This window comes from Brevibacillus sp. 1238, from assembly GCF_029892995.1.
GTDB classification, from domain to species: Bacteria; Bacillota; Bacilli; order Brevibacillales; family Brevibacillaceae; genus Brevibacillus; species Brevibacillus parabrevis.
Genome location: NZ_JARXWC010000013.1, coordinates 1 through 57,671 on the forward strand (window position 1 = coordinate 1; position 57,671 = coordinate 57,671).

Annotated in this window: 56 protein-coding genes, 1 pseudogene and 2 riboswitches (1 of these 59 running past the window's edge); of the genes and pseudogenes, 18 read left to right on the forward strand and 39 right to left on the reverse strand. The window is 51.7% G+C overall.

All coding sequences use genetic code 11. From position 1 onward, the window contains the following. The 4 genes from M2298_RS22735 to M2298_RS22750 all read right to left on the reverse strand — a co-directional run. Positions 1-918: hypothetical protein (locus M2298_RS22735; protein ID WP_280649129.1), on the reverse strand; the 918-nt coding region annotated here is incomplete at its 3' end. Between the two features lie 198 nt (positions 919-1,116). After that, positions 1,117-2,154, reverse strand: coding sequence for an outer membrane lipoprotein-sorting protein (locus M2298_RS22740; RefSeq protein ID WP_122966581.1), 1,038 nt, complete (start codon positions 2,152-2,154; stop codon positions 1,117-1,119). Positions 2,155-2,396: 242 nt separating this feature from the next. Then, a complete protein-coding gene (gene acpS / locus M2298_RS22745) occupies positions 2,397-2,783 on the reverse strand; it encodes a holo-ACP synthase (RefSeq protein WP_173598101.1) in 387 nt (128 codons plus the stop codon). Between the two features lie 116 nt (positions 2,784-2,899). Further along, complete coding sequence (locus M2298_RS22750) at positions 2,900-3,067, reverse strand: gamma-type small acid-soluble spore protein (protein WP_063229453.1); 168 nt, start codon at positions 3,065-3,067, stop codon at positions 2,900-2,902. A 217-nt stretch (positions 3,068-3,284) separates the two neighbouring features. On the opposite strand from M2298_RS22750, the gene M2298_RS22755 reads away from it, so the two are divergent. Continuing rightward, complete coding sequence (locus M2298_RS22755; RefSeq protein ID WP_122966583.1) at positions 3,285-3,536, forward strand: glutaredoxin family protein; 252 nt, start codon at positions 3,285-3,287, stop codon at positions 3,534-3,536. Between the two features lie 21 nt (positions 3,537-3,557). On the opposite strand, the gene M2298_RS22760 is transcribed toward M2298_RS22755, so the two are convergent. From M2298_RS22760 to pstB (M2298_RS22785), 6 genes are all read right to left on the reverse strand, one after another. Beyond that, entirely contained in the window at positions 3,558-3,890 is a 333-nt protein-coding gene (locus M2298_RS22760) for an ArsR/SmtB family transcription factor (RefSeq protein ID WP_063229451.1), read from the reverse strand. Positions 3,891-3,985: 95 nt separating this feature from the next. Further along, positions 3,986-5,623, reverse strand: a complete 1,638-nt coding sequence (locus M2298_RS22765) for a GMC family oxidoreductase (RefSeq protein WP_254456943.1) — start codon at positions 5,621-5,623, stop codon at positions 3,986-3,988. Further along, positions 5,613-6,212: a gluconate 2-dehydrogenase subunit 3 family protein gene (locus tag M2298_RS22770; protein ID WP_173598100.1), complete on the reverse strand. Its 600-nt coding sequence runs from the start codon at positions 6,210-6,212 to the stop codon at positions 5,613-5,615. Before M2298_RS22770 ends, M2298_RS22765 begins: the two co-directional genes overlap by 11 nt. Positions 6,213-6,218: 6 nt before the next feature. Beyond that, complete coding sequence (locus M2298_RS22775) at positions 6,219-6,611, reverse strand: hypothetical protein (protein ID WP_063229449.1); 393 nt, start codon at positions 6,609-6,611, stop codon at positions 6,219-6,221. Positions 6,612-6,772: 161 nt separating this feature from the next. Further along, positions 6,773-8,059, reverse strand: coding sequence for an arsenic transporter (locus tag M2298_RS22780; protein ID WP_122966585.1), 1,287 nt, complete (start codon positions 8,057-8,059; stop codon positions 6,773-6,775). A 76-nt stretch (positions 8,060-8,135) separates the two neighbouring features. Continuing rightward, entirely contained in the window at positions 8,136-8,888 is a 753-nt protein-coding gene (pstB, locus tag M2298_RS22785) for a phosphate ABC transporter ATP-binding protein PstB (protein WP_122966586.1), read from the reverse strand. Between the two features lie 211 nt (positions 8,889-9,099). Here pstB (M2298_RS22785) and M2298_RS22790 point away from each other — a divergent pair, with 211 nt between their 5' ends. Beyond that, on the forward strand, positions 9,100-11,127 hold the full coding sequence (locus M2298_RS22790; RefSeq protein ID WP_173598099.1) for a methyl-accepting chemotaxis protein: 2,028 nt from the start codon (positions 9,100-9,102) through the stop codon (positions 11,125-11,127). A 275-nt stretch (positions 11,128-11,402) separates the two neighbouring features. On the opposite strand, the gene pstB (M2298_RS22795) is transcribed toward M2298_RS22790, so the two are convergent. The 12 genes from pstB (M2298_RS22795) to M2298_RS22850 all read right to left on the reverse strand — a co-directional run bounded on the left by pstB (M2298_RS22795) (position 11,403) and on the right by M2298_RS22850 (position 25,158). Next, positions 11,403-12,176 (reverse strand): phosphate ABC transporter ATP-binding protein PstB, encoded by a 774-nt coding sequence (pstB, locus tag M2298_RS22795; protein ID WP_063229446.1) that lies wholly within the window; start codon positions 12,174-12,176, stop codon positions 11,403-11,405. Between the two features lie 15 nt (positions 12,177-12,191). Then, complete coding sequence (gene pstA, locus M2298_RS22800) at positions 12,192-13,082, reverse strand: phosphate ABC transporter permease PstA (RefSeq protein ID WP_122966588.1); 891 nt, start codon at positions 13,080-13,082, stop codon at positions 12,192-12,194. Continuing rightward, a complete protein-coding gene (gene pstC / locus M2298_RS22805) occupies positions 13,083-14,030 on the reverse strand; it encodes a phosphate ABC transporter permease subunit PstC (protein ID WP_122966589.1) in 948 nt (315 codons plus the stop codon). A gap of 94 nt (positions 14,031-14,124) precedes the next feature. Then, complete coding sequence (locus M2298_RS22810) at positions 14,125-15,078, reverse strand: phosphate ABC transporter substrate-binding protein (protein ID WP_173598098.1); 954 nt, start codon at positions 15,076-15,078, stop codon at positions 14,125-14,127. A 188-nt stretch (positions 15,079-15,266) separates the two neighbouring features. Continuing rightward, entirely contained in the window at positions 15,267-15,815 is a 549-nt protein-coding gene (locus M2298_RS22815; RefSeq protein ID WP_280649130.1) for a GerMN domain-containing protein, read from the reverse strand. Between the two features lie 14 nt (positions 15,816-15,829). Then, entirely contained in the window at positions 15,830-17,509 is a 1,680-nt protein-coding gene (locus tag M2298_RS22820; protein ID WP_280649131.1) for an N-acetylmuramoyl-L-alanine amidase, read from the reverse strand. Positions 17,510-17,695: 186 nt separating this feature from the next. Then, complete coding sequence (locus tag M2298_RS22825; protein WP_229049802.1) at positions 17,696-18,076, reverse strand: hypothetical protein; 381 nt, start codon at positions 18,074-18,076, stop codon at positions 17,696-17,698. Positions 18,077-18,224: 148 nt separating this feature from the next. Beyond that, entirely contained in the window at positions 18,225-18,482 is a 258-nt protein-coding gene (locus M2298_RS22830) for a hypothetical protein (RefSeq protein WP_063229439.1), read from the reverse strand. Between the two features lie 111 nt (positions 18,483-18,593). Next, on the reverse strand, positions 18,594-20,183 hold the full coding sequence (locus tag M2298_RS22835; protein ID WP_280649132.1) for a peptide ABC transporter substrate-binding protein: 1,590 nt from the start codon (positions 20,181-20,183) through the stop codon (positions 18,594-18,596). A 181-nt stretch (positions 20,184-20,364) separates the two neighbouring features. Then, positions 20,365-22,011: a peptide ABC transporter substrate-binding protein gene (locus M2298_RS22840; RefSeq protein WP_122966594.1), complete on the reverse strand. Its 1,647-nt coding sequence runs from the start codon at positions 22,009-22,011 to the stop codon at positions 20,365-20,367. A gap of 433 nt (positions 22,012-22,444) precedes the next feature. After that, entirely contained in the window at positions 22,445-24,070 is a 1,626-nt protein-coding gene (locus M2298_RS22845; protein ID WP_122966595.1) for a peptide ABC transporter substrate-binding protein, read from the reverse strand. Between the two features lie 281 nt (positions 24,071-24,351). Continuing rightward, on the reverse strand, positions 24,352-25,158 hold the full coding sequence (locus tag M2298_RS22850) for a helix-turn-helix transcriptional regulator (RefSeq protein ID WP_122966596.1): 807 nt from the start codon (positions 25,156-25,158) through the stop codon (positions 24,352-24,354). 118 nt (positions 25,159-25,276) lie between these two features. Between M2298_RS22850 and M2298_RS22855 the strand changes: the two genes are divergently transcribed. Continuing rightward, the gene (locus M2298_RS22855; RefSeq protein ID WP_122966597.1) at positions 25,277-25,726 is read left to right on the forward strand and encodes an SRPBCC family protein; all 450 of its coding nucleotides are present in this window, start codon (positions 25,277-25,279) and stop codon (positions 25,724-25,726) included. A 72-nt stretch (positions 25,727-25,798) separates the two neighbouring features. On the opposite strand, the pseudogene M2298_RS22860 reads toward M2298_RS22855, so the two are convergent. The 6 genes and pseudogenes from M2298_RS22860 to M2298_RS22885 all read right to left on the reverse strand — a co-directional run bounded on the left by M2298_RS22860 (position 25,799) and on the right by M2298_RS22885 (position 32,207). Further along, positions 25,799-27,451, reverse strand: a pseudogene (locus tag M2298_RS22860) (peptide ABC transporter substrate-binding protein). 190 nt (positions 27,452-27,641) lie between these two features. Next, positions 27,642-28,484, reverse strand: coding sequence for a MetQ/NlpA family ABC transporter substrate-binding protein (locus tag M2298_RS22865; RefSeq protein ID WP_122966599.1), 843 nt, complete (start codon positions 28,482-28,484; stop codon positions 27,642-27,644). Positions 28,485-28,540: 56 nt separating this feature from the next. Further along, on the reverse strand, positions 28,541-29,206 hold the full coding sequence (locus tag M2298_RS22870; RefSeq protein WP_063229431.1) for a methionine ABC transporter permease: 666 nt from the start codon (positions 29,204-29,206) through the stop codon (positions 28,541-28,543). Next, the gene (locus M2298_RS22875) at positions 29,207-30,220 is read right to left on the reverse strand and encodes a methionine ABC transporter ATP-binding protein (RefSeq protein WP_280649133.1); all 1,014 of its coding nucleotides are present in this window, start codon (positions 30,218-30,220) and stop codon (positions 29,207-29,209) included. 110 nt (positions 30,221-30,330) lie between these two features. Further along, positions 30,331-30,450: riboswitch (SAM riboswitch) on the reverse strand. A 105-nt stretch (positions 30,451-30,555) separates the two neighbouring features. Next, positions 30,556-30,906 (reverse strand): Ger(x)C family spore germination C-terminal domain-containing protein, encoded by a 351-nt coding sequence (locus M2298_RS22880; RefSeq protein WP_280649134.1) that lies wholly within the window; start codon positions 30,904-30,906, stop codon positions 30,556-30,558. 296 nt (positions 30,907-31,202) lie between these two features. Beyond that, positions 31,203-32,207 (reverse strand): LCP family protein, encoded by a 1,005-nt coding sequence (locus tag M2298_RS22885; RefSeq protein ID WP_173598090.1) that lies wholly within the window; start codon positions 32,205-32,207, stop codon positions 31,203-31,205. Positions 32,208-32,396: 189 nt separating this feature from the next. Here M2298_RS22885 and M2298_RS22890 point away from each other — a divergent pair, with 189 nt between their 5' ends. Then, positions 32,397-32,990 carry an MFS transporter gene (locus M2298_RS22890; RefSeq protein ID WP_280649135.1) on the forward strand — a complete coding sequence of 198 codons (594 nt, stop codon included), beginning with the start codon at positions 32,397-32,399 and terminating at the stop codon, positions 32,988-32,990. A 144-nt stretch (positions 32,991-33,134) separates the two neighbouring features. Then, a complete protein-coding gene (locus M2298_RS22895; RefSeq protein ID WP_254456927.1) occupies positions 33,135-33,812 on the forward strand; it encodes an MFS transporter in 678 nt (225 codons plus the stop codon). Between the two features lie 100 nt (positions 33,813-33,912). On the opposite strand, the gene M2298_RS22900 is transcribed toward M2298_RS22895, so the two are convergent. The 4 genes from M2298_RS22900 to rnjA all read right to left on the reverse strand — a co-directional run bounded on the left by M2298_RS22900 (position 33,913) and on the right by rnjA (position 37,862). Further along, on the reverse strand, positions 33,913-34,614 hold the full coding sequence (locus M2298_RS22900; protein ID WP_173597991.1) for an SDR family oxidoreductase: 702 nt from the start codon (positions 34,612-34,614) through the stop codon (positions 33,913-33,915). 113 nt (positions 34,615-34,727) lie between these two features. Further along, complete coding sequence (locus M2298_RS22905) at positions 34,728-35,600, reverse strand: aldo/keto reductase (RefSeq protein WP_173597990.1); 873 nt, start codon at positions 35,598-35,600, stop codon at positions 34,728-34,730. 71 nt (positions 35,601-35,671) lie between these two features. Next, entirely contained in the window at positions 35,672-36,100 is a 429-nt protein-coding gene (locus M2298_RS22910; RefSeq protein WP_122966605.1) for a BrxA/BrxB family bacilliredoxin, read from the reverse strand. Positions 36,101-36,188: 88 nt separating this feature from the next. Further along, on the reverse strand, positions 36,189-37,862 hold the full coding sequence (gene rnjA / locus M2298_RS22915; RefSeq protein ID WP_167470390.1) for a ribonuclease J1: 1,674 nt from the start codon (positions 37,860-37,862) through the stop codon (positions 36,189-36,191). A gap of 286 nt (positions 37,863-38,148) precedes the next feature. On the opposite strand from rnjA, the gene M2298_RS22920 reads away from it, so the two are divergent. Next, complete coding sequence (locus M2298_RS22920) at positions 38,149-38,487, forward strand: YqzG/YhdC family protein (RefSeq protein WP_122966607.1); 339 nt, start codon at positions 38,149-38,151, stop codon at positions 38,485-38,487. Between the two features lie 2 nt (positions 38,488-38,489). Here the strand turns inward: M2298_RS22920 and M2298_RS22925 are convergent, their stop codons facing one another. Then, positions 38,490-39,113, reverse strand: coding sequence for an SCO family protein (locus M2298_RS22925; protein WP_217023153.1), 624 nt, complete (start codon positions 39,111-39,113; stop codon positions 38,490-38,492). An 81-nt stretch (positions 39,114-39,194) separates the two neighbouring features. Further along, the gene (locus M2298_RS22930; RefSeq protein WP_063229423.1) at positions 39,195-39,506 is read right to left on the reverse strand and encodes a rhodanese-like domain-containing protein; all 312 of its coding nucleotides are present in this window, start codon (positions 39,504-39,506) and stop codon (positions 39,195-39,197) included. Between the two features lie 562 nt (positions 39,507-40,068). Beyond that, a riboswitch (SAM riboswitch) is annotated at positions 40,069-40,177 on the forward strand. Positions 40,178-40,267: 90 nt separating this feature from the next. Between M2298_RS22930 and M2298_RS22935 the strand changes: the two genes are divergently transcribed. The 11 genes from M2298_RS22935 (at position 40,268) to M2298_RS22985 (ending at position 51,829) form a co-directional block, all read left to right on the forward strand. After that, on the forward strand, positions 40,268-41,569 hold the full coding sequence (locus tag M2298_RS22935; RefSeq protein ID WP_173597988.1) for a homocysteine synthase: 1,302 nt from the start codon (positions 40,268-40,270) through the stop codon (positions 41,567-41,569). A 234-nt stretch (positions 41,570-41,803) separates the two neighbouring features. Continuing rightward, on the forward strand, positions 41,804-42,850 hold the full coding sequence (locus M2298_RS22940; RefSeq protein WP_122966610.1) for an ArsR/SmtB family transcription factor: 1,047 nt from the start codon (positions 41,804-41,806) through the stop codon (positions 42,848-42,850). Beyond that, positions 42,850-44,058: an MFS transporter gene (locus tag M2298_RS22945; protein ID WP_122966611.1), complete on the forward strand. Its 1,209-nt coding sequence runs from the start codon at positions 42,850-42,852 to the stop codon at positions 44,056-44,058. Before M2298_RS22940 ends, M2298_RS22945 begins: the two co-directional genes overlap by 1 nt. Positions 44,059-44,114: 56 nt before the next feature. After that, entirely contained in the window at positions 44,115-45,053 is a 939-nt protein-coding gene (locus M2298_RS22950) for an AAA family ATPase (protein ID WP_122966612.1), read from the forward strand. A gap of 5 nt (positions 45,054-45,058) precedes the next feature. Then, complete coding sequence (locus M2298_RS22955) at positions 45,059-46,249, forward strand: DUF58 domain-containing protein (RefSeq protein ID WP_122966613.1); 1,191 nt, start codon at positions 45,059-45,061, stop codon at positions 46,247-46,249. Further along, positions 46,246-47,613, forward strand: a complete 1,368-nt coding sequence (locus M2298_RS22960) for a DUF4129 domain-containing protein (protein WP_217023159.1) — start codon at positions 46,246-46,248, stop codon at positions 47,611-47,613. The genes M2298_RS22955 and M2298_RS22960 overlap by 4 nt, the downstream gene beginning before the upstream one ends. A gap of 154 nt (positions 47,614-47,767) precedes the next feature. Continuing rightward, on the forward strand, positions 47,768-48,856 hold the full coding sequence (locus M2298_RS22965; RefSeq protein ID WP_217023165.1) for an ArsR/SmtB family transcription factor: 1,089 nt from the start codon (positions 47,768-47,770) through the stop codon (positions 48,854-48,856). A 1-nt stretch (position 48,857) separates the two neighbouring features. Then, positions 48,858-49,667 carry an ABC transporter permease gene (locus M2298_RS22970; RefSeq protein ID WP_217023167.1) on the forward strand — a complete coding sequence of 270 codons (810 nt, stop codon included), beginning with the start codon at positions 48,858-48,860 and terminating at the stop codon, positions 49,665-49,667. A gap of 16 nt (positions 49,668-49,683) precedes the next feature. Continuing rightward, positions 49,684-50,670, forward strand: a complete 987-nt coding sequence (locus M2298_RS22975; RefSeq protein ID WP_274874779.1) for an ABC transporter ATP-binding protein — start codon at positions 49,684-49,686, stop codon at positions 50,668-50,670. Continuing rightward, a complete protein-coding gene (locus tag M2298_RS22980; protein WP_122966618.1) occupies positions 50,667-51,482 on the forward strand; it encodes an ABC transporter permease in 816 nt (271 codons plus the stop codon). The genes M2298_RS22975 and M2298_RS22980 overlap by 4 nt, the downstream gene beginning before the upstream one ends. Positions 51,483-51,709: 227 nt before the next feature. Next, a complete protein-coding gene (locus M2298_RS22985; RefSeq protein WP_208715247.1) occupies positions 51,710-51,829 on the forward strand; it encodes a putative holin-like toxin in 120 nt (39 codons plus the stop codon). A 221-nt stretch (positions 51,830-52,050) separates the two neighbouring features. On the opposite strand, the gene M2298_RS22990 is transcribed toward M2298_RS22985, so the two are convergent. The 4 genes from M2298_RS22990 to M2298_RS23005 form a co-directional block, all read right to left on the reverse strand. Further along, complete coding sequence (locus M2298_RS22990; protein WP_122966620.1) at positions 52,051-52,743, reverse strand: M24 family metallopeptidase; 693 nt, start codon at positions 52,741-52,743, stop codon at positions 52,051-52,053. 20 nt (positions 52,744-52,763) lie between these two features. Then, on the reverse strand, positions 52,764-53,540 hold the full coding sequence (locus tag M2298_RS22995) for an HAD-IIB family hydrolase (protein ID WP_274874777.1): 777 nt from the start codon (positions 53,538-53,540) through the stop codon (positions 52,764-52,766). A gap of 121 nt (positions 53,541-53,661) precedes the next feature. Further along, positions 53,662-55,041, reverse strand: coding sequence for a MocR-like pyridoxine biosynthesis transcription factor PdxR (pdxR, locus tag M2298_RS23000; protein ID WP_280649136.1), 1,380 nt, complete (start codon positions 55,039-55,041; stop codon positions 53,662-53,664). A gap of 247 nt (positions 55,042-55,288) precedes the next feature. Continuing rightward, positions 55,289-56,317 (reverse strand): NADH:flavin oxidoreductase/NADH oxidase, encoded by a 1,029-nt coding sequence (locus tag M2298_RS23005; protein WP_063229408.1) that lies wholly within the window; start codon positions 56,315-56,317, stop codon positions 55,289-55,291. 122 nt (positions 56,318-56,439) lie between these two features. Between M2298_RS23005 and M2298_RS23010 the strand changes: the two genes are divergently transcribed. After that, positions 56,440-56,673 carry a hypothetical protein gene (locus M2298_RS23010; protein ID WP_173599922.1) on the forward strand — a complete coding sequence of 78 codons (234 nt, stop codon included), beginning with the start codon at positions 56,440-56,442 and terminating at the stop codon, positions 56,671-56,673. Positions 56,674-57,029: 356 nt separating this feature from the next. Here the strand turns inward: M2298_RS23010 and M2298_RS23015 are convergent, their stop codons facing one another. Continuing rightward, positions 57,030-57,671 carry the 3' portion of a citrate synthase/methylcitrate synthase gene (locus M2298_RS23015; RefSeq protein WP_173597977.1) on the reverse strand. The gene runs 462 nt beyond the window's last position, so the window shows 642 of its 1,104 coding nt (coding positions 463-1,104); its start codon lies beyond the right edge, outside the window — the gene reads right to left on this strand; the stop codon is at positions 57,030-57,032.

A 57,671-nucleotide genomic window follows, 5' to 3' on the forward strand; every position in this document is an offset into this window, starting at 1 on the left:
CGACACGCCTTGCGCTTCTGCTACTGCTGCCAGCGACTTGCCTGCTTTCAGTTCTTCGCCCAGCTTGTCTGCATCCAGTTTCAGCAAGGAGAGCAACTCTTCGTTTTTGTCGAATCCGCCGCCGAAACCAAAGCCTTTGCCCGGGCCTCTGTCCTGATGCGTGTTTTGCACCATTTCTTTGACGCGCTCCGCTGCGTTTTCGTTCATTTTGTCAGCTTGTTCTTGCGTCAACTTGCCTGCTGTGACCGCTTCTTTCAGCTTCGCTTCTTGTTGTTCAACCAGCAAAGATACGAGGTCGTCTACCGACACGCCTTGCGCTTCTGCTACTGCTGCCAGCGACTTGCCTGCTTTCAGTTCTTCAGCCAGCTTGTCTGCATCCAGTTTCAGCAAGGAGAGCAGTTCTTCGTTTTTGTCGAATCCGCCGCCGAAACCAAAGCCTTTGCCCGGGCCTCTGTCCTGATGCGTGTTTTGCACCATTTCTTTGACGCGCTCCGCTGCGTTTTCGTTCATTTTGTCGACTTGTTCTTGCGTCAACTTGCCTGCTGTTACGGCTTCTTTCAGCTTCGCTTCTTGTTGTTCAACCAGCAAAGATACGAGGTCGTCTACCGACACGCCTTGCGCTTCTGCTACTGCTGCCAGCGATTTGCCTGCTTTCAGTTCTTCAGCCAGCTTGTCTGCATCCAGCTTCAGCAAGGAGAGCAGCTCTGTGTTTTCTTTGAAGGAAACGCCTTTGATGCCCCCGCCGTGATGATTCATTTTGCCGCCGAAAGCGAATTTCACCTCTGACGGTTTCTCCAATTTTTGCGCTTGCGCCTGTGTTTGTGTTGTATCTGCTGCAAAGGCGCTGCCCAAGCTCCCAATACTCAGAACTGCTGCCATCGTGCCCAAAAGCATTCCCAATTTTGCTTTGCTAAACATATTTGCTCAACCCTTTCACTCGGTGTAGTTATGTACCGCTTCTTCCGGGTACATGCTCAGTCTACACAGGCTATTTTAGATTCCCTTTTGAGAAAAATGGAAAAGTTGCGGGAAAGTAAAGGAGGATTGGTAAGAGACAAAGCTTCGTCTGGACACAACAAAAAGAGGACGGTCATAAGCCGTCCCCTCTCCCTATTTTTATTTCCCGCCGAGACCGTAAGTCGACTGAGCGACATTGACCATCTCTTCTTCTGGCAAATCTCCGGCGATTGTAAATTCGACACCGTCCAGCTCCCAAGTGAGCAGTCGTGTTTTTTCACCCGTTTGTGCCAGCACCCCGACTGTGAAGCCGAGATTGACAGGCATGCCTTGTTCATAAGATACGGAAGCTTCTGTCGGACGGGCTTCGATCAGCTTGTAGTTATACGCCCCTTTGTAGTTGAGGATGACTGTCCGCACGCCATCACGCGTCACTGGCTCGATATCGCCCTGCTTGACTCCCTCAGGCACGTAAGTCGGCACGATCACACCGAACTGGCTGTTCGGAAGCTTGGCGACCTGTCCGTTTGCGCCTGCCATCGTTGGAATTGCTGGCAAAGAGCTTGTGCTCATGTTGCGATCTCTGTCAAACGCATCCTTGTCAAAGGTAGGGTTGAACGAAAATTCGGTAAAGTCGATTCGCACCAGTGGCTTCATGCTCGAATCCATAATCTCCGCATGAGTTGGCTTGAAGTCTTCTGTCAGCCAAATCTTTTGCTTGGTGAGCGAGCGATTGCCGCTGTAGTTTGCTTTCACTTCAAAGACGTACTGCTTTTCCTCCATCTTCATTTGACGCTCCGCATCGTCAATAATGCTCTTCGCCAGCGTCTCATACAAATAGAGTGGGCCATTGTTCTCCGGCCAACCGCTCTGGAAGCGGAAGCTTTTGTTCAGGTGCGGAGTCAGGACAAAAACTCCTTCGTTATTGCGCAGAATGATCTGGGTAATTCCACGCTGCTTGGAGGTGAGCGCCACCCGATAATTCGTGGGCTTCTCATACCAGACCTGGACGTCATACTCCATAGGTGTAGAGCCCGTCTGCATAGTCAAAACCGCCTGAGACTTGTATCCGCTCATTTTCCCCAGTGCTCCGTTCAGGTCACTCACCACATCTTCTGGTGTTTTCTGACCGAAGCAACCGCCGAGCATCAACGTAAAGACCAACAATAACACCAGTGGTAAAGCTGCCCTTTTCATTCAATGAACTCCTCCTTGTCAACTTTTTCGACAAAGAAGGGCACCCCTGTCTATTTCCTGGGAAATCTGTCAGTCTTTCGCCTCTTGCAGCGCTCATCGTGTCAAAAAGCTGTACGGGGTACAAAGGACGCGATATCGCTTGATCGGCTGAAGACTTACCCTTCCTGTGTCAGAGCAGGTAGTCCCTCCTGATCTACGCGATATAAATGTATGTCCATCCTCGTCCCAATATGCAGACAAGTTTACAGCTCTTCCACAACCACCTGTGCCATAGCGTGCGTCTGACTGTGCGAAATGCTTACGTGTACACGAATGCGGGCCGGTTCCAAACCAAGTCTGGTCAGTACGTCGTGATTGATCTGCATCAAAGGCTTGCCCGTTTCGCCCGGGGTAATAGCCATATCAAGAAAGCTGAGCGCCTGTCCGATCCCTGTGCCGAGTGCTTTTGCCCCGGCTTCTTTGGCAGCGAACCTGCCAGCCACCATCTCCGCCTGCCTGTGCGCCGATTTTCCCGTCAGCAGCAGCTTTTCTTCATCGGTGAGAAAACGGTTGATCGCATTTTCCCTTCGCCCGATCAATGTTGCAACTCGTTCAATCTCTACTATATCCACGCCAATACCGACAATCATGGGCAAAAGCCCTCCCCAGCTTGTAGATTCTGCTGTCACAGTACCATCCTCTCCGCCCTTTTTGCAAGCCAAACGAAAAAACCCCCGCAAGATGCGAGGGTTGTTGTCTACAGCTACTACTCAGTAGCTTGACCTGCTTGTTGGCCGGATTTTTGAGCGGATTGTTGGTTTTGACGACGAACTTCCGCTACGTTTGTTTCGCTAGCAAATTCAGTAGCAGTGTTTTGCGCCTGAGCCGCTTGGTTAGCTTTGTTCATTCCTGCTTGCTTGTTTTGTTTAGGCATCGTTCCATTCACCTCCTCGACGTCACTGAATATAATTTGTACCGCCCCCCTCGCTCATATCCATCCTAATTTTTCCAGCCTGTACAAACTCGCTCCGATTGCTTCTGTCCTGTTTTCACCAGCGAACCGGGGTATCCTATAAGTGCAATACCGCGCAGGAAATCCGTAAGCAAGCGCGAATTAAGTGATCGACTACCACTTGAGAGGAGCGTTTTACATGGCTCAAACCGTTATTGTTTACACCCAGACGACATGCGGCCCTTGCCAGGAAGAAAAAATGTGGCTGACATCCCAAAACATCGCTTTTGAAGATAGAGATATCCGCAAAAACGACGCCTTTTTCCAGGAAGCCATCAACCTCGGAGCCAGCATGACTCCCGTTACTTTCATCGAAAAGGAAGGCGGCGAACAGTTTGTCATTCACGGCTTCGACAAGGAAGAATTAAAAAAAGCGCTGGATCTCATCTGATCCAACGCTTCCTAAGACTGATCAGCCGAACGAAGGTTCATCGGCTGATTTTTGTTTGACAATCGGTGACATATCTGGCAAGTGAGACAAAATTTGCTTAACGGCAGGAGAGCATTCTGTATTAACAGAGTAAAATACCCATGGTCCCTTGCGACGCTCTTTGACCAAACCATGTGTCTTTAGCTTAGCTAAGTGCTGGGAAACAGAGGGTTGGGAAGTTTGCAGAATCTCCACGAGATCACGGACACACAGTGATTGGACTTGCAAAAGAGCCATGATCGTCAAGCGCGTCTTGTCACCAAGCAGCTTGTAAACTTCGGATAAAAACAATACCTGCATCAAATCCGTTTCCATACGAACCCACCTTTGCCTTGCATATCTGTTTCCCAGTATACTATATGGCTTATATGATGGGGAAGATATGAACGTAAAAGTTCCTTGAACACTTCTTAAACATCTCGCTGCTGCATCGCTTCGATCAGCTTGTCCGCTGTGCGCGCAGCCAGCGCCATTACTGTGTTTGTCGGGTTGCTGCCACTCGATGTAACGAATGTGGAAGCACCCGCTATGAAAAGATTGGGAATGTCATGAGATTGCCCAAACTCGTTCACAACCGACTGCTCGGGGTTATTCCCCATTCGGCAGCCCCCCATCAAATGAGCGGTATCCGAGACGACATGCTCCGGCTTTCCGCCCATCGCTTCCATGATCCGGTTCATCTGCCCGATGGCATGCTGGTACAGCTTGCGGTCGTTTTCCTGATAGCTGAAAGTGACTTTCGGTATCGGCATCCCGTTTTCATCTTTTTCCCCGCTAAGCGTAACGGCATTGTCAGGATGAGGGAGCACTTCCCCTACCAGCGTAATTCGCGCATACATGTTGTAGTCAAGCATCGTTTCCCGCAGTTGTTTGCCCCACAAAAAGGTTTTGTCTTCCCGCTCCGTCGCGATTGCTCCCGCCATGCCGACTGGTCTTGATCCATGCGCACTCAGCGTGTACCCTCTGGCGAAGCCGCGCTCCCGCTCCGTCTCATAAAAGTGCTGGGTCAAGGCAAGCACTGGCGTTCCTTTGTACAGGCGCACTTCTTCCGGCAGCCGCCCGTAGACGTCATGACTTGAATGAGGCATGATTGCTTTGCCTACCCAGCCGCTGGAATTGGCCAATCCCTGGGGGAACCGCGATGTCGCCGAGTTCAACAGCAAGCGTGGCGTTTCCACAACAAAACCGGCGAGAATAACGACCCGCGCCATCTGCCGATGCATCAGCCCCTGATGGGAAAACAACACTCCGCTGACTCGGTCGCCCGCCATCAATATTTCCGTGACCGTGCAGTCAGACAATACTTCCGCTCCTTCTGCGATCGCCTTTGGAATATGATGAATCAGACCACTGTACTTGGCATTCGGCATACAGCCCTGGTTGCAAAAGCCGCGGTTGATACAGGGCGGCCGGTCGTCAAACGGAGCCGATAAAATCGCGAGGGGGGCAACTACGCTTTCGATCCCCAGCTTGTCGCAGCCTTCCCGGAACAATTGGGCGTTGGCGCTGATCGGTTCGCGAACCGGGTAAGGATACGGCCCCTGAAAAGCTCCCCACGGAAAATGATGCGGGCCTGACACGGCAATTTCCCGCTCGATCTTGTCGTAATACGGAGCCAGGTCATGATAGGTGATCGGCCAGTCTTCCCCGACCCCATCTGCTGTCCGGGTCATAAAATCGCTTTCGTGAAATCGTAAAAATACCCCTGTAAAATGAACGGTGCCTCCGCCGATTCCCCGCCCGGAGTTGTTATGACCCAGCCGCAAAGGGTCGTTTCCCGCAACCAGCCTCGTCTCCTGCCAGGCAAGCCGCTGCATGCTCAACTCGTCGCTGGCAAAGTCGCGCTGCGGGTCCCAGAACGGCCCTGCTTCCAGCACGACCACGCGCAGTCCTGCTTTCGCCAATTCGTACGCCAGCACTCCTCCTGCCGCGCCTGCTCCGACGATGCATACATCTGCTTCTTCCGCGTATTTTCGTACCAGGCCATCCTGGGAGGAACGTGCCCGATCCGCTTCGTTGGGATGCCGCTTCTCGTCGTTATTCGCCATTTGCCTTCGCCTCCCATGGGTCTGTCAATCCTTTTTCCACCCGCACATAACCGCGAGGATAAGCTGGCCCGCCGTAACCGATATCCGACCAGACGAGCGGGTGCGAATAATAGGCTTGCACGGTATCGTGCAGCAGCTTTTTGAAAAAATCGACGGCCGCAGCATGCGTCCACGCCTCTTGCTCCTTCACGCTGCCGCCAGAAATCCGCTTCAACACCTGCTCCTGATCGCCAGCGGAGAGCGCGCCAAACTCGCAACCGAACTCTGCGTGACTCTCAGATTCAACACCTGCTAGGCCGAGACGATACAGCTGTTTTTTCTCCGGAACACCGACCTTGCGCTGCGATTCTCCGACGGGACTCGCGAGCGACTCATCGATATGCGCCACGACAAAAGTCAGCACCTCCAGCCTGTGGTCGTCTACAAGCACACTCACAATCGCTTGCAGCAAAAGGGCCTCGGCAGGCAGCAAGTAGCTGTGGGCGACCTGCGGCATTTTCCTGGCTCCAACAATTTGTCGCGTGTGAACATCCCAATTGGCGTGCTCTTCCCACACATCATAGGCAGAGTAACGTCTGTGCTTTGCCATCTGCCCTCACCCCCAGAACAGGGCCAATAGCCCCAAAGCAGAAATCGCCGTAATGAGCAGAGGAAGAATAACCGGAGGGCCGACCAAAAAATTTTGCGATTGCGAAAATCCGCCTACGCGCTGTTTGACTCCTGCGGCGTGCAGATAAGCCCCGTACACGCCTCCCCCCATGCCGACGAACATCATCAAGGCAAACACCCACCTGAGCCATCCTGCATTCACGAACGACAACACAATAGCGGCAACCGCAAAAATCGGCAGTTCAATCACAGGCACCCACATCGCCCAATGCCGAAAGTTTTGTCTGGAATGAAACAGAGTGACTTGAACGGCAATCAAAATGAACGACAGTCCCGCAAACAAAATAAGCACACGCTCGATCGGCCAGCCCTGCCACATGGAAACATCCTCCTTTTGCTGTATGTTGCGCCTATTTTTCCCTTTGCTTCTGCTGTCCTATTCGAGTAAAAAAGCTATTTTCGGAAAACAGCCCTCTTCGCGTCCATAAAAAAACAAGCCTGCTGGTCCAATCGTCAGCAGACTTGCTTTATCCGTTTCTTTTAAAGGATCAGTGTCAGGTACAACCCGAGCAAAGTAATGATGAGAGTCGGCACCGTCAGCACAACCCCTGTGCGAAAATATTGACCCCACGTAATTTTTACGCCTTTGCGGCCCAGTACGTGCAGCCACAGCAAAGTGGCGAGCGAGCCAATCGGCGTTATTTTGGGTCCGAGATCGCTCCCGATGACGTTGGCGTAGATCATCGCTTCGCGGAAGACGCCTTCTGCTTGCGTGCTGCCAATCGCCAAAGCGTTGAACATGACGGTCGGCAAGTTGTTCATGATCGAAGACAAAATGGCGGAAATCAGCCCTGTGCCTAGCGTGGTTGCAAGCAAGCCGCAATCCATGAGCGCAACGAGCGCCGCTTTCACCAAATCCGTAAGCTGCGCATTGTGCAGCCCCCAGACCACCACATACATGCCGATGGAAAAAATGACGACCACCCACGGCGCTTCCTTCATGATCCTGCCCATGGCAATCGCCTTGCTTTTTCGCGAGACGAGGCAAAACACGAGGGCGGCGAGCGCGATGATGAACGAAACAGGCACATGGATCGACTCGCTTAGAAAAAAGCCGAGCAACAGCACGCCGAGAATCGGCCACGCCAGGCGAAACAGTCGCTGGTCGCGAATAGCCTCTCCCGGCCGCCGAAGCTGGGACAAATCTACGTGACGCGGGATGCTTTTGCGATAGTACAGAAACAAAACCAGCAGGCTGCCGCCGACAGAAAACAAGGTGGGCAAAACCATTTTCAGCGCGTATTCGGCAAAGCCGATGTCGAAATAGTCAGCGGAAACGATGTTGACGAGGTTGCTGACCACAAAAGGCAAGGAACTCGTATCAGCGATGAAACCGCTCGCCATGACAAATGCCAAAACCATCCCGCCGTCGAGCTTGAGTGCGCGAACCTGGGCGAGTACGATCGGCGTCAGGATCAGCGCTGTTCCGTCATTCGTAAACAAAGCAGACACCAGCGTCCCGAGCAAAATGACGTAGGTGAACATCAAGCGGCCATTTCCTTTTGCCAATCGCGCCATATGCAGGGCGGCCCATTCAAAAAAGCCGATCTCATCCAAAATGAGCGAAATGATGATAATGCCAACCAGGGCAAACGTGGCATTCCAGACGATCGACGTCACTTCCGCCACATCAGCGAGTGACACTACCCCTGTCACAAGAGCCAACACAGCTCCCCCTACCGCCGGATAGCCGATCGACAAACCTTTTGGCTGCCAAATAACCAATGTCAGCGTAACGATAAAAATCAACAATGAAATCCAGACCACCGCGTATGTCTCCCCTCCACGCCAAAAAGAGCGAACCCGCAATCGGTCCGCTCCTCTACCTTACTACAAACTTGCTTTATCCGAAACGGCCAGTAATGTAGTCCTCTGTCCGTTTGTCGCGCGGGTTTTGGAAAATCGTTGGCGTCTGGTCAAATTCCACAAGCTCCCCGTTGAGGAAGAACGCCGTTTTGTCAGAAATACGCGCTGCTTGCTGCATGTTATGCGTCACGATGACGATCGTATACGTATCTTTCAGCTCTTCCAGCAGCTCCTCGATTTTCGCCGTGGAGATCGGGTCCAGCGCAGAAGTAGGCTCATCCATCAAAATGACTTGCGGCTGGACAGCCAGCGCGCGTGCAATACAGAGACGTTGCTGTTGTCCGCCAGACAGTCCGGTAGCAGGCTTTTTCAACACGTCCTTGACTTCGTCCCACAAAGCAGCGGCCTTGAGACTGTTCTCCACGATCTCGTCGAGCTTGTGGCGATCCATCATGCCGTGAAGTCTCGGTCCGTAGGTGACATTGTCGTAAATGCTTTTCGGAAACGGATTCGGATGCTGGAACACCATTCCGATATTTTTACGCAACCGCTCGACTTCCACGCTGGAACTGTAAATGTCTTCATCAAACACCTTTACAACTCCGGTGATTTTGGTGTTCGGAACAGAGTCGTTCATCCGGTTCAACGTGCGCAAAAACGTAGACTTCCCGCAGCCGGACGGCCCGATCAAAGCTGTAATGGAATTTGGCTCAACATCAAGATTTATATGATAGAGGGCTTGTTTGTTACCGTAGAAGAGATTTAACTCTCTTACCGAAATAACACTCATGCTTTCCTTCGCTCCTTCGCGGTTGTAGCATCTGATTACTCAACCACTATAGCTCGCCAATGTTATGCTTTGATGAGGACTATATTAAGTTTCCATAAAGTTTTAAAGCTAGGTAAAGTTATGGTAAATGTTTCTTGCAAACCATATACGCCCCCAATAGTACACCCTACAATAAAGCTGAACGTTTTGTCGAATAAGGGGAGAGCATGTAATGCCGAGAAAAAAACGTATATTGGGCAACGCGTCGTTTCATTACCGATCGATTTTTACCAGATTGTTTTTCGGGATTTTGACTATGGTAGTCAGCATGATGGCCATTGCCGCATTCTTTATCAGTTATCAATCGGAAAGCACACTCAATGAAAAAACGAAGCAGCAGCTCTTCGATGCATCCGGGTCTGCCTTGCAGGAAGTGAACAGCCGCGTACAGTCGATCATCACCGCTCTTTCCTCCTATGCTTCTACTTACAAAAACAGCAAAATCACAAACAGTCAGAGCTTCGGCATCTTTACCGACATGGTTAACAGCAATCCGACGATTTCGGAAATTCAGGTCGTTACAGCAGATGGGCGTTACTTGACCTTCCCAGGCTCCCCGCTGGACAGTTCTTATGATCCGCGGGCAGCAGACTGGTACAAAGGAGCGTGGGACAAGCCAACCGCTTTTGTTTCGGACGTGTTTCAATTTTCCGCAACCGAGTTTCCCAAAATCGCCGTGTCGATGGCTTTGCGCAACGACGAGGAAGAACCTGTCGGGGTAGTCGTAGCGTTCGTCTCCGTGCCAAAGCTCAGCGAGTCTATCGGACAAATCAAGCTGGGAAATACCGGGTACGCGATGATTGTCGATCAGCAAGGAAAGCTGCTCGCTCACCCGGATAAAACGTACGCCTTGCAGCGCCCCCTGCTCACGGAGCTGCCCGTCGTCTCCAATGTGATCGCAGGCAAGTCAGGCTTTGATTCGTTCCATATAAACGGCATGGATGCGTTCGCCGCCTACAAGTTCGACCCGGCGCTCAAATGGGGAATGATCGTCGTTCAATCCGTATCAGAGGTCAAGCAGGAGGTCCGCCGCTTGCAACTGACGATTCTGGTCGTCTCGCTCGTCGGTCTGATTTCACTGGCTTTGCTGCTCTATTTGTACGTTCGCAAAATTATCAAGCCCGTCAAAGAAGTCCAGCAAAAAATGACGGCTTTCAGCGAAGGCGACTTGTTCCAGACGATGCACGTCCAAACCAATGATGAAATCAGACAGCTCGCCGACAGCTTCAACCGGATGAGCGGACAGATCAGAACGATCATCGGCAAAATCCAGTACGTCATTTCCGATGTCAAACAGGTGGCCGAGCATGTCGGAACAGGCTCGCGCCACTCCCACGCCATGCAGACAGAGGTCGTCTCCGTCACGGAGCGGCTCGCCCTGGAAATGGACAACCAGCAAGCCCAAATCGATGATATTCACCAAACTATGGCGGACATCACGCAAGAGTTGGGCCGCGTCACCCAATCGATGGAAACAGCGATCATGCAAAATCAGAAATCGCGTGAACAAAGCGCCAAAGCCGCAACCTCAATCGCCCTGTTAAAAGACAACATGCAAAAAATCTCGACGGATATGAAAGCATCCCTTCAGGCGATGGGTTCGATGCGAGAAAGCATGGATGACATTCGGGACATTCTCGGCTGGATTTCCTCCATCTCGCAGCGCACCAGACTGTTGTCTTTCAACGCCCGGATTGAAGCATCGCGAGCTGGTCAGGCTGGACTCGGCTTCGGCATCGTGGCTGACGAAATCCGCCTGTTGTCGGAGCAAACCGAGGAGGCCACCACTCGCATCCAACACGTCATCACGTCCGGCGAGAACCGGATGGAGCGCGTAGAGGCTTGTCTTGCAACTACCGATCACGCGACCGTCGACGGGATTCACACATTGCATCAGGCGACAGATATTTTCCAGCAGACGATCTCGATCAGCGAAGTTTTGACGACGCAGTTTGAAGCGATCAGGCAGTTGGCCGAAACGATCTCCAGTCAAAGCCAGGTCATTTTCCGGCGCGTCGACAGCCTCGCGGATTCCGCTCAGGAAGTGGTTGCCGGCACCCAGCAAGCCGTCGCCGCCAATCAGGAAAGTCTCTCGCTGTCTGAGCAGTTCCTGCACGATTCAGAGCGACTGGCTGGCATCGTAGAAGATTTGGAGCACGAAATCCGGTTTTTCCGGGCAGTAGAAAAGCCTTCTGCATAGAAGGCTTTTTTTGTTGCTTGTTTTGCTGTCTAGCGGACTCGTCGCACGGCGCAGCAGTCATCAACGCTTGGGGAGTCATGCTGCATTTCGTGGCCGTGGCTCTGGCTCCGGCTCCGGCGTTGCCCTTGCCCTTGCCCTTGCCCTTGCCCTTGCCCTTGCCCTTGCCCTTGCCCTTGCCCTTGCCCTTGCCCTTGCCCCGAGACTGTACAAGAAAAGGCCCTCCTGCGCAAGCATGCTGCCAGGAGAGCCTTTTCCTTTTCCTTTTCCTTCGCGATTCAGCCAAAGCGACCGCTGATGTACGCCTCTGTCTTGTCGTTTTCTGGCGAGGTGAAAATTTTTCCCGTTTCATCCATCTCGACCAGTTCGCCGAGCAAAAAGAACGCCGTCTTATCCGAGATGCGCGCCGCCTGGTGCAAGTTGTGCGTCACGATCACAATTGTGTATTCTTCCTTCAGTTGCATGACCAGCTCTTCGATTTTCATCGTAGAAATCGGGTCGAGTGCAGAAGCCGGCTCATCCAGCAGCAAAATGGTCGGCTGCATGGCAATGGCGCGTGCGATGCACAGACGCTGCTGCTGTCCGCCTGACAGAGACAGGGCGGAATCGCGCAGACGGTCTTTTACTTCGTCCCACAAAGCCGCTTTGCGCAAGCTCGTCTCCACCAATTCGTCCAGCTTGCGACGATCCGTCAATCCGTGAAAACGCGGGGCGAACGCGATATTTTCATAGATCGATTTGAAAAAAGGGTTGGCCCTCTGGAACACCATTCCGACGACCTGGCGCAAGCTCTCGATGTTGACTTCCTCACTGTTGATGTTGATTCCATCCACGACAATCGAGCCTGTCACGCGGCACGAAGGAACGAGATCGTTCATCCTGTTCAGGCTGCGCAAAAGCGTCGATTTTCCACAGCCGGACGGCCCGATAAAAGCCGTCACCGAGTTGCGCTCGACTTCCATCGAGATATTTTTGACGGCTTGCTTCTCGCCGTAATAAACCGAGACATTGTTTGTCGAAATAATCGTATCCTGCATGGTGAGTATGGACATCCCCGTCATCACTCCTTAGTTGGACCCTGAAGTCATCTTTTTGTACACCCAAGTACCAAACCAACGGGCCGAGAGGTTAAAGAGCAACACAGCAATGATCAGAACAGCTGCCGCACCGTCTGCCACATCGCGGGCGTCTGGCGTCAGCCCCTCGCTGTTTACTTTCCAAATATGCACGGCCAATGTTTCAGCCGGGCGGAACGGATTCAGCGGAGAGGTCGGGCTGTTCAAGGAGAAATCAGCAAAGTTCAGGTTCGGCGAAGACATCCCTGCCGTGAACAAGAGCGCAGCCGCTTCCCCGAAGACGCGGCCGGAAGCGAGGATCGCCCCGGTGAGAATGCCCGGGAGCGCTGCCGGAAGAATGACGGAAACGATCGTCCGCCATTTGGTGATGCCAAGCGCCAGGCTTGCTTCTTTTTGACTGCGCGGCACGTTGCGCAGCGCATCCTCTGTTACGCGTACGAGCAACGGAAGGTTGAAAACGGTCAAAGCCAGGGCGCCGGAGAACAAGGTATACCCCCAGCCCGTCATGTTTACGAAGACGAGCAAACCAAACAGGCCAACAACGATAGACGGCAACGAAGAAAGCACTTCTATACTCATGCGGATAAACTGTGTGAACTTGTTATCCGGCGCATATTCAGCCATATAAATTCCTGCTCCGATGCCAAGCGGCAAAGCAATCAGCATGGTCAGAACCAGCAAGTAAAACGAGTTGAACAGCTGCGGTCCGATCCCGCCTCCTGCGTTGACGATATCAGGCGGAGAAGTCAAAAAGTCCAGGTTCAGCTTATGCCAGCCTTGCGTCAAAATAAAGCCGAGCAAGCCGATAAGCGTACCGATAATCAAAGCGGCAATCAGAGTCAGCACAACAGTCGCAATGCGGTCCATCAATCTCGCTCTCATTTACTTCACCAGCCTTTTTCTGCCCAAAAAGCGCAAGATCATAATGAAAACGAACGACATCAGAAGCAGCAGAAGAGCCATGGACCAGAGCGCATTGTTGTAAGGCGTTCCCTGAATCGTATTTCCCATGTTAAGCGTAATTCCGCTCGTCAGCGTGCTGATTGGATCAAGCAAGCTGCCTGGAAGCTTCGTCGTGTTACCGATCACCATTTGTACCGCAAGCGCTTCGCCAAACGCGCGCGCCATCCCCAATACGACCGCCGTCAAGCAACCCGGCAGGGAAGAATGCAGCACGACATTCCAAATCGTCTGCCAACGCGTCGCACCCAGAGCAAGCGATGCGTTCCGCAAATCTTGAGGCACAGCCTCGATCGCATCTGTCGCCACACTGGTGATCGTAGGCAAGATCATCAAAGCGAGTACGAGTCCCCCAGCCAACAGACTGAAGCCCAACACATCGAACTGTTCGCGAATAAACGGAACCAATAAAGTAAGACCTACATATCCGTATACAACGGATGGAATCCCAACCAAAAGCTCAATAACTGGTTTCAACACTTTTTTCCCGAAGCCCGGGAATATTTCCGTCATGAAAATCGCTGCGCCAATTCCGAGCGGTGCCGCGATCAATGCAGCGAGAGCCGTTACCAAAAACGATCCGAGGATGAAAGGAAACACACCGTAGAGTGCAGGCTCGCCCTCTGGGTCCCATTTCACCTGAGTCAAAAATTCACTGATACTGACACCGTCAACAAAAAAGGTGGACAACCCTTTGGAAGCGATGAAGTACGTAATCGACAAGACGACGATGACCAGCAAAGCCGCACATACCATGGCGATTGTTCGCCCGGTCATATTCTCTGTAAATTGGCGTTTATTGTATGTCAGCATTTTTCGCGCAATCAGTGATTGGCGATTTGTCCCTACCCCTTCAATACGATGGTTCATGTTCTCCCTCCTAGAAAGAAAACGGCTTTCGAGCAAGCAAAATGAGGGGTAAGGCCCCCCCACCCCTCTATTTTGCTGTTGACCCGTGAGTGTCTTATTTTTGCGTTACTTTGCCTTCTGCATCACGTTCTACTTTCATATCTGTGATTGGCAGGAAGCCCAGTTCAGTAATAGTTTTCTTTTGTACTTCTTCAGACAGGATGAACTCCAGGAAAGCTTTTGCGTTGCCAGTTGGCTCGCCTTTTGTATACATGTGCTCATATGCCCACACTGGGTATTTGTTCGATGCAATGTTTTCTGCGTTTGCTTCTACACCGTCGAGTTTCAATGCTTTTACGGAGTCATTGAAGTAGGACAGAGCCAGGTAGCCGATTGCGCCAGGAGTTTCCGCGATGATTTTGCGAACGGTACCCGAGGAATCCTCTGTGATGCCTTCTGCTTCTTCTTTTCCGTCCAGTGCGAATTTGCTGAATGTTGCACGGGTTCCGGAAGACTTTGGACGGTTTACCAGCGTGATCTTCATATCGTCGCCGCCAACATCTTTCCAGTTGGTGATTTTGCCAGTGAAGATGTCGATCAGTTGTTGCTTGGTCAGGTTGTCTACTTTTACTTTCGGGCTAACCGCTGCTGCCATACCAACAACTGCTACTCTATGGTCAACCAGTTCGTTTGCCGGAATGCCTTTTTTCTCTTCTGCGAAGATGTCGGAGTTACCGATTGTTGCTGCGCCGCTTGCTACTTGGCTCAGACCTGTACCGCTTCCTCCGCCTTGAACTTGAATTTGCACACCTTGATTTTTTGCCATAAAGTCTTTGGCCGTTTGCTCGACCAGAGGCTGCAAAGCGGTAGAACCAACTGCAGTGATCGGTTCACCCGATGTAGTTGTTGTCGAACCAGAGTTGTTTTGTTCCGGAGCCGGAGTAGCTGGTTGCTGCGCCGGTTGTTGCGCTGGTTGCTGTGGTGCTGGAGCCGCATTGTTGCTTCCACAACCTGCGAGCAATGCTCCTACAAATGTCAGCGCCATTAACATTTTGCTGAGTTTTTTCATTGGATGAAAATCCTCCTTAAAAGGTTCGGTTTGTTTTTTTCTCTCTTACAAGTACAAACTATACAGGTCGAATGTTGTAGGATTGTGATGCCATTGTTAAGCTTTTTTAAAGATGGTCGGGCAAATGTATAAAAGGCGGCACATCCTGTTCAATCAGGTTGTGCCGCCTTTCGCTTGCGGTTAACTATTTATTTGTCGCGGGTCAAAGGCTGCGATATATCGACATGCCCCATCAACGATTCCGTTTTCTTGCCGTCTTCTAGGATGACGATTTGTTTTACTTCCGGGAATTGAAAAAAGGTTTCTTTCAGCGAGTCCACTGCCATTCCTTCGCCGCTGGAACCGAGGTTGTACTGGTTTTTGCTATCCGCATCAATCGTCAACGTGCCGTCAGCAAACGTCAACGAATGGTACTGGAAGTCTTTCCAGAGCGGAAAATGAGCATCTGCCTTCACTGGCTTCCCAAGCAGCGCGAGTGTTTTCTTGTACTTCTCGATGTCTTCTGCAAACGAGATTTCCTGTTCTTCTTTTTGCAGTTCCATCAGATCGCTGTCGGAGTAGTAGACGGTCACGAGCTGTTTTTTCAGTGTCGGCTCTGTAGTCGATGGGTCTGTTTTATTGCCGGATGGCTGTTCAACAGGTGTTGTCGGCTGCGGTGCAGGCGTTGCATTTTGTCCGCAACCAGCCAGAAGCAACACAGCAAAAGCTGCCACCCCGATCATCAGACTTTTTTTCATCGTGAAAGCCTCCCTTACTGATAAGACTGATAGTATTCACGAATAGCCGCAGCAAGGGCTTTCGCGATTTTGTCCTGAAATTCCGATGAGGTAAGCAACGCATTCTCTTGCGGGTTGGACAGGAAGCCTGTCTCTGTCAGGACAGCCGGCATTTTGGTGTTTTTGATGACGTAAAAGCCACTTGCCTTGACGCCCCGATCCGGGAACTGCGTAGCACCTTGCAAATACTTGTGAACGACTTGCGCAAATGTTTTGCTGTTTGCATTGTAATAGAACGTTTCCGTTCCGCCTGTCGTCGGTTTCGGGAATGCGTTGGCGTGAATGGACAGGAACAGATCCGCATCCATCTCGTTGGCAATCGCCACCCGCTCTGACAGCTCATAGAATACATCTGTCGTACGCACCGGAACTACCTGAAACTCCGGATATTGTTTCAACAAGGCTATTAGCTTGTTTGCGACAGCCAGATTGTAATCTTTTTCGTGGTTGCCTGCCACGCCCAACGTTCCAGGGTCTTTTCCCCCATGACCAGCATCCACTACGATGAGGTAGCCTGTCTTTTTAGGTTTTGGGGTAAGCTTCACTTCGATGCCGTCTTTCGTATACGCCAGATTATACGCGCTCTTCTGGTTCAACTCAATGACGACGCGAACCGTCTCGGGAGAAGCACTGTACTGGCTGTAGCGAAGGCTGGCGATGAGCGGCTCTTCCTCCGGCGCACTCGCGGCTGCCTGCTGCTCATCGTTATAAGAATCGGAGTCTTCTGCACTCTGTTCGTCCTCGTCATCTGCGGAAGCAGCCTGCTGGCGATCCTCAGATGCTCCCGTGCTCGCTGCTTGTTCCTTTTGCTTCAACTCTTCCACCAAATCATCTGTCAAAGCCGTTTGGGGAAGATCCAGCACAATGCGATGGGGGCCTGTCAGTACAAAAGCGTTCGCCTGTACAGGCAGCTTCATATTAATATGTACGCGATCCCCATCTTGCTCAACACCTGTCAGATGATTAAGTCTTTCAATCTCGACCAAGTTCTTTTTCTGGTTCCAGTCAATCGACCCGCCCAGTTCGTCTTCCACTTGCTTCAACGGGAGAACCAGCTGGCTGTCGATCGTCATGCCGCGCTCTGGGCGACTCCAGGCAAAGCCTTTTTGCCCGACTTGTTCTGCCACTGCATCGGCAGCCACATACATCGTGTCAGACACCTGGTACAGCTTGATCGCTTTTTCAGGAGCGCGTCCGTTCAATGTCACTTGCGGCGTCTCATTGGCAATGACGGTACGGGAACTGCTGTCCCAACCTACTGTGATTCCAAGCGATTCCCCGACAAATCGCAAAGGCAGCAGCATGCGTTTCTGGGAAATGACAGGGGCTGTATCCAGCTTGACCTGTTTTCCGTTCAGTTGCGCTGTGCGCGAGTCCAACGTGAGGGAAAGCTGCTGAGATCCCTTCGTAATAACAGCTGTCCGGGTCGCTTCATTCCAGGCGACATCTGCGCCCAGACCTTCTGCGATGACACGGACGGGAACCAATGTCCGCCCGCTTTTGATCAATGGCGGTACATCCGGGGTAACTGCTTGTCCACCAATCATTAAGCTGACGGTCTCCTCAGTTGCACTACTTGCCGCAGCCGCCCAACCGGGGATAAGCAGCAGGACCAGCAGCAGCGCCAGAAGCAGAGGGTAAAATCGTCTTTTCATCCTGACCTCCTCCGTGATGTCTGATTTGTTATGTGGCGTTAGCCCATTGTGCAACGTTCACCATTCTATTAGACGCTAGTGAATCTGTAAAGTTTATAGTCTTTTCGTACCAAAAAGACAAAAGACTGCTCTTTTTTGACAAAGAGGCAGTCTTTTGAGAGAGAATCGTGTCTGATCCTGCTTGTTCTATCGAAGGAAGCGCGACAAGCCGCGCCTTTCTCTTCTGCTTACTTCCTGAACGGGTCCCTGCCCTTTCAGCATATTCAAGCCCCCGCTGGCAATAAACTGCTGAATCATGGACATGACAGCCGGATTTGACAGAACTTTGATTGAATCCGCTACTTTCGGGTTCTTCAGTTGGGGAATAGCCCCGCTCAAGTGCGGCAATAACGGCAGCAAATCTTCAATCGAGATCGCAGGCTTCGGTTTCTCCGGGGCGGACTGTACAGGAACCGGACGCTGGCGTCCACCGAACAAGATGCTGCGCCGCGGTCCCAGACTGGGCGTAGCCTTCAGTCTTCCAAGCGTGTCCTTCATATCCTGCAACTCTTGCTTCATCTGGTTCATCTCGCGCATCACCTGGGCATTGCTCACATCATGCGCATCAGCCAGCCTGTGCATCGTCTCTAACAGTTGGCCCTGGGAGACGGCCTGCTTCTTTTTCCTTCGGGTCTTGGCAGCGATAATCCCACCTCCCTCCTAGATAAGCCCCCCTTTATTTAAAGCGCTTTTTCAGGTTGTCGATGTCTTTGGAATTAACACCTTTTTTGGACAGCTTATTCAGCAGGCTCCCGACGTTTTCGGTCTTGGACATTTGCCGAAACTGCGCCACATATCCGTTCAGTTCCTTGTCTGAGAAGTTTTTGCCCGCTTTTTTGCCCAAATCGCGAATGACCTCTTTCAAGCCTGCGTCCGTTTTCAGCTTGTCTTTGGGAATTGACCTTACAATGCTGAGCAATTTGCCAATATCCACAGCGATCCCCCCTGGTTGCAGTTTGTTCCTTTTTACTCTATGTAGCCAGGAGCACAATGGATTGGTCATTTGTCCATGCGTTGGAAAAAAAGAAAGAAGGGCATCAGCAGATTAAGGCTTGATATCTGCGTATTTGAAGTCGATCATTCCCAAGCCGTCCATAACCACTCCATCGACCTTTTTGCTTTGCAGCCAATTTTGTGAATAATAATAGATCGGCATGATCGGCATTTCGTCCATGAGGATTTGCTCGGCCTTGGCGAGAATCGCTTTGCGTTTTTGCGGGTCCTGCTCTTTTGCCGACTGGTTCAGCAGTTCTTTATACTGCGGATTTTCCCAACCAGTGTCATTGTTCCCGCCGTCTTTGTCCTTGAACATCTCCAAAAAGTTGATCGGATCGTTGAAGTCGGCGAGCCAGCCAAAGCGGGATATTTGATATTTGCTTTGGTGGACATCTTCCAGAAATTTTTTCCATTCGGTGTTTTCCAACTTCACCTCTACGCCAAGATTGTTTTTCCATTGATATTGGATCACTTCTGCAATTTTTTTATGACTTTGGGATGTGTTGTAGGAAATGGTGATGGGAGGGAGTTTGCTGATTCCTGCTTCTTTCATTCCTTCTTGGAGAAGCTGTTTCGCTGTTTCTATGTCATTGTCTTTGAAGTAACCCTCAGCTTTAAGCCCCATGCTCGACGGCACATAACCTGTGGCGGGAAGGACATTCATCCACATTGCTTCTATCAACCCCTGCCGATCCAGCGCATAAGCAAAAGCTTTACGGATTTTGACATTATGAAAAGGAGCTTGCTTGGTGTTGAAGCGATAAAAATAAGTGCCTGCTATCGCTTGAGTGTTAAGTATCGGAGGTGATCCCAAATCCAACTCGAGATCAAGTGGGATTTGGGACAAAGGAGCTCCTGCCCAATCTAGATCTCCGTTGCGAAACATCGTCAGCTCTACCAGTTCGTCTTCTATCATGGAAAAATGAATCTTGTCCAATTTTACGTTCCCTTTATCCCAGTAGTTCTGGTTTTTCGCCAGAATCATCTGGTGCTGGGGCTTCCAAGTCTCGATTTGAAAAGGGCCGTTCCCTACAATCGTTTTGGGGTCAAGCGCCCATCGTGCGTTTGCTTCCACTACTTTTTTATTTACGGGGTAATAGGTGTAGAAAGTTGTCAGTTCCGTGAAGAACGGGGCTGGAGCGGTTAGCTCCACGGCCAAGGTTGTCGCATCTATGGCTTTGACTCCTACTTCCTCCGCTTTTCCGTTACCTTGATTGTAAGCTTCCGCGCCTTTCAAATAGTATAGCTGGTAAGCATAATTCGATGCTGTCTCAGGGTTCAGCGCGCGTTTCCAAGCATATTCGAAGTCATGAGCAGTTACCGGATCGCCATTGCTCCACTTAGATGGACGGATTTTAAATGTATAGGTTTTGCCGTCAGCAGAAATGGTATAACTCTCCGCTGCTGCTTCATGAATTTTTCCATCTTCGCCTACACGGGTCAATCCCTCGAAAATTGCCCTGGTTACTGCTCCTGACGTTGAATCTTCCGCGATCCCCGGGTCCACAGTCGGCGGGTTCGAGTTCATATTCATCCTGAGCACCTTCGGCTCCGCCGCTTGTCCGGCATCCGCATACCCTGCCAAGCTTCCCCCAACAATCAGCATTGCGCTTGTAACTGCTACTACGCTTTTTTTCACGATCAAAACTCCTTATTTTTTTATATGGACTTCTACCATCAGTATACAAGCGAGAGGGATTTTTTGGGTGATTTTTCTAATAAAAGGATTGCGCCATGCTCGCCGACTGCTTGCCGCAAAAAAAAGAAGAGAAGCGTTAAAAACGCCTCTCTTCCTTATATCAGTTGCATCTCTTCAATGATTACTTGATGTCAGCGTATTTGTAATCAACAGCACCCAGACCGTCGATGATTACGCCGTCAACCTTGTCGTTTTTAACCCAAGATTGAGTGTAGTAGTAGATTGGCATGATTGGCATTTCATCCATCAGGATTTGCTCAGCTTCTGCCAAGATTGCTTTACGTTTTTCTGGATCTTGTTCCAGAGCGGATTGGTTCAGCAGCTCTTTGTACTTCGGATTTTCCCAACGAGTATCGTTGTTTCCGCCGTCTTTTTCTTTGAACATTTCCAGGAAGTTGATTGGATCGTTGAAGTCACCCAGCCAACCAGCGCGAGCTACTTGGTATTTACCTTGGTGTACATCATCCAGGTATACTTTCCACTCTTTGTTTTCGAGTTTCACGTCTACGCCGAGGTTTTTCTTCCATTGGTCTTGAATCGCTTCTGCGATCTTTTTGTGACCTTCGGAAGTGTTGTAGGAAAGTGTCAGGGTTGGCAGTTTGCTGATGCCTGCTTCCTTCATACCTTCTTCCAGCAATTTTTTCGCTGCATCGAGGTCTTTGTCCTTGAAGTAGCCGTCTTTGTTCAGAGCCATGCTCGGTGGCACGTAGCCTGTTGCTGGCAATTGACCAGCTTGCAGGATGTTGTCGATCAGGCTTTGACGATCGATCGCGTAAGCAAACGCTTTACGGATTTTCACGTTGTTGAAAGGTGCTTTTTCTGTGTTGAAACGGTAGAAATAAGTACCTGCGATCGGTTGAGTTGTCATTTTTCCGGAATCTTTCAGAGCCGGAATTGCGTCTGTTGGCAATGCGGAAGTTGGAGCACCTGCCCAATCCAGTTCGCCATTTTCATACATGGACAGCTCAGTGTTCTCATCTTCTACCATGGAGAACTCGATTTTGTCCAGTTTTACGTTGTCTTTATCCCAGTAGTTGTCGTTTTTCACAACAACCAGTTTGCTCTTGTGTTCCCAAGTTTCCATTTTGAATGGACCGTTACCAACGATTGTTTTCGCGTCAGTAGCCCATTTGTCGTTGCCTTCAACTGTTTTTTGGTGAACTGGGAAGTATGTTTTGAACGCTACCAGTTCCAGGAAGAATGGAGTTGGGTTAGTCAGTTCAACTTCCAGTGTTTTGTCATCAATTGCTTTTACGCCTACATCTTCTACTTTACCAGTACCTTTGTTGAAGGCTTCAGCACCCTTCACATAGTACAGTTGGTAAGCGTAGTTGGAAGCTGTTTTCGGATCGAGCGCGCGTTTCCAAGCAAATTCGAAGTCTTTTGCGGATACGGCATCGCCGTTGCTCCATTTAGCATCGCGGATTTTGAATGTATATTTTTTACCGTCTGGAGAAATCTCAATTTTTTCAGCTGCTGCTTCATGTACTTTGTTATCTTTACCTACACGAGTCAAACCTTCAAAAGTAGCTGTGATGATCGTGCTGGAAGTTGTATCTTCCGCAATACCAGGGTCAGCTGTTGGCGGCTCGGAGTGCAGGTTCAATTTCAGTACTTTTGGTCCAGCTGCTGGAGCAGGAGTTTCCGTTTTGTTACCTGCTGCTGCATTATTATCTGCTGGCGCTGCTTGGTTACCGCCACCGCATCCTGCAAGTGCCGCACCAAGAACGAGGATAGAACTCATTGCTACGAAAACATTCTTTTTCATACAAGTAATCCCCCTTTTCTAAATCTTTTATCAATATACATGGTTTTATATTATTTTTAAATATGTTTTAGAATGATTTAATAAATTTTTATTTATTTATAAAGATGTTTAATCTTTTATAAAAAATAATTTATTGGAAAAATATAATAGCAAGTGCTCGACGTCTTTATTCTCATCTGGAAAACGTTGATTTGGCGCGGTTTTGTCGCACTTCTTCTCACAACACTCTTGGCGATCCTGCCCAAAATGGCTTATTGATGCGTGTCGCTCTCAAACTCATTTTTTATTTGGAATTTTACAAATTTTTATTTTTCTCATTGCCCTCTATTCTGTTTTCTTTATGGATGAACAAACTCGACAAGCTTTGACGGCGATTTCCCTCCGCATTCAACAAAAAAAGAGGAGCTGATCGCTCCTCTTTCATTCTTTGCTATTATTGAATGTCTGCCCATTTCCAGTCTACGAAGCCCAGACCGTCCAGAACAACACCTTTTACCTTGTCGCTCTTCACGTAGGAATGAGTGTAGTAGTAGATTGGCGCAGCTGGCATTTCGTCCATGAACAATGCTTCTGCTTCTGCCAAGATTTGTTTGCGCTTCTCAGGGTCTTTTTCAACCGCAGATTTGTTCAGCAGCTCTTGATACTTCGGACTTTCCCAGTTGGTATCGTTGTTGCTGCCTTTTTTCAGCTTGAACAGATCCAGGAATGTGTACGGATCGTTGTAGTCGCCAGTCCAGCTGGAACGAGCGATTTGGAATTTACCTTGGTGCAGGTCATCCAGGAATACTTTCCACTCTTTGTTCTCCAGCTTCACTTCTACGCCAAGAGCTTTTTTCCATTGGTCCTGGATTGCTTCGGCAATTTTCTTGTGACCTTCGGATGTATTATAGGAAAGAGTCAGAGTTGGCAGCTTGGTGATGCCTTCCTCTTTCATACCTTCTTCCAGCAATTTTTTCGCTGTTTCTACATCGTTATCTTTGAAGTACGGGCTAGATGCTACTGCCATCGTTGGAGGCACCAGACCCATTGCCGGTTCTTGGTTTGCTTGTGTTACGTTGTCGATGATTGTTTGACGGTCGATCGCATAAGCGAACGCTTTACGGATTTTCGCATTGTTGAACGGCGGTTTCTCTGTATTGAATTTGTACAGGTACGTGCCCGCAATCGCATGCGTTTGCATTTTTCCGGAGTCTTTCAGAGCCGGAATCGCGTCTGTTGGCAGTGCGGAAGTTGGAGCACCTGCCCAATCCAGATCGCCGTTGTCAAACATGGACAGCTCCGTGTTTTCATCCTCAACCATGGAGAAATCGATCTTGTCCAGTTTTACAGCATCTTTATCCCAGTAGTTCTCGTTTTTCGCGAGAATCAGCTTGCTTTTGTGCTCCCAAGTATCGATCTTGAACGGACCGTTACCTACGTGAGTTTTCGCGTCGCCTGCCCAGTTTTGCGTTCCTTCAACCACTTTTTGGTTCACTGGGAAGTACGTGTAGAAAGCTGTCAGCTCCAGGAAGAACGGAGTCGGGTTTTTCAAAGTAACAACAAGTGTTTTGTCGTCACTTGCTTTTACGCCCACGTCTTCAGCTTTCGCTTTGCCTGTGTTGTACTCTTCCGCGTTTTTCAGGTAGTACAGTTGGTAAGCGTAGGTAGAACCGAGTTTCGGATCGAGCGCTCGCTTCCAAGCGTATTCAAAGTCTTTTGCTGTAACAGCATCGCCGTTGCTCCATTTGCTGTCACGCAGGTGGAATGTATAAGTAAGTCCATCTTCAGAAACGTCAATTTTTTCCGCTACGGATTCATGTGGTTTGCCATCTTCACCAATACGAGTCAAACCGTCAAAGGTCGCACGCAAAACAGCACCGGAAGTGGAATCCTCAGCCAAGCCAGGGTCAGCCGTTGGTGGCTCACTCTTCATGTTCATGCGCAGAACTTTTGGACCGCTTGTTTTTTCACTATTAGCAGAATTTCCTTGCTCTGCTGCTTTCTCGCCGCCGCCACAGCCAGCCAGCGCCGCACTCAGAACCAGGATGGAACTCATCGCTGCGAATACGCTTTTTTTCATTGGTGTTGACCCCCTTTTGTATGTGTAACACTCATGGAAAAGCTACTTCAACAAATATACTGCATTTTTAGTAATATTGAAGACATTTTAAGCAAGTTTAATTATGTTTTATTCAAAGATCAAATTGTATTAACGGAAATAAATTCACATTCTTCATTAAATGAAGTATGCCTCGCGACGGAAAAACTATGCGAACCGCGGAATTTTCGCCATTCTTCCCATGCAAAAACAAAGAAGCCTTCCCGTCTTGGCAAACGACGCCGGGAAGGCTTTCTTCAAAATTATAAACTTTGGATTTGTCGATATTGTTGTGGAGATACTCCGACAATGGAACGGAAGTCCCGGATGAAATGCGAGTGGTCGTAATAGCCAAGCGCTATGGACATCTCCAACCAGTCGCTCACTACTCCCTGATCAATCAGTTGCGCCGCTTCGTGCAGCCGATACCGCTGAATCACTGATTTCGGGCTGACGCCAACATAACGGTCAAACAGTCGCTGCATCGTCCGCAACGTCATGTCGGACAGTCGAACAGCATCCTCTACCTTCAGCACATTCCGATCCGCCTGAATCCTTGCGACCAGCTGAGAAATTTTTTCTACATTCGGATCTTGCTGGGGCAGCCGTTCAATCAGAAACTGCTCGAATCGGTCAACCATTGCCTGATCGTCCGGCAACTGGAGTATTTCTGCTTCCAGTGCGGCCGTGTCCACCTGGAACACTTCTTCTATAGTAGTAGATGTACCGTATAACTCCGAAACAGGTTTTTGCCAAAACGGAAAGAATCCCCCTGGCTTGAATTTTACACCGAATACATGCCCTTGACCCGCAAGCATATGGGAAGACGTGGACGGAGCGACTCCGAAAATTCCCGATGCCCCCTGTTCAAAAACGAGATTGACGTTGGGGTGGGCCAACACTGTTTGCGAATAAGGAGCTTGTCCGCGCAAATCCCATCTGACTACCCAATAGTGCTGAACAAAGTATCCGATTTCCTTGCTTGGCTCATACCGTTGCAGCGAAAACTTTTTGCCGCCGAGCACGGCATGCAGCACGCCTTTTGGCAGCATATCCGGATTTTTTTCCATTTAGTCCGCCTCCTGTCGCGTTTTTACAATACACCCCTGTTTTGTCTGTCTATACTAAGAGTAGTAGTTGCAGCTGGGGATTACAATTTCAAAATTTATTGATAACAGGAGGCACGACATGGATCATATTTTCAATTTTTACATCGGAGCTACCCCGGAACGCGTATGGCACGTTCTCACTTCGGAAGAGGGAGTCAAAAGCACGTTTTTCAACTCCGTCATCCGCTCCACTTTTCAAGTCGGTGACGATCTGGCTTATGTCGGGCCAGGAAATGATGGCCCTGAGACAGTCCATGTGTACGGAAAGGTTCTGGCATTCGAGCCGCAGCAAGTCTTCAGCTTCCTGGAGCATCCTGGCCCGTCTTACCGGCCCAACCACGCTGAACTGCAGAGCCGCGTGACCTTCAAGCTGGAGCCTGTCGGCGGATGTACACGACTGACCTTGATCAACGACCAATGGACCGAAAATCATCCTTCCAACGCCAACGCGAGTCAAGATTGGCCGATGATTCTCTCCAACATCAAGACGTATGCAGAAACAGGAAAAACGTTGGATTTCGGCTACTAAGCCGGACAATTTGAAAAGGAAACCCCGGAAGCGGCATGCCTTGGCACTCTCGCTACCGGGGTTTTTGGCCTGCTACTCGACCATCTCTGCCCACTTCAGATCGATAAAGCCCAATCCGTCTACCTGTACGCCTTTTACCTTGTCGCTTTGCACCCAGACGTCGACATCCGTAAAGAGCGGAATGACTGGCATGGCGTCCATGAAAATTTGCTCGGCTTCCGCAAACAGCTGCTTGCGCTTCTCCGGGTCACTCTCCAAGGCGGACTGTTTCAAAAGCTCTTTGTAGCGCTCGTCTTCCCAGCCCGTATCGTTGTTTCCGGTCTTCGCGTCGCGGAACATTTCCAAATAGTTGATCGGATCGTTGAAATCGGCATTCCAGCCCAAGCGGCCAATCTCGTAATTCAGTTCATGCAAATCTTGCAAGTGAACCTTAAATTCTTTGATCGCCAGCTTCACGTCGATGCCGAGATTGCGTTTCCACTGATCCTGCATGGCTTCCGCGATTTTTTTGTGTCTGTCTGTCGGGTTGTAGGACATCGTAATCGTGGGCAAGGTGGTCACACCCAGCTCTTGCATGCCTTCCGCCAACAGCTTTTTCGCTGTCTCGACATCGTTGTCGCGGAAGTAGCCTTCCGGTTTGATAATCATCGATTAAGGCAGCATTCCCATCGTCGGCACTTGTCCAACCTGCGTGATGTTGTCCACGATGCTTTGGCGATCGACCGCATAGGCCAACGCTTTGCGGATTTTCGCATTTTTCAGCGGCCCTTTGGTCGTATTGATTTTGTACCAATACATCGTCGCTTTCGGATGAACGACCAGCTTGCCGGCTTCCTTCAAAGACGGGATCGCATCAGTCGGCAAACCGCCAAGCGGTTGACCAGCCCAGTCCAGCTCGTTGTTGTCGAACATGGACAGCGCTGTATTGTCATCCTCGATCATGGCAAATTCGATTCGGTCGAGTTTGACAGCATCTTTATCCCAGTAGTTTTCGTTCTTTTCCAATACAATCTTGCTCTTGTGCTCCCAGCCCGTCATTTTGAACGGACCGTTGCTAACATGTGTTGCTGCTTCATTCGCCCAGTTCGGATTGGCTTCTGCCACTTTTTTGTCTACAGGATAATAGGTGTAAAAGGCCGTCAATTCCAGGAAAAATGGTGTCGGGTTTTCTAGCGTGACTTCAAGCGTTTTGTCATCAAGAGCTTTTACCCCCAGCTCGGTTGCTTGCGCCTTGCCCGTATGCACCTTTTCCGCATTTTTGATGTAGTATAGCTGGTACGCATATTCGGCACCCAGCTTCGGATTGAGCACACGCTTCCAGGCATACTCGAAGTCGTGCGCTGTCACCGGATCGCCGTTACTCCACTTCGAGTCGCGAATCGTAAACGTGTACACGCGTTTGTCGTCGGATATTTTCACGTCCGACGCAACCGAGTTCATCGGCTTGGCGTCTTTGTCTAATCTGGTCAAGCCGTCAAAAGTAGCACGAACGACCGCGCCTGACGTAGCATCCTTGGCAAGCCCAGGGTCCGCCGTCGAAGGCTCGCTTGTCAGGTTGGCCCTGAACACTTGCGGCTTGCCAGCGCTCGCCGTCTGCTTGGCTTCTCCTGCTTTTTGCTCGGCAGGTGCAGAAGGCGGAGCGGCGGCCTGGTTCCCGGAACATCCTGCCAAAATACTTCCAGCCACAAGCGACACGCCGAAAAGTAGTTTGAATGTTTTGTTCATCTGAATTTTCCCCCTTATCAATTTTTTCTATCGCCACCACAATATACTCGACAAAAATCGTCTTGAGAATGGGGTTCGGTGAGATTTAATTAAATTTTACGAATATTTATACTTTTATAAATGAAAATAAACCCAACCAGCCACACGGGCCAAATTGGGTTTATTTGTTGATTCATCAATTAGCTGTTCCTTAGAATGCAGGAACGATGGAACCTTTGTATTCATCTTCAATGAACTTTTTCACTTCTGGGCTGTTCAGTTCTTTCGCCAGCTTTTGGATCGCTTCGGAATCTTTGTTGTCTGGACGAGCTACCAGGAAGTTCGCATATGGAGACTCTTTGTCTTCAAGGAAGAGAGCGTCTTTTGTCGGCACCAGTTTTGCTTCGAGTGCGTAGTTGGTGTTGATCAGCGCCAGGTCAACTTCTTCCAGGACGCGTGGCAGCATAGCAGCTTCTACTTCTTTGAACTTCAGGTTTTTCTTGTTTTCTACAACGTCTTTTACCGTTCCGCTGATGCCAGCGCCTTCTTTGAGCTTGATCACGCCGTTTTTCTCCAACAGAGCGAGCGCGCGTCCGCTATTGGTCGGGTCGTTTGGCAAAGCAATGGTTGCGCCTTCTGCCAGCTCGTCAACGGATTTTACTTTTTTGCTGTAAGCACCGAAAGGCTCGATGTGCACGGCGATTACTGGCTGCAAGTCCATGTTTTGACCTTTATTGAACTCTTCCAGGTAAGGCTTGTGCTGGAAGAAGTTTGCGTCCAGTTGCTTTTCATTCAGCTGTACGTTTGGTTGTACGTAATCGGTAAACTCTTTCACTTCCAGGTTAACACCTTGTTCTTTCAGCTTTGGAGCGATGAACTTCAAAATGGCTGCGTGTGGAACCGGAGAAGCGCCTACTTTCAACGTTACTTCTTGCTGTTGTCCGCCTTGTGCGCCGCCTTCAGTTGGAGTTGGAGCTGTTTCCGTTTTGCTTCCGCACGCTGCCAAGGAAAATGCCAATACGGTAGAAAGTACAGATACGACTAATTTTTTCATAAATGATTTCCCCCTATTTTTTGGTCTGTGTTCTGCAAAGCTTATATGGAAAGACCTTACTTGCGGCTGAATCGCATAACCAGGCGATCCCCCAGCGACTGCAAGATCTGGACCAACACGAGCAAAATAATCACTGTAACAATCATGACATCTGTCTGGAAGCGTTGGTAGCCGTAGCGGATTGCCAAATCTCCCAGCCCGCCGCCGCCGATTACGCCGGACATCGCGGTGTAAGAGACAAGGGCAACTGTCGTGATCGTAATCCCGGCCACCAGACCTGGACGCGATTCAGGAAGCAGCACGTTCCAGATGATTTGCCAGTTGGAGGCTCCCATCGACTGAGCGGCTTCGATGACTCCTCGATCCACCTCTCTCAGCGAGGTTTCCACCAGCCGCGCAAAAAACGGGGCTGCACCGATGACGAGCGGCGGAATCGCTCCGAGTACCCCGAGTGAAGTACCCACAATTACTTTTGTCACAGGAATCAGCAAGATCATCAAAATGATAAACGGTACAGAACGCAGTATATTGACAACGAATGAGGCAATCGCATAAAACACCTGGTTTTGCAAAAGCTGTCCGCGAGAAGTCAGGAACAAAATAATCCCCAGCGGCAAACCAATCAGGATGGTAAACAGTGTCGAGAAGCCAAGCATCGTCAGCGTATCTATTGTTCCCTCGGCGATCTCCGACCAATCCACATTTTCCAAAGTCCAGTCCATCTATATCACCTCTACTTCCAAGCCACGCTGACGCAACGTCTCGATGGTTTTTTCGTTTTGACGGACATCGCCTTCCAGCTCGACGACCAGTTGGCCGTACGGCGTATCCTTCATGCGGGAAATCGTTCCTTGCAAGATGCTGAACACCGTGCCTGTTTCTTGCATCGTCTGGAACAAGATCGGCTGGTACGTCTTTTCCCCCAGGAATGTGACGCGGGCAATCGTGCGGTTTCCTGCCACCTTTTCGTGCGCGACTGCTTCCCGCAGCTCGCTGGAATCGGCCACCTGCTCGACAAATTCCTGTGTCGTCGGATGCTGTGGCTTGAGAAACACGTCCAGAACCTCGCCCGACTCGACAATTTTTCCGCCATCGATGACGCCTACGCGGTCGCAGATGGAACGGATCACGTGCATTTCGTGCGTGATCAGCACGATGGTCAACCCCAGTTTGCGGTTGATATCGAGCAAGAGCGCGAGAATCGAGTTCGTCGTCTGCGGATCGAGGGCGGAAGTCGCTTCGTCGCACAGCAACACTTTCGGATCATTGGCCAGCGCTCGGGCGATGCCTACGCGCTGCTTCTGACCGCCGGACAATTGCGACGGGTACTTGTCCCGATGCGCTTCCAGCCCGACCAGTTTGAGCAGCTCGTCCACTTTTTTCTGGATTTCAGCCTTCGAGCGATTGGCGAGCTTGAGCGGGAAAGCGACATTCTCGCCTACGGTCGCGGAAGACAACAGGTTAAAGTGTTGGAAAATCATCCCGATCTGGCGGCGCTTTTCCTGAAGCTTGCTGTCATCGAGCTTGGTCAAATCCACTCCGTCGACAACGACTTGTCCTGACGTAGGGCGCTCCAACAGGTTGATGCAACGAATCAGGGTACTTTTCCCCGCACCGGAATGCCCGATGATCCCGTAAATTTCCCCTTTATCTATGGAAAGGTCAATCCCGAGCAATGCCGGAATCGTCTTGCCTTGTACTTGATAGCTTTTATGCAGTTGTTGCAATTGAATCAACGCATCCACCTCCCAGCAAAATCTGTCTACATGCCTTGTGAAAAACAGAAAGCCCCTTTTTTCATAAACGAAAAAGGGGCTGCAACGCATGTATACGTTCGCATCCACCCTTCTCATCTATCAAGATCCAACCAATCTTGTAGGAATTGGCACCGCGACGCTCATTTTCGAAAAAATGAACCGGTTGCCGGGCTTCATCGGGCCTGTCCCTCCGCCTCTCTTGATAAGAAAGATTTCCACGTATATTATGTTCGTTTTTCATATTTTCATGATACAAACCGGATTATATCCTTTTTGAAAATATCCCGTCAATAGCAATCCCAGGAAAAACTTTTTTAATCTATCACTCCGTTGCGGATAATGGTTGCCTGAACATGAAAACGAACAGACGCCTGCCGGAAAATTTTTCTCCAGTCGCGGTTCGTCATCTCTTTCAATCCCCTCTGCTGGGCGCGATAGACGATGCCAAATCCCGCCGGATCGACGTCCAGTTGCTGCAATTTTTTGACGACTTTTTGCAGTTCTTTCTCGATTTCCTTTTCCAATGCGTCCTCCATCGTTTTCATCATTTTGCTGTCCTCCAGCTTGATCGGTATCGTCAGTTCAAGGATTCGTGCCTGCAGACGGACGCGCACGTCAAAAACGGGAGGAGATGCTGCCAATGTCTTTTTTCGCAAAGTGCTCATTGTACAATGCCACCCGTATTTGCCCGCCTGAAGGTTTTTTGTCTGATTGCAAATTTGCCTTGTCCCGCATGCCCTTGCTCGTTTCCCCAGTCCCAAGTGCCTTTCGACATGATCGATATTCAGTCTATCCTGATCGATTTCCCTCAGCTTCGGAATAAGCTCGCTGTACACGACTTTGGCATCCGCCATGCGAAAACCATCTATGCAGGAACTCCTGGTCCATCTCCTTCACCCCAATGTGCCTGTGCTGTAGAAAATCATGGATAGTGTGCCCAAATATGCAAAAAAACAGCACGCTACATTCGCGTGCTGTCTGTACTGTCGTCTGTTTTGTTGTCCTCTTGTTGCATCGTTTCAGTCGGCGGCTCAAGCTTTTCCTGAATGAACGACTGAATCTGGTCTACGTCGGGAATGAGCACGGCTCCTGCCTTGTGCGATTCCCGGAACATTCCCATCGGCGGCAGCTGATAGTTGCCCGGTTGCATCGTATCGAGCTTCAAGCCGAGCGCGGACAGCTTCAGCATGTCCATGGAGCTGATGTTCGTCTGGATGTACGGCGCCACTTGTTTGAGGATGGACGGCAACTGGATCAGGGATGTGCCGCTCTTCATCTGGCTCGCTACAGCGGCGAGCAATTTGCGCTGACGCTCGGTGCGCGTATAGTCGGATGTGGCGTCATGGCGGAAACGGACGTACTGCAACGCCTTGTTGCCATCCAACTGCTGCACACCTTTTTTCAGATTGATATCGTAGACGCCTTTATCTGTCGGGTCATGGTAATACATGTTTTTCTCTACGTCGATCTCGACGCCGCCCACCGCGTCGATCAGCGCCTTGAAGCCTTCGAAATCGGTAATGACGTAGCGATCCACAGGAAGTCCGGTAAACTGGCTGACCGTCTTCATCGCCAGCTCAGGCCCGCCGTCTACAATCGCCGAGTTGATACGCGAGCTGCCATTTCCGGGAATGTCCACATACGTATCCCGCAAAATGGAGAACAGATCGTAACGCTTGGATGCCGGGTCGATACTGACCAGCATCATGGAGTCGGAACGGGGAAGCCCGTTATTTTTCATTCCCCTGCGATCCACACCCATCAGCAAGATGTTCACACGCTCTTGACCATCCCACTCGGGTATCTCCGCCGCTTTCGTTGCGGCTCCGCCATCCGGCGGGGCAGGTGTAACAACATTAGGAGCCTGGATATTTTGAGCAAACTCATAAAAGGAGTATCCGTAATAACCCGCTGTCGTGGCAATCACGACAAGCATCAGGAGCAACACTCGTTTCCATATTCGCATAAAGAACTACTCCACCTTTTATTCTCTGTATCTACTTGAACTCATCTCACCACTTGTTTAGTATACTCGAATCTTTACAATGTGGAGCAGCCTTTATTTGGGTAGCTTAACTTTTTATACTTTAACGTTTACAAAATTTGCAATATTCTTTATACTACCTTCATACTCGTTTCCAAGGGGTGACTTGTCGTGCTTTCTCCATCCGTATTTTTTCAGCGTTACCCGCAGGAAGCCCTGTTTTTTCTCGTTGCAAGCTTTATCAATTCTGCTGGCAGCGCTTTCATGTGGCCGTTGACTACTTTGTACGTACATACGATTCTCCAACGCTCCATGACCGAAGCCGGCTTTGTTTTGATGGTCCAGTCTTTGGCGGGCATTGCCGGGCAATTCGTCGGCGGCTCCCTGTTTCACCGCTTGGGCGCCAAGCGTCTCATCGTGGGAGCGCTGCTTTTTCAAGGATTGATTCAGCTGTCCATTCCGTTCATCAGCAGCTGGCCCGTCTATCTCGTGCTCATGACCTGTTTGGGCTTTACTTTCAACCTTTCTTTTCCGGCGATCCAGGCATTTATTGGCTTTCGCTGGAAGGAGCAGCGCCGAGAGCTGTTTAACATCGTCTACGTAGGCAACAATCTCGGCATGGCGATCGGCACTTCGCTTGCCGGGGTCATCGCTACCTTTTCCTTTCAGTTGACCTTTTTGTTCAACAGTACGAGCACGCTGTTGTTTGCGCTGTTCTTCTTCCTTTTTATGAAACGCTCTTTTCTAAGAAATTGTTGCTTTTAGAAAAGCCGTGAGTTGCTTGATATTTATAGTACCAAGCGAAGCGTGCATTCACGGTAAATGGAAATCCTATAGACTTCCTGATTTTCATTATAGAGCACACGTTTCCACAACAGCAATAGCAACAAAATTTGCGAAAAGAGCCTTATGAAAAATATCTCGCACCAAGAACTGGTTGGCGACCAGGCAAAAGAAAACCGGCGGCAAGGCGAGGCGAAAAATACGTTTGCCCTGCTTCTGCGCTACCAGCTTTACTTGTTCATGGCACTGGGAGCTGCCTGTATTTTCTTTTCCAACATGGTCTGGAACACGGGTGTCGCCCCTTACATTACGGCGCAGGGCATGCCGCTGTCGGCCTTCAGTTGGCTGTGGACGATCAACGGCATCATCATTTTTGCGGGTCAGCCCATCACGTCCTGGATCAAGCACATCCTGCAGCAAAACTTGTCCGCGCAGTTGGTGGCAAGCGCGGTGGCATACGCTCTCGGGTTCGGCTTCATGCTCATGTATCACGGCAGCTACTTTGCTTTTGTCGCCGGCATGATCATTACCACTTTTGGCGAAATGCTGATCTCTCCGACCATCCCGACTTTCATTACGGAAAAGACGGGGGAAAACGCTCCCTTTTACCTGGGAGTCGTCGGGGCGATCACTGCTGTGGGGCGCTTGCTCGGCCCGCTGGCGATGGGCTATATGTACGACCACGGTGGCGTGCAGCCCACGTTGCTTTTGGCCTCCCTCGTTTCGCTTGCTTCCGTCTTCCTCTGTTTGCTCCATGCGTATGTCCAGCGCGAAAAACGAGTCTCGGCGACAAAAGCCAGTTGATTCGTTTACACATAAACAAGCCGCCTGCTTCCAGCTTGGAAAAAGGCGGCTTGTTTGCTATCCAGACCGTTCTCGATTGTCGCTTTCTTCGTAAACCCGGCTACCTCACTGGCGGGCATGTCAACGATTTGCCGTTGTCCTTCGCAGAAAGGCTCATGATGTACGGCACAGCTACACGGCTCCACTCTTGTGCGGATGGGGCTGCCGCCATGTCTTGCGGCGAACACGCTTGCAGCATGGACGTACCGACGCTTCCTCCCGGGTCAAGCGCGACTGCCGCCATCCCCTTCGGCAATTCTTGCGCCAGCGATTGAGTCAGCCCTTCGACTGCGAATTTGGATGCGCAATACGGTGCTACATACGCTTCCCCGACTCGCCCCCAGTACGAGCTGATGTTTACAATCACTCTGCCCTCCGGATTGGGTACCATTTTCGGCAAAAAAGCGCGACAGACGTAAAACACGCCGTTTACATTGACATTCATGACTGTCGTAAATTCTTCTGGCGACAGCTCCATCAGCAGGCTATTGCGATTGATCAGGGAGGCGTTGTTGAGGAGAAGATCCGGTACGCCAAGCTTGCTGCACACTTCCTCTGCCCAGCTTTCCACCCGCTTCCCGTCGGAAACGTCGATCGTCGAAAAATGATGCCTTTTTCCAAACTCGCGATTCAAGTTCCACACTTCTGCCATCGAGCGGCCGCATCCCGCGACGACCCAGCCCGCTTCATGAAACCGCTCCACCATCGCCCTGCCCAATCCCCGGGTCGCCCCTGTAATGACCACCAGCTTGCTTGCAGACACAACAATCACCGCCTTTTATAAACTTATTATATATAATAGTATAGTAAAAGGCGAAAAGGAATCCCCTTCCAGCAAATCAAATCCAGAAGAGGTTCCTTCTCTTTACGGCTCAATCAAAATGGCAATTCGGGCAGCTGATACCATTCGCCAGACATCCATTCGCGGGCTTTCCAGCGCAGGACATCCGGCCGCACGAGTGGCATGATTTGTTGGAAAAGCTCCACGCGTTCGATATCGGTCATCGGCACAAAAGCTTCTGCTGCGGCCAAATCCGCCTCCAGCTCGTCCATTTTGCTCACGCCCAAGATCGCTGTTGCGACAGGCAAACTCCATGTATAGCGCAGCGCCTGCTCCGTCCACGGAGCCAGCTTGCCCAGCCCCATCACCTTCATCCCGATGACGGCCACGCCTTTTTCGACTGCTTGCGGCACGAAATCATGGACAAAGCTGTAGATGAAATGATCCAGAGCAGACAAAGCCACGAGCGCACTGTCAAAAGGAAAACGGCGAATCGCTTCTGCCAGCAAGCGCGGGTCGGTATGTCCGCTAATGCTGATTTTGCGGATCAGTCCCTGCTCTTTGGCTTCCAGCAGAGCTTCCAGAGCGCCGCCTTTGGCAAAAATCGCTTCCAGATCGTGCGGCTGCATGATGTTGTGCATGCGCCACTCGTCGACGTAGTCCGTCTGGAGCCGCTTCAAGCTGCCCTCCAAATCTTTCAAAGCCAAATCGCGGGTGCGTCCTCCCGTCTTGGTCGCGATCCACACGCGGTCGCGCAAGCCTTTTAACCCCAAGCCCACCCGGGTCTCCGACTGCCCGTCGCTGTAGCTCGGAGCTGTATCGAAGTAGTTGACGCCCGCTTCTACTGCGCGGCGAATAATCGCGATTGCCTGCTCTTCGCTGCAATCGTGCTCGTCCACGATCCGCTGCGCACCGAATCCGAGCAAGGAAACTTGATGGGGATCTCGTCCAAATGATCGGGTCTGCATGCTGGTGGTTGCTCCTTTCGGATGTAAAACAAGACGCCCGATTCCGAGCGCCTTGTCATGGTCATTGTTGTTTATTTGTATGTCTCGTAAGCTGTGGTCAGCAGGTTGGAGATGGTTTGCAGATCGTTGTTCTCGATCTGATGGCGCTCGATCATCGTCATGATTTTGCCGTCCTTCATGATCGCAAAAGACGGAGACGACGGCGCATAGCCTTCAAAATACTCGCGGGCTTTTGCCGTAGCTTCTTTATCCTGACCTGCGAATACAGTATAGATGTTGTCTGGCTTGGTGGAATGGCCCAAGGAATGAACCACTGCCGGACGAGCGAGTCCTGCTGCGCAGCCGCATACGGAGTTAACGACTACGAGAGTCAAACCTTTTGCATTCGGCAATGTTTGTTCAACTTCCTCTGCCGTGCGCAGCTCTTGAAATCCGTTGCGGGTCAATTCATCGCGCATCGGTTGAATCACTTGGCTCATATACGCTTCATAAGACATCATGGGGCAACCTCTCCTTTGTATCACGTTTCCATTTACGTATTATTATAACCTGATCGAGCCCTCGCGAGAACGCAGAAGTGCTTTCGTTCTACACTTCCATCAAAATGGTGAGGATCATCGGATTGCGTCCGGTCTTTTCATAAATAAACGGCTTGATTACTTCATTGATCTGGGATTTCAGCTCAGACCATTCCTTGATCTTCTTGTCGAGCGCTTCCTGGAGGCGCTGGCGAACCAGAAGCGTCGCTTCCTGAATGAGCGACTCAGAACCGCGCACATAGACAAAACCGCGGCTGACGATGTCTGGTCCCGTGAGAATCTTGAAGTTTTTCATATCGAGGCTGACGACGACGACCATCAGGCCATCTTCCGCCAAATGCTTGCGGTCGCGCAGAACGATGTTGCCTACGTCTCCGATGCCGCTGCCGTCGATCAGCACGATTCCGGCGTGCACCTTGCTGAGCCATGCCTTTTCACGGTTGCAGTTCAGCACTTCCCCGTTGTCCATGAGGAAAATGTTGCTCTCGTCAATTCCTACTTGCTGCGCCAGCTTGGAGTGCGTCTTCAGCATCCGGTATTCACCGTGAATCGGAATGAAGTATTTCGGACGAATGAAGTTGAGCATGAGTTTCAGTTCTTCGCTGCTTCCGTGTCCAGACGCGTGAATGTCAAACACGTGACTGAGCACGACGTTTGCGCCTGCCCGGTACAGCTTGTCTATCGTCCGGCTGACATTGATCGTGTTGCCCGGAATCGGCGAAGCAGAGATGATCACCGTGTCTTCCGGATAGATCGACACAGTGCGGTGCGATCCGGAAGCAATCCGGGTCAGCGCCGCCATCGGCTCGCCTTGACTTCCCGTGCAAATAATCAGCACCTGATTGTCTGCGTAGTTGTCAATGTGCTTGATATCAATCAGCATACCCTCAGGCATCTGGATGTAGCCCAGTTCTTGTCCAATCAGGAACACTTTTTCCATGCTGCGGCCGATGACCGCGACTTTGCGGTTGCACTGTTCAGCGGCATCTACCACTTGTTGCAGACGATGCACGTTGGACGCGAATGTAGCCAGGATGATGCGACCGCGCGCTTTGCGCACCACATCGAGAATCCCCTCGCCAACTGTGCGCTCTGACATGGTGAAGCCGTAGCGCTCACTGTTTGTACTATCGGAAAGCAAAGCCAAAACGTCGCCACTCGCGCCGAGTTTGGCAATTTTGCCGTACTCTGTGGTCTGTCCGACTGGAGTCATATCAAATTTGAAGTCGCCTGTATGGATAACCATGCCTTCAGGCGTGTGGAGCACAACCCCGAGCGAATCCGGGATGCTGTGATTCGTACGGAAGAAAGTCGCTTTCAGTCGATTGAACGGAATTTCCGTATCTTCCGAGATCGGAATCATCTTCACGTCATTTTGCATGCGATGCTCTTCCAGCTTCGCCTTGACCAAGCCCAGGGTCAGACGACCACCGTAGATCGGCACGTTAATTTGTTTGAAAATATAAGGAATCGCTCCGATGTGATCCTCATGTCCGTGCGTTAACAAAAGTGCTTTAATCTTGTGCTGGTTGTCCACCAAATAGGAAATATCGGGGATGACCAGGTCGATACCGAACATTTCATTTTCGGGGAACTTCACCCCGCAGTCAATGATGATAATTTCATCCTCATACTCGACGCAATACATATTTTTTCCGATCTCGCCGAGGCCGCCCATTGCGAAAATCTTAACGTCGCTCAAACTCTTTCCTCCTAACTTCATCGTGCATGATTTTGGGAACCCGAACCAAGCATGCCATTCTTATTGTAACACAACGCGAGGCGTTCGTTTCATCCTGTCTTGTTAATTCCACACATTCATCTTCGGTCAATATTAGAAAACTGATACGCGGTATCTCCAACTCGAGCAAAAGCTGGGCATCAAGCGACTGCTCCGGCCGCAAGCCCCCTTTTGCACGTGTAAGGATTTTCTACGAATGACCGCTTTAAAAAGACTTCAGACTACATGGCAAGCCCGTTTTCCAACACGAAAAAGGAGAGCCTCCGCCATGCATTCTTCCATGAACATGTTCCTCACGCGCAGCTTTCTCGCTACACTGGCCGCAAGTTTGCTGCTGTTCTTTTTCCAGTATGCCCCAGCAAATGCCCAGCCGCCATATGCCAAATGGGGCAGATTGGCGATGCAGGAAACGATGCAAAAATATCCGCACGCGCAAATCGTAGACTATTTGCATGTCGGGCGCATAGCAAAAACGCCCACCACGTCAGAGGAGACGTTCAAGCTCTTGCTCCAGCAGGGCAATCGCAGGTGGGCGCTTCTTGTGCATATTGAATTTGAAAACCAAACGGAACGAGTCGTGAACATCACGTACGAAGAAACCGTCTGAGTCTAGTCAGCGAGCTGTTCCATTTCTTTCATCATTTGCTCCATGTCCATGTCCGCCGCCATGCCGTAAGCACGGCGCATGTTGCCGTCACCGTCGACGAGGAACATGCGGGCGGTGTGGGCAAAAGAACCGTCAGGCTGCTTCAGTACCGCGATCCCGAAGTCTTTCGTTACTTTTTCCACCGCCTGGGCATCTCCGCGCAAAAACTTCCAGCCGCTTTGATCAGCCTTGAACTTCGCTGCATACTGCTGCAAAACCTCAGCCGTATCAAAGTCGGGGTCGAAGGTGATCGAGACAAACTCAACCTTGTTGCCGAACAGCTTTTTCTCCTTCAACTGATCCTGAAGCTTGGACATGTTGTACGTCGTTGCCGGGCAAATATCAGGGCAATTGGTAAACATGAACTCGACAAGGCGCACCTTGCCTTTGCCTTGCGAGAACGTATAGGAAGTTCCGTCACTGTTGTCCAACGAAAAGTCCGCGATCGGCTTCATCACCGGAATCGGATCTTTTGCCAAGTATTTGTAGCCGAACACACCTACAATCGCAAGGATAATCAAGCCTGCCAGCACCGTAAACCAATGGCGCTGCAACGCTGACCCTTGTTGCTGTGCTCCTTCACTCACGATTTCCTGCCTCCCCTGCACATCTCATGCGCCATCCCGCTTTGCTTGCAGCGGCGAGCAGCGCACATTTTCTCTGTCTTTCTAGACTTCTTTTTCCCCAGGCCATGCCAGCATTCCGCCTACCATATTGGCAGCGTCAAAGCCAAGCTCACACAAATATTCAGTTGCCCGGTGGCTGCGTGCGCCGCTTCGGCACACCATGATGACCGGAATGTCTTTGTCCAGCTCGTCGGTGCGATGCGGCAAAAAGCCGAGCGGAATCAGCTTGGCCTCTTTGATATGGCCTTCGTTCCACTCCTCCACCTCGCGTACATCAATCACCTGAAGCTGTTCTTTTGCCGCGAGCTTTTCCAGCAGCTCTTGTGGTGTAATTTCCTTCACGCCATGGCTCATCGCGTTTTTTCCTCCTATATGTACAATCGTTTAGTCGTTTTCTGCCATTTCCATCATATCATAGGCCCCAGGCGTTTTCTAACGGCGGGAGCTGCGAAAGCGCCGAGATATAGGGGCAATTTTGTGACAGCAAGGCTCGGTTGCTTGCAAGTTCAAAGAATTTACAAAAATGACCATAAAATTATAAAATTACAAGTAAAAAACCATGTCTGCCAGTTCATGAAAAAGAACGCTGATAATTGATGAAGCTTAGCGTGAGGGGGAGTTATTTCTATGATGTATGTCCTTGGAATTTTGGCTGTTTGCACTCTGGCTGCGGTCCTCTTGTATGCCAAAAAAGGAAAACAATCTCGTGAGGCAACTCATTTGGTTTCAGATGAAGGAAACCCTCATACAAACCATGTAAACAGAGCTTACCAGACAGGCTCTCTGGATCTTATGGGCAACAGCATGAACGGGTAAATCTTTAAAATCCACAAAATCCACCCCGATAACTTAATCATTTGATGTTGACAGCGAAGTATGGTTTTTCATACAATTATGACAACAACTGAAAGCTACATTTTCATCAAGAGCGGTGGAGGGACAGGCCCTATGAAACCCGGCAACCAGCAAGCGAGTCTTGCGCGGTGCTAATTCCTGCAGAATCCATAGATTCTGAGAGATGAACGCACACCCGCGCATAGCCGGAGCCTTCTTCTACTCAGGAGAACGCTCCGTTTTTTTATTTCCTTACCCCCATATAAAAAGGAGAGATGATCATGTCTGACCAACAACAATGGAAACCGGAAACGCTCGCCGTACACGGCGGACAGGAGGTAGACCCGGTAACAGGCTCGCGCGCGGTTCCGATCTACCAAACGACTTCCTACGTCTTCCGTGACACGGAGCATGCTGCCAACCTGTTTGCTTTGAAAGAGTTCGGCAACATTTATACGCGCATCATGAATCCGACCCAAGACGCATTTGAAAAGCGCGTCGCTCTGCTCGAAGGCGGCGTAGGTGCGCTGGCAACCTCTTCCGGTCAGGCAGCCATCACCTTCTCGATTTTGAATATTGCGCAAGCGGGCGACGAGATTGTCGCATCCAGCAGCTTGTATGGCGGGACGTACAACCTTTTTGCCCATACGCTGCCACGCCTGGGCATCAAAGTACACTTTGTGGATCAGTCCAATCCGGACAACTTCCGCGCGTTCATCAACGATAATACCAAGGCGCTCTTTTGCGAGACGATCGGCAACCCTCGCATCGACGTGGCCGACTTGCAGGCAATTGCGGACATCGCGCACGAAAACGGCGTGCCGCTGATTGTCGACAATACATTCGCTTCGCCAATCCTGACCCGTCCGTTCGAGCACGGAGCTGACATCGTCGTTCACTCCACGACCAAATTCATCGGCGGACACGGCACGGCGATTGGCGGCATTATCGTAGATTCCGGCAAATTCGACTGGAACAACGGCAAATTCCCTGGTCTGACGACGCCAGACCCAAGCTATCACGGAGTCGTTTATACAGAAGCAGTCGGCCCGCTCGCCTACATCATCAAAGCGCGCGTGCAACTGCAACGCGATATCGGCGCTGCCGTAGCTCCTATCAACTCTTTCCTGTTCCTGCAAGGTCTGGAGACACTCCACCTGCGCATGGAGCGCCACAGCCAAAACGCACTCGCGGTAGCGAAATTCCTCGCCGAGCATCCGGCAGTGGAATGGGTCAGCTACCCAGGTCTTGAAGGCGACGCCAACTACGCACTCGCGCAAAAATATTTGCCAAAAGGCGCTGGCGCCATCCTCACCTTCGGCATCCGCGGCGGCGTGCAAGCAGGCAAAACATTGATCGAATCCGTAAAGCTCTTCTCTCATTTGGCAAACGTAGGCGACTCCAAGTCGCTCGTTATCCATCCGGCGAGCACGACGCACCAGCAAATGAACGAAGCGGAGCAATTAACGGCAGGAGTAACTCCCGGATTGATCCGTCTGTCTGTCGGAACAGAGGCGATCGAAGACATCATCGGCGATTTGAAGCAAGCTTTGGAAGCAGCTGTTGCCGTGAGCAAGGTATAGGTTTTCCTACAACACCATACCTTTTCATTCAAGCGAAAACGAAAAAACCACTCTCGTCAGGGAAGTGGTTTTTTCGTTTTTTTGTGTCTTTCACTGGATAGTCTCAACTAAATCAGCAGAGAAAAAAGAACAGATGCGAAAATCATTGAACTATTCATTCGAAATAACTTGAATTAACAGTTCGAATATTTTAGAATTTGATCTATGAAAAAAATGGGAAAAGGGTGATCCGCTTTGAAAATATGGAACATCGGCAGTGCACGCACCACCTACCAGCTCGACTTCGCTTGCTCACCGCTTTTTGAAGCCGCACTCGGAATCGCCGTCGCCACTTACGATCAGATTCACCACACGCTGGAGCATCCGCCTGAGCACTGGAGCAGCATGCTGAGCGCGCTTCCGCAATCCGTCGAGCTTGAAGTTGATTACGCCAAAAGGCACAACACTTGGAAGACGTTGCTGCAACTGCTCCACCACCAGCCTTTTGCCGATCTCGAATCGTTTTTGCATGTTGTCAGCGAGCTGTCGGCAGAAGAGTTGCGCTACCACGCCCTGCCTTTTTTGGGCCAGGAACGACAGCAAGCACGCGAAAATGCCGCGCAGGGCAGCGCAGCAGACGCCGAGCTTTTGCAAGCAGCATGCCGGGACCACCTCTTTTTTGCAGCGTATATTGCCCATATCACCTCTGTCGATACAAATGAACTGCGCCAGCATCTGCTCACCTTGATGGAAGGCTGGTATCAGACACACATCAAGCCGCAAGAAGCCAGCATCCGGCGTATGTTGGAAAAGGATTCGTCGCAAAAGCGCGCGATGCAGGACAAGCTCGATCCTGAAGCACTGGTGGAGTGGGCAACCGGAGCAAGCTATCCCCCTGAGCCAACCGTCACTCGTGTGCTACTAATCCCCCAAGCGATTTATCGCCCCTGGACGGTGCAGGCCGATGACGCGGGCACGAAAATTTTTTACTACCCGGTCGCCGATGAAAACATGAGCGAGCACATCGACCCGTACCAGCCGCCGCAGGCTCTGGTGCAAAGCTTCAAGGCGCTCGGAGACGAGCAGCGGCTCCGCATGGTCAAAATGCTGGCGGAAAAAGAGCTGAGCTTGCAGGAATTGACCGACGTCCTGCAAATGGCAAAATCGACGGTTCATCACCATTTGTCCATGCTTCGTTCCGCGCGTCTGGTAGAAGCGTCCGGCTCCCGGTTTCGCCTGCGCAGCCAGTCCGTATCCCAGCTTTCCCTCCTGCTCGATCAGTTTCTGGAAAGGGGATTTTGATGATTCCGCTCTGGAAAAACCGTTCCTACACCTGTATTTTGCTCGGTCAGCTGATCTCCGAGTTTGGCGCATCGCTTTCGACGCTGGCAAACAGCTGGTTGCTCTACCAAATCACCGGCTCCCAGACTGCTGTCGGACAAATGTGGCTGCTTTACTTTTTGCCTTCGCTGCTGGTGCAGCTTGTGGCTGGCCCTTATCTTGACCGCTTTGACAAAAAGCGCGTCATGCTCTTTTCCCAGTGGATGCGCTGTGCGGCTTTCGGCTGTGCTTTTTTGGCGATTTCCTATGCGCCTGACGCTCTTTGGCCGCTCTATCTGACATCGCTGATCAACGGTCTTGTTCAACCGCTGTACGTGCCAGCGAGCCAATCGCTGCTCCCGACTCTTGTCAAACAAGAATCGCTGCTGCAAGCCAACTCTTATCTGGACAGTGCCATGCGCATCGCGATGATTGCAGGCCCGCCGCTGGGCGGGATTCTCGTCGCGAGCATCGGCGGCACACATGTGCTGGGCCTGGTCGCCATCGGGTATGCCGTCAGCGGAGTTTTTCTGCTTTTGTGCGAAAAGACTTCGGTCCCTCCTGCCAAAACAGCAGAATCATGGCTTTTCATGTTCAAGGCAGGGCTGTCCGTCTTTCGGGAAAAACCGTTTCTCTTCTATTTGAGCCTGTACTCCGCACTTGTGCAGTTCGCGGTCGGTGTGACTCTGGTGCTCAATCTGCCGTTTGTGGCGGGCGAGCTGCACGGAACGGCTCTGCATGCGGGATTGTTTTTGGCAGGCTATCCGTTAGGCTACCTCATCGGAACTTTTCTGGTGCCCAAGCTGTTTAATCATCTGGAGCCCTCTTTAGTCATGCTCGTCTCCTTGGTGGCAGGCGGGTTGAGCTTTGTCGCTTTAGGCTTCACTCCGTTCATCGAGCTGGCAATCGCCATCGAGCTGTTGGCGGGTGTTACTGCCCCCTTTTTTCAACTGCACAGCACGCGACTCTATCAACTGCACGTCCCAGCCGGGATGATGGGACGCGTATTCTCAGTGCGTCTGCTGATCGTTCGCACTACAATGCCTATAGGGATCTGGCTGGGAGGAACGCTCAGCGACAGCGTCGGCATTCGCCCGCTCTATTTCGCGATCGGTGCGCTGATCGTGGCCGTTTCCATCGGCGGGATTGCTTTGCAAAAATTTGTAAAATATAGGATATTCCATGTATAATGAAATGCGTGGAAATGACATCACCCCATACCCTATCTACATAAAGGAGAAATCTCATGACTCATCCTGCTCTGGATAGCCTGCTTGCCACCGTAAACCGAGTAATCGTGGGAAAAGAAGATCAGGTCCGCCTGCTGGTAACAGCTCTTTTGGCGCGTGGACATGTGTTGCTGGAGGACTTGCCTGGCATGGGCAAAACTGTACTCGCCAAAACTTTGGCCCAAGCGATCGGCGGAACGTACAACCGCCTTCAGTTTACTGCCGATCTGCTCCCGTCCGATGTAGTAGGTTTGCATGTTTTCAATCAGCGCACGAGCGAGTTTGAACTGCGCAAAGGGCCTGTTTTCGCTGACGTGCTGCTCGCTGATGAAATCAATCGCGCGACCCCGCGGACCCAATCCGGCTTGCTGGAATGCATGGAAGAACGCCAGGTAACGATTGAAGGCGTTACATTGGCACTGCCTTCGACCATGCTGGTAATCGCCACCCAGAACCCGATTGAATCAGAAGGCACTTATCCATTGCCAGAGGCTCAACTGGACCGCTTCCTGTTCCGGTTGTCGCTTGGCTACGGCACACGCGAAGACGCCAAGGAGATTTTGCGCAGATTTCGCAGCAGCTCTCCTCTGGAGACGATTCAGCCCGTAATAACGGTGGAAAAGATTGCTGCCCTGCAAAAAGAAGTCGCCGCTGTCCACGTCAGCCAGGCGGTAGAAGACTATGTCATCGATTTGACCGAAGCTACCCGCAGCCATCGCTCTGTCGACGTCGGCATCAGCCCGCGCGCCATGCTTGCCCTGCTGCGCTCGGCACAGGCTTACGCTTTTGTATCCGGGCGCACTTACGTTTTGCCGGACGATGTCAAAGCCGTGTTCCCGAGCCTCGCTGCCCATCGAATCCGTCTGTCCATGGAAGCCGAGCTGCATGTGACGGAGCAGGAAGTGGTTATGCAAATCATGTCCAGCGTGCCGGCACCTGTTGAGGAAAGCGTGTAAGCCTGATGGATACGAAGCAAACCTTTCATGTGATCGGCTTTCTCCTCCTGCTTTTCGGACTTTTTTCGGGCAGCTGGTTTCTCTGGCTGCTTGGCGGATTTTTCTTTTTCATGCCTGCTGCCCAAGAGTGGTGGGCAAAATCGATAGTCAAATGGGTCAAGCTGGAGTGGACGAGCGACCAGACCCGCGTCATGCCTGGCACACCCGTGAACATCACCATTCGCCTGCACAACCGCTCCTGGCTTCCCCTGCCAGCTACGTGGCTGCGCTTTTCCTTGCCTGAGCATGTCACGGTGGACGGTGGAAACGAAGTCAAAACAAGCAATCAGCGCACCATCGTGCGACTGCGCTTTGATTTGCCCATCCGCCAGAGCGCAGCCAGAACGTTGACGCTGACCCCGCACAAGCGCGGTACGGTCTGGCTGACGGAAATTCAGTCAGAGACGATGCCGCTATTCGCAGACGAAGTAACTTTCCTGCCGATGCCGTTGTCTTTCTCCATGCTGGTTTACCCGTTGCCGCTGCCGCTTCCTCCGCTCGTCCTGGAAGAGACGCAGCCAGACGGCAGCAAGCTTTCGCGCCAGCGCCAGCAAGAGGATGTCACTTTTTTGCGCGGAACACGGCCTTATATGCCAGGCGATCGGTTCAAGCATATTCATTGGAAAGCGACTGCGAAGACAGGCACGCTTGAAACAAGGCTTTTCGAACATACTGCCCATCCGAACTGGCGGATCATCGGCCACATTTTGCCGTCCTATGAACCGCTTGCGCAACGGCATAACGATGAAGCCAATGAACGCATCATTTCTTGCCTTGCCGCCTTGTCCATGCTTTGCCGCAAAAAGTCCATCGGCTTCGAGCTGTTCCTGACCGTCAAGCAGCGTGGACGCGAGCATTTTCACCTGCCTGCTGGCAGCGGTAAATCCCATCATTTGCACGTCATGACCCAACTCGCGCAATTGAACCATTACGTGACGACGCCTCTGCCCTCCCTGCTCCGGCGACTGGAAGAAAGCCCGGCAAAAGAAGCGGTGATTCTCGTAACCGCGCGTCCCGATGAGCTGCCTGTCGCCACCATGGAACAGCTGCTTCGCCGCGGTCACAAAATCGCCGTGCTGGATGTCTCGCAGGAACAGGTTGTATTCGCACGGCAAGAACTGGCACAAGCCAGGAAAAGGAGTGTGATGGCGCGGTGACCTTTTCTCTTCTAAGCCGCTGGACGCTCATTTTCTGGCTGGAGGCGCTGCTGATCGGTGGGGCACTGATGCTGTTGGGCTGGATTACGGCAAGTTTTGGTCAGCTGCTCTTCTTTTGCCTGGCCGCCTCCCTGCTGTTGCTCGCCGGAAGCTGGCTGTACCATCACGGTGGTCGGCACTCTCTTCTCCATCTGCTGCTCTATCCAGTCGTACTGGGGGTTGGCGTACTCAGCTATTACTTGTACGGCTCCTGGCTGATTGCGCTCGCTTTGACAGGCATTTTTTATTGGCGCGTGCAAACGGCAGTAGCCAATGGCCTTGGGCATAGCAGTATGCAACGCCGTTTCGTGCTGGCATTTATGGTCTGCCTGATTCAACTCGTCGTGGCCGCCTTGTACGGAACGATGGTTCATCCGGAAACGTTTACGCCTGCCCCGTACTTCGGCATGCTGGCCCTGGTTACGGGCAGCTACGTGTTGATTTCTCTCGCCGTTTTCCTGCTGCGGGAAGAGTCTCTGCCTGTCCGTCTGCCCGGCTCTTTGGGCGCTAAACTGGCTGCGCAGGTTGTCGGGACGCGGCTGGTGTTGACGGTTGGCTATATAGCGGCTGCCTCTGTCGTGCTCGGCCTTGTGGGATTTGTCTGGTCGTGGGTCAAAGGGCCGCTTGGCGCAGGGCTTTACATGCTCATCGAACCAGTCCTGCTCAAGCTTGCGGATTGGATCGGCGGCTTGTCGCAAGTGCTGAACAAAGACCAGCGTGTCCATAACGCCCTGGATGGTCAAGGTCAAAGCGAAAATCTCCCACTGGACCCGGTTCAGCAAGGTGAACCACTGTTTTCCGTGTTGGAGCCGTATTTGATTGCGCTCGTCATTCTCGCATCGCTCATTCTTTTGGGCTGGTACATGTGGAAGCGCCGCCGTCGCGCCGAACACACAGCGGCACCCGCAGACAATACGGATTACGCGGCAAATTTGTCTGCGCTTCCGCCGACTGTTGACGGTGACGCGGCAGCATGGGATGTCTCCCAATGGTTTAAAAAGCCGATTGGCCCGGAAGACGATCCCACTCGCTACGCCTACTATCAGTTTTTGCAAGCAATGGCGAAGCGCGGGGCCACCGTCCAGCCATATGAGACAACGCAGGAATTTTTCAAGCGATTGCAGTATCACCCGGTTATGACGGCACCAGCGCTGGAGCTGGCCGCCAAAATCACTGGTTTCTACGAACAGTATCGCTATCAGGAGCATTCGCTGTCGCCTGAGGAGCTTGCGGACATGCAGCAAGCTGTCCAGGCGCTGGCTGCCCACGCGGAAAATGACAGCCAGAGCCAGAACCCGAATCAGAGTCAGGCGCAAAACCAGTGACCAAACCAAAGAGCAACCACCCGCCATCGGCGTTCGTGGTTGCTTCTTTTTTTCTCTTGACATCCTCCCCTCTCTCCTCCATAATTTCCTCACTTTTGCCCGCTTCCAAATTGGATTCACCAAATAGTTAATCAAACGAAAAGGAGGGGGAACCATGCAAGATTTGCCGCTCTGGCTGCGCAAACACTTGTCGATTGCCTACGTGCCCGGCTTTGAGTTTTTTCTCAGCTTGCACGTCCTGGCAAGCCCCGATCACCACACGTCCCGGTTGGGCTGGGCACAGGAAACACTCCAGGCGCTTCCGGCATCGCTCGTCAAGCAACTGCATCAGTTCAGCAGCATGTCCAACCAGTTTCTTGACGCCATGGACTTTCTTGTACCGTGGGAAGAAGGCTATGAGCATTCCGTAGAGGCCAGTCTGGAGCGGGTGCAGGCGCTGGACGCGGCACAGTTTGTCCAATTGATGATGGGGCCTGTCTATCATCCCCGGCAAATACAAAAGTGGCTGCAAGGCTACACGGACGACGCATTCGAACAGCTTAAACCGGAGCATCGGGACTTGCTGCGGCATCCGTTGTCCGCCAAGCGCAGCTTTCTGGAATTTTGCTACGCCTATCTGCCGTTTTTTCGCGCAGAAGAAAGGCGCATTGAGCCGTGGCTGGTGCGCGCCGTTCATGAAGGCCAGGAGCAGATTGCCGCCGATCCGGTCGGTTTTTTGTCGCAGGTGCATCCCCGGCTGAAAGTACATGAGAAATTTTTGCAGTTTCACAAGGCACAAACGTATACATTCGCCTATTCCGAGCTGGCCCGCATCCATTTGCGCGTCTCCACGTTTGTCTCGCCGCATTTGCTGCTTGGCATATACGGGGAGCACATCTCGATAGGTTATTGCGTCGATGTGCCGGGGAACGCGGCCACCTCAGCGATTCCGGCAGATTTTACGCTGAAAATGAAAGTGTTCAGCGATCCGACGCGGACGGCTATTCTCAAGTCGCTGCTCGCTCACCCTTACTGCACGCAGCAGCTCGCCGACCTGCACGGCGTCAGCGAACCGGCGATCAACAAGCATCTGAAGCTTTTGGTAGACGCTGGCTTCGTCTGGAGCGAGCGGCGCGGTAGGTACGTGTTTTACCGCGGGATTACCTCCCGCCTGGAGCAGTTGGCTGTCGATCTGCACGAGTTCATCGACATGCCGACACCTGCGCTACCCATCTCTCCCCCGCAAAACGAAAGGAGGAATTGACTTGTTTCGAGTCGCCAAAGCAACCTTTGTCCGCAACACGCTTGTCATGCTCCGGGCTTATCCGTGGTCGTTTGTCATCGGCCATATTTTGTCTGGCGTGTACACGGTGCTGTTCGCCTACTTTGCCTATCATTATGTATTTGCCGGGCAGCTGGACAGCCGCTTCCAGCACTTGGCTGGCACAGCCGATTATTTGTCCTATGCGATTTTGGGCGGCGCTTTTTACGCTTTTGCCGTCTCCACCTTGATGAACGTAAGCCGTTCGCTCATTACCGAGCTGCGGGAAGGCACGCTGGAAGCGGTGCTGCTCACCCCTTCTTTGCGCCGAGGGTACTTTTTGGGCAATGTCGCCCAGCAAGTCATTCGCACGGTGTTTGAATTTTCCATCATCGTGCTGATCGGAGCGCTGTTCGGGCTGAATCTCGTTCATACACACCTGTGGAGCGCGATTGCCGTCTGGATTTTGTCTACAGGTGCGTTTTTCTGCCAGGCTCTCGTGCTCGGCTCGCTGATGCTGCGTTTTCGTGATACATACATCACGCAAAACACGCTGTTTGTCATCATGGCGTTCGTCTCTGGCGTCACGTTTCCCACTCCGTACTTGCCGGAATGGCTGCAGCCGCTCGGGGCGATCATGCCGCTGTCGCCTGCGCTGGACGCTTTTCGCCAATGCGTGATTCAGGGCAAGCCGCTGGTCGCTGTTGCTCCCCAACTGCTCCATATGGCCGTTTTGTCGCTTGCGTACCTCGTCATCGGCATGTGGGGCATGCGGCGAATGGAGAAGCGCGTCGTCGAATCGATATTTGCATAAAAGGAGGTCTTTTCCCGTGCTGATTGTGGAAAATGTGCGAAAAGTATATCACGTGAAGGAAAAAGGAAGCTGGCTTCGCCAACAATGGAAGGAAGTAGAGGCCGTATCGGATGTGTCGTTTCGGATGGTGCCCGGAAAAATCATCGGGCTGTTGGGAATCAACGGAGCGGGGAAAACCACGACGATCAAAATGTGCTCGACCTTGCTCACTCCTACCAGCGGAACGATTACGGTAGACGGGTATGACGCGGTCAAGGAGGATCGGTTCGTAAAAGCCAAAGTCAACATGATCGCAGGCGGCGAGCGGATGCTGTACTGGCGCTTGACCGGGCGGGAAAACTTGCACTATTTCGGCAGCCTGTACGGACTGCACGGCGGAGCGTTGCGCAGCAGAATCGATTCGCTGCTCTTGCAAGTCGGGCTGCTCGATGCCGCTGATACCCCGGTAGAGCGCTATTCCAAAGGCATGAAGCAACGGCTGCAAATCGCCCGCGGCCTGATTAACGATCCGAGCTATTTGTTTCTGGATGAGCCGACACTGGGGCTGGACGCTCCGATCGCCAGGAAATTGCGCAAGCATGTAAAAGAACTGGCTGTCGCGCACGGAAAAGCGATCCTGTTGACCAGTCACTACATTCACGAAGTCGAGGAACTGTGCGACGAGGTGTACATCATCGACAAAGGCAAGCTGGTCGCACATGACACCCCTGCGCAACTGACCCAATCGCTCAACCTGGAGACAGCTTTGCACGTCGTCATCCCGGCGCTTTCCGCTTCCCTTGATCTCGATTTGCAAAAGCTCGCCGTGCGCTACGGCGGCTCACGGGAAATTGCCGAAACAGATGAACACACATGGGAAGTGACCTTGCGCGGGCAAACCGATATGACCACGCCGCTGCTCTCGCTGTTAGCCGCCCATCAGTCGCCCGTCCTGCGCCTACATACCCAGCAGCCGTCCCTGGAGGATGTCATCCTGCACATGGCAGACAGGAGGGGCGCATGAAGCAGCTTACTGCGCTGTTGTGGGCGGAAATCCAGAAGGAGCATCGGCATTCTTTTCACAGCAAAATGGTGTACTTCAGCCTGCTGATCTGGCCCGCCATCATGTTCGTGACCGCGTACTATTCGTTTGCGCCGTTTCGCACAGGAGCCGATTCGCCGCTTGCCCGCTTCCTCTCTGCCGAGCAGCTCCCGCTGTTTTTATTGACCGGGTATCTCGGGTACATTTTTTTCTGGTGCCTGGTGCAATCCGCCTGGCAAATGAGCTTCGAGCGGCAGGCCGGGACGATGGAAATGATTTTTATCAGCCCGGTCAATCGGCTGGCTTTCCTGTACGGGCGTTCCCTCTCCTCGCTTGTCGAGGGCGTCTGGCTGTTCTTTTGCTTCACCCTGCTGGCGCTGCTGTTCGTCGGCGGGATGCATCCAAGCGGCTGGTGGGCGATCCCGCTCGCGTTTTTCGTCCTGCTTGTCTCAGCCATCGTCTGGGGCGGTTTTTTAAGCGTCCTCTTCCTGTTTTCCCGCGACGCGAGCTTCTTGTATACCGTCCTGGACGAACCGATGCTGATCTTCTCCGGCGTACGCCTTCCGCCGCTGGCTTTTCCGCTCTGGGCCAAAGCGATTTCGTTTTGCTTCCCGCTCACCTACGCTCTCCAGCTTGTGCGCGGCTTGTTGATGGAAGGCGCGCCTCTGTCCGCTTTGGCGCCTGAATTGGCGCTGTTGGCCAGCGTCTTGCTGCTGCTCGTGCTGGTGACGGTCGTGTTGCTGAAAAAGGCGGAAAAGCACATGAAAGAGACGGGCAACATGGTGATGTACTGAGTTTTGCGCACAAAAAAACCGCTTGATCCGAATGGGAGCAGGCGGTTTTCCGCTATGGCATGACCAAGCGGTACAACAAGCTTCGACCGCCGAGCCATTTTATTCAAATACGAATTAGACAATCATACCGGAAAAATAGTAAAATTTGGACAAGTACACAGATACGGCTCAATCTTGAGGGTGGTCGGCTCATCTCCCCACGTCACAAACGGAAGGGAGGTGGGATCGTGGCAATTACTCACGAAACGCTTTCGCTTATGCTCCAGTTTGGCGGCTTTGTTGTCGGACTGCTGAGCCTAGTCGTAGCAATCGTTGTTGCCTTGTCCAAACGAAATGACCGCCCTTAAGCTTTGACGTGGCTAAGGCGGTCATTTCGTCCGTTTTACAAGTCACTTGAGCCGATCCCCGTAAAGGGGCCGTCTTTGTACCACCGACATGGTGTTACCAGCACCGTGTCGGTTCTTTTTTATCGTTCCCGGTTGCAGTTATCGATATAACGATAACTTTCTAGCTTCATAATAGCACCCTCTCCCATCCATTGACAACGGGAGAGGGTAAAAATGATGGATTAGTCCACCGTCAGCAGCTTTTCTACGAAGCCGCCGATTTCCAATTTGCGGTCGACGAAGTGTACCTCCAGGATCCAGTCGCGCGGATGACCATTGTGATCAGGGTCTCTCATCGGTTTGTTGTTGTCCGGGTGAATGTAGTTGACGATGTCTTCCCCCTGAATTTTCTCGTGCGGAAATTCGCCGATGAGGTGTCCGGCGTGTGGCCCGCCAAACTCCCAGCCGTTCTCTTCAGCGACCTGGCACATGTAGTGAAACAACTCGCTGCTCGTAATATCCGGCTTGGATTCAAAGTAAGCCTTGCCCAAATCCCACGCTTTTTCGATATCGTCGCGCAGCTTGATTTTCATCGGGTCATTGCCGAGTACGTACGTCCGCCCCAGATCAGCTTCCCAGTCCTCAAAAATCGGTCCGAAATCGAGGAAAATAATATCCTCTGGAGTGACAATCAGGTCCGGCGGATTCTCCCTGTATGGATGGAGCGTGTTTTTTCCGGCGCGCACAATTCGCTTGTGCCAATACTTTTTGATCCCGAACATTTGAAAGGCAAGCTCGTAAATCTCTTGATTGATCTGTTTTTCCGACGCCCCGCTGCGAATGATTCCTGTTTCTTCGATTCGGGCAAACAATTGCTCTGCTTTTGTTTCTGCTTCACGCAAAGCCCGGTGTCTTTGCACCAATGCCTGATTCATCTTCCATTCCCCTCCTCATTTTAATACGTCCGAGCAGGCTTGTACGCTACGCTAAGTTCCTGAATTTTGGAAACAATCACACTCTCGACCTGGCTGTCCACCGCGATTTTTTCAGTCGCCAGCGGCACGAGCGGCTCGTACTCGCCAATCAGGACACTGTGCTGCGCCTGTTCGAAAAGCGGCAGATCGTTCATGTCATTGCCAAAGCAAATGAATGGTTCATCCTGCGGGGCAAACCGCTCCAGGGCAGCGAGCTTGTTGACACCCCGGCAGGTGAGATCGAGAATGTCCTCTGCGGAATGGTGGTGCATGGTGACGTCGAGTTCCTTCAGTCTTGCCGCCAGATCTTTCGTCCGGTCTGCCGATAAAATCAAGATTTTCAAAACGGCATCCAACTGATCGAAGTCGATGCGGCTAGCTTTGCGCCCACAGTCGATATTGCGCATGACCGGGTGAGCTTCTGTGCAGTTATGAGCGTAATCCCACTTGTCATCAATCAAAAACTGCGCTTGATGATCAGCCAGGATACGAATGATTTCTGTTGCCAACTGGCCGGGAATCGCCGTGTAGCTCTGCAACCGTCCCTGATGATAGGTCATGGCTCCATTCGCCCCGATCAGAAGATGGTTGGCAAACCGCTCATCCAAAACCGGCAGCATATCCCGGCACGGCCTGGCGGAAGCAAACCCTACGGTGTGGCCTTCCTGCTCCAGTTCAAGCAGACAATCCAGAATGCTCTTGGAGATAGGCTGCCCCTTGAAGCAGATCGTCCCATCCAAGTCGAAAATAAACCTCATCTGCTCCCTGTCCCCCTTTACTCTATCGCTTTCATATGTATCATCATAGAGCGCAAGAGGCCCTCTCTTGAAGGGACAGATTTCACAAAATGACCGGGGCAGATTCGCAAAAAGCAGCTTTTTACCCGAACCAGGCAGCAGCCAACTGCCGGATGCCCGCCTCGATTTCTTGTTCGTTCAAAGCCCCGTACCCGAGCAGAAACGACGGGTATTCCCGGATGTCCTGCACCCAGTACCTCGCTGTCCCGTACACTTTTACCCCGTTTCGCAAAGCGCGCTCCATCCACTCTGCTTCGCTGCCTTTTTCTTTGACGGTCAAAAACGCGTGCAGCCCTGTGTCCTTTCCTTGCACGTCCACGCGTTCCCCCATCCAGCGGGAGACAGCTTGAAGAAAAGCTTGCCGCTTGTCTGCGTAGCTTTTGCGCATAGCCTGCACGTGCCTGTGCCAAAAGCCGTCGGACAAATACGCGGACAATGTCAGCTGATCCAGTCTGGCGACGGGCTGATCGTATTCCGGCACACGCTGGTAAAAGCGCGACAAAAGATCATAGGGGAGCACCATGTAACTCAGATTGCAGACAGGCAGCAACGCTTTGGACAGCCTGCCGATGTAGACCACTTTTTGCGGAGACAAGCTTTGGATCGCAGGAAGGAAGCTCTCTTCGTACTTGAACTCCCACTCATAGTCATCTTCCACGATATACGCGCTGGTTTGTGCCCATTCGATCAGCTCGGTTCTTTTTTCAAGCGGCATCACAAGCTTGTTGATAAATTGCTGGGACGGGCTGACGTACATGACAGTTGCCTTGCTGCTCAAAAGCTCTGGTATGGAGACGCCGTCCGCGCCTACCGTGATGCCCCGGACTTGATAGCCTCCGTTGACAAACGTGTTTCGCGCGCCGTCATAGCCAGGGTTCTCCACGCCAATGATCTGTTTCTCCCTGTCCAGAAGCTGTACCAAAACGGAAACGAGCTGCTGGGGAGTAGCTCCGACGACAATCTGCTCCGGGGTCGCCATGACTTTGCGCGTCTCGTGCAACAGCTTTGCCAGTTCTTTTCGCAGCTCGAACTCGCCCTGGTCCTGACCCTCTACCATGTAGCGCTGCTGGTGGTCGGCAATCACCCGGTTGCGCAGCTTGCTCCACTGCTGAAACGGGAAAGCTCCCAATTCGATATTGCCGTAGCGAAAATCCGTATGAATGTTCAAAGGGGCTGCTTCTGTCGTGCTTGGAGTGTGCCTGGTCGCAGGGGCTTCCGCCTTGTAGACGACCTGATACCCCTTTTTCGGCATGCTGCTGACATAGCCCTCGGGCATCAATAACTGGTACGCGACTTCTACCGTATTTTTGCTGACGCCAAGCGACTGCGCGCAACTGCGAATGGAAGGGAGAAATTCCCCGTGCCGGACTTGTCCGTTCACGATTTCGTCTCTTAGATGGTGATACATTTGCGTAAAAAGCGGTTCTTTATCGGTAAACCGGATCGTCGAAAATTCTCGCAAAAACTACCGTCTCCTTTCGGCCGTACTTTGTGCATTAGTCTATCACAGAAGCTGACTCTTCTCGACGCAGGATCGTTTTGTGTGAGGGCGTCTGCTTTTTTGAGCCTGTCTTTTCCGCACCTGTCAGGTATGTGAAGCTGCGCCGTTGCAGGGATGATCTTTTGGCATGCAAAAAAGCAACCTCTCTGTCTGCGAATCACGAATCGCGAATCGGCAGCAAGAAAGGTTGCTTTGTTTTTAGGAGTGATTAAAATGCACGCGCGTATTGCTTTGGCGCGTCAAGCTCGTCGGCGGACAGCTCGCGGATGGCGTGAAGCGCCCAGTACGGATCGCGCAGCATGCCGCGTCCGACAGCTACCAAATCCGTGTCGCCATTGCCGATCGACGCTTCTGCCAGCCTCGGATCGTCGAGGTTGCCGACTGCAATCACCGGAACATCCAATGCCTGCTTGATCGCGCGGGCAAGTGGCACCTGATATCCTGGATGGATTCCCGGACGTCCGCCTGAACCGATCGGACCTTCGCCGCCACTCGACAAATGGAAAATGTCCACGCCCGCTTCTTTATATCTACGGGACAGCTCTGTGCTGTACTCCAGGCCATAACCGCCATCTACGTATTCTACCGCGGAAATCCGCATGATCAGCGGCATGTCTTCCGGGATCACTTCTTTGATCGCCTTGATGATTTCTACGCCGAACAGCGCTTTGTCCCGTCCGTATTCATCGTCCCGCAAATTCGTCAACGGCGAGTGGAACTGATGGATCAAGTATCCGTGCGCACCGTGGATTTCAATCGTGTCCACTCCCGCTTCCACTGCGCGTCTCGCTGCCTCCTGGAACTTGACGACCATCGCTTTGACTTCTTCTGTCGTCAGTGCCCGTGGCGTTTTGTAGCGAGAGCCAGGGAAAGGAACCGCAGATGCCGAGACAGGTACTTCAGCGTCTTCCGCTTTGCGGCCAGCGTGAGCAATCTGGATGCCGATTTTCGCGCCGTACTTGTGTACCTCGGAGATAATGCGCTTGTATGCCGGAATCTGCTCATCGGACCACAGGCCGAGGTCGAAGTTGGAAATGCGGCCATCCGGTTCCACGTCTGTCATCTCTACGATGATCAAGCCTGTACCTCCTACTGCGCGAGACACGTAATGGACAAAATGCCAGTCGGTCGGCGTTCCGTCTTGCGCTTCCACGGAGTATTGGCACATAGGCGGCATCACTACGCGATTTTTCAAAGTGAGTCCTTTGAATTGAAACGGGGTAGACAACAGAGCCATTGATTCCACTCCTTACTTTTTTTCATTATCATGCCAAAAGTTAGCGACCTCTGCAATCCCCCTGCTGCACTTTCGGGTGGTGGAGTTGCAGATTAAGCGGAAAAGCTGGGTTGGGGGAGTGCTTGGGAGCTGGTGGTGGTCAGCGGGAGTTTCAAGGAAAAATGCCAAATACGAAAAGCTTGCTTGGGTTGACCTTCGTAGTCTGCTTCATCGGTACTTTAGGTGTGGCGAGGAAAGAGGCTGGTGAGTTCGACGTCAGTTTCAAAAAAAAACATGAAAACAGATTAAGGCTTTTCTTGAAGAAGATTGCTGTATGCGACTCTTTCATGCAAAAAGCTCGTTGCTGCCTGCATTAGATTTTCCGCCCCTGATCAACTTTCAAAAATCACTCCCCGACCAAAGCCTAACGTTGGCCGAGGAAACAGGAGAAACAAGCAGCAGGGCTTTCGGACTCCTACCCAGCCGGAGGCGAAAAAGGAAAACGGCCTTTAAGCGGCAACGTGAATCCACTTCTCCGAACAAACTGCTTTTGACGCGGTTTTCCTTTTTCACCGCAGGCGGCTAGTTTAAGCTCCCCGCAAAAGGCCAGGTGCCCTGCTGCGGTTTCTCCTGTTTCCTCCCTCCACTACAGCTTCGCTCAACACCCACCTGGATTTTTCAGCAAAAAAAGCCATCCGCAACAACGGATAGCTTTTGTAAAAGGCAACGTCTATTATTCCGGCATCGAGCCGATGTAATTCGATTGCGGGCGAATGATGCGGTTTTTCGCAGCCTGCTCCAAAATATGAGCGCTCCAGCCAACTACGCGGCTCACGGCAAAAGTCGGAGTGAACAAGTTCTCATCCAACCCAACCGCGCGCATGACCGCAGCGGCGAAGAACTCCACGTTTGTGTTCAGCTTGCGGCCCGGTTTGTACTCGTCCAGCAGTTGCAAACCGACCTTTTCCACATGTGTTGCCAAGTCGAACCACGGATCGTCCGCCGACAGCTCGGAAGCCACCACACGCAAAGCCGTTGCACGCGGGTCGATCGTTTTGTAGACGCGATGACCGAAGCCCATCAGGCGGCCACCGCTTTCCAGCTTGCTGCGCAGCCACGGCTCCGCATTTTCCTTCGTGCCAATCGCTTCGATCATCTCCGTTACTTCCGACGGAGCGCCGCCGTGCAAAGGACCTTTTAAAGCCCCGATGGCTGCCACAATCGAAGAAATCAGGTCAGACTCGGTTGAACCGACGACACGGCCAGCAAAAGTAGAAGCGTTCATGCCATGCTCCTGCGTCAAAATCAGGTACGCATCCAGCGCACGAACATGAGCCGAGTTCGGCTTCTCGCCTTTTAGCATGTACAAATAGTT

What these genes read in the sequence shown, in the direction of transcription:
- M2298_RS22740 (WP_122966581.1), bottom strand. Translation starts at nt 2,154, where the DNA reads ATGAAAAGGGCAGCTTTACCACTGGTGTTATTGTTGGTCTTTACGTTG.
- acpS (WP_173598101.1), bottom strand. Translation starts at nt 2,783, where the DNA reads ATGATTGTCGGTATTGGCGTGGATATAGTAGAGATTGAACGAGTTGCA.
- M2298_RS22750 (WP_063229453.1), bottom strand. Translation starts at nt 3,067, where the DNA reads ATGCCTAAACAAAACAAGCAAGCAGGAATGAACAAAGCTAACCAAGCG.
- M2298_RS22755 (WP_122966583.1), top strand. Translation starts at nt 3,285, where the DNA reads ATGGCTCAAACCGTTATTGTTTACACCCAGACGACATGCGGCCCTTGC.
- M2298_RS22760 (WP_063229451.1), bottom strand. Translation starts at nt 3,890, where the DNA reads ATGGAAACGGATTTGATGCAGGTATTGTTTTTATCCGAAGTTTACAAG.
- M2298_RS22765 (WP_254456943.1), bottom strand. Translation starts at nt 5,623, where the DNA reads ATGGCGAATAACGACGAGAAGCGGCATCCCAACGAAGCGGATCGGGCA.
- M2298_RS22770 (WP_173598100.1), bottom strand. Translation starts at nt 6,212, where the DNA reads ATGGCAAAGCACAGACGTTACTCTGCCTATGATGTGTGGGAAGAGCAC.
- M2298_RS22775 (WP_063229449.1), bottom strand. Translation starts at nt 6,611, where the DNA reads ATGTGGCAGGGCTGGCCGATCGAGCGTGTGCTTATTTTGTTTGCGGGA.
- pstB (WP_122966586.1), bottom strand. Translation starts at nt 8,888, where the DNA reads ATGAGTGTTATTTCGGTAAGAGAGTTAAATCTCTTCTACGGTAACAAA.
- M2298_RS22790 (WP_173598099.1), top strand. Translation starts at nt 9,100, where the DNA reads ATGCCGAGAAAAAAACGTATATTGGGCAACGCGTCGTTTCATTACCGA.
- pstB (WP_063229446.1), bottom strand. Translation starts at nt 12,176, where the DNA reads ATGTCCATACTCACCATGCAGGATACGATTATTTCGACAAACAATGTC.
- pstA (WP_122966588.1), bottom strand. Translation starts at nt 13,082, where the DNA reads ATGAGAGCGAGATTGATGGACCGCATTGCGACTGTTGTGCTGACTCTG.
- pstC (WP_122966589.1), bottom strand. Translation starts at nt 14,030, where the DNA reads ATGAACCATCGTATTGAAGGGGTAGGGACAAATCGCCAATCACTGATT.
- M2298_RS22810 (WP_173598098.1), bottom strand. Translation starts at nt 15,078, where the DNA reads ATGAAAAAACTCAGCAAAATGTTAATGGCGCTGACATTTGTAGGAGCA.
- M2298_RS22815 (WP_280649130.1), bottom strand. Translation starts at nt 15,815, where the DNA reads ATGAAAAAAAGTCTGATGATCGGGGTGGCAGCTTTTGCTGTGTTGCTT.
- M2298_RS22820 (WP_280649131.1), bottom strand. Translation starts at nt 17,509, where the DNA reads ATGAAAAGACGATTTTACCCTCTGCTTCTGGCGCTGCTGCTGGTCCTG.
- M2298_RS22825 (WP_229049802.1), bottom strand. Translation starts at nt 18,076, where the DNA reads ATGAACCAGATGAAGCAAGAGTTGCAGGATATGAAGGACACGCTTGGA.
- M2298_RS22840 (WP_122966594.1), bottom strand. Translation starts at nt 22,011, where the DNA reads ATGAAAAAGAATGTTTTCGTAGCAATGAGTTCTATCCTCGTTCTTGGT.
- M2298_RS22845 (WP_122966595.1), bottom strand. Translation starts at nt 24,070, where the DNA reads ATGAAAAAAAGCGTATTCGCAGCGATGAGTTCCATCCTGGTTCTGAGT.
- M2298_RS22850 (WP_122966596.1), bottom strand. Translation starts at nt 25,158, where the DNA reads ATGGAAAAAAATCCGGATATGCTGCCAAAAGGCGTGCTGCATGCCGTG.
- M2298_RS22855 (WP_122966597.1), top strand. Translation starts at nt 25,277, where the DNA reads ATGGATCATATTTTCAATTTTTACATCGGAGCTACCCCGGAACGCGTA.
- M2298_RS22865 (WP_122966599.1), bottom strand. Translation starts at nt 28,484, where the DNA reads ATGAAAAAATTAGTCGTATCTGTACTTTCTACCGTATTGGCATTTTCC.
- M2298_RS22870 (WP_063229431.1), bottom strand. Translation starts at nt 29,206, where the DNA reads ATGGACTGGACTTTGGAAAATGTGGATTGGTCGGAGATCGCCGAGGGA.
- M2298_RS22880 (WP_280649134.1), bottom strand. Translation starts at nt 30,906, where the DNA reads ATGAGCACTTTGCGAAAAAAGACATTGGCAGCATCTCCTCCCGTTTTT.
- M2298_RS22885 (WP_173598090.1), bottom strand. Translation starts at nt 32,207, where the DNA reads ATGCGAATATGGAAACGAGTGTTGCTCCTGATGCTTGTCGTGATTGCC.
- M2298_RS22895 (WP_254456927.1), top strand. Translation starts at nt 33,135, where the DNA reads ATGAAAAATATCTCGCACCAAGAACTGGTTGGCGACCAGGCAAAAGAA.
- M2298_RS22905 (WP_173597990.1), bottom strand. Translation starts at nt 35,600, where the DNA reads ATGCAGACCCGATCATTTGGACGAGATCCCCATCAAGTTTCCTTGCTC.
- M2298_RS22910 (WP_122966605.1), bottom strand. Translation starts at nt 36,100, where the DNA reads ATGATGTCTTATGAAGCGTATATGAGCCAAGTGATTCAACCGATGCGC.
- rnjA (WP_167470390.1), bottom strand. Translation starts at nt 37,862, where the DNA reads ATGAAGTTAGGAGGAAAGAGTTTGAGCGACGTTAAGATTTTCGCAATG.
- M2298_RS22920 (WP_122966607.1), top strand. Translation starts at nt 38,149, where the DNA reads ATGCATTCTTCCATGAACATGTTCCTCACGCGCAGCTTTCTCGCTACA.
- M2298_RS22930 (WP_063229423.1), bottom strand. Translation starts at nt 39,506, where the DNA reads ATGAGCCATGGCGTGAAGGAAATTACACCACAAGAGCTGCTGGAAAAG.
- M2298_RS22935 (WP_173597988.1), top strand. Translation starts at nt 40,268, where the DNA reads ATGTCTGACCAACAACAATGGAAACCGGAAACGCTCGCCGTACACGGC.
- M2298_RS22945 (WP_122966611.1), top strand. Translation starts at nt 42,850, where the DNA reads ATGATTCCGCTCTGGAAAAACCGTTCCTACACCTGTATTTTGCTCGGT.
- M2298_RS22950 (WP_122966612.1), top strand. Translation starts at nt 44,115, where the DNA reads ATGACTCATCCTGCTCTGGATAGCCTGCTTGCCACCGTAAACCGAGTA.
- M2298_RS22955 (WP_122966613.1), top strand. Translation starts at nt 45,059, where the DNA reads ATGGATACGAAGCAAACCTTTCATGTGATCGGCTTTCTCCTCCTGCTT.
- M2298_RS22965 (WP_217023165.1), top strand. Translation starts at nt 47,768, where the DNA reads ATGCAAGATTTGCCGCTCTGGCTGCGCAAACACTTGTCGATTGCCTAC.
- M2298_RS22980 (WP_122966618.1), top strand. Translation starts at nt 50,667, where the DNA reads ATGAAGCAGCTTACTGCGCTGTTGTGGGCGGAAATCCAGAAGGAGCAT.
- M2298_RS22990 (WP_122966620.1), bottom strand. Translation starts at nt 52,743, where the DNA reads ATGAATCAGGCATTGGTGCAAAGACACCGGGCTTTGCGTGAAGCAGAA.
- M2298_RS22995 (WP_274874777.1), bottom strand. Translation starts at nt 53,540, where the DNA reads ATGAGGTTTATTTTCGACTTGGATGGGACGATCTGCTTCAAGGGGCAG.
- M2298_RS23005 (WP_063229408.1), bottom strand. Translation starts at nt 56,317, where the DNA reads ATGGCTCTGTTGTCTACCCCGTTTCAATTCAAAGGACTCACTTTGAAA.